The organism is Kluyvera intermedia (assembly GCF_021440345.1).
GTDB classification, from domain to species: Bacteria; Pseudomonadota; Gammaproteobacteria; order Enterobacterales; family Enterobacteriaceae; genus Kluyvera; species Kluyvera intermedia_A.
Genome location: NZ_JAKCNS010000035.1, coordinates 1 through 57,671 on the forward strand (window position 1 = coordinate 1; position 57,671 = coordinate 57,671).

A 57,671-nucleotide genomic window follows, 5' to 3' on the forward strand; every position below is an offset into this window, starting at 1 on the left:
TATATTGCATATAAATTCACACAATGGCATTGTAACTCCATGCCACACGCAGGGCAGCATCCAACAAGTCAGACAGACAGGAGCACATCCATGAAAAAATTAGTATTGGCCGCCTTACTCGCCACCGTTGCCGCAGGCGCACATGCCGCAGATAAAATCAGCTTTGGCGTTTCCGCGACCTATCCTCCATTTGAATCAATGGATGCAAACAACCAGATTGTTGGCTTTGATATCGATCTGGCGAACGCGCTGTGCAAACAAATGCAGGCCGAATGTACCTTCACCAACCATGCGTTCGACAGCCTGATCCCGGCGCTGAAATTCAAAAAATACGACGCGGTAATTTCCGGTATGGATATCACGCCAGAACGTAGCAAACAGGTCTCCTTTACCGATGCTTACTACGCCAACTCCGCGCTGGTTATCGCCAAAAAAGGCGAGTACAAAAGCTTTGAAGACCTGAAAGGTAAACGTATCGGGATGGAAAACGGCACAACCCACCAGAAATACCTGATGGATAAACACCCGGAAGTGAAAACCGTGGCCTATGACAGCTACCAGAACGCGATTATTGACCTGAAAAACGGCCGTATCGATGGCGTATTTGGCGATACCGCGGTGGTGAACGAGTGGCTGAAAACCAACCCGCAGCTGGGTGCAGCCACGCCGAAAGTGACTGACGCGCAGTACTTCGGTACCGGCCTTGGCATCGCGGTTCGCCCGGACAACAAAGCGCTGTTGGAAAAACTCAACGGCGCGCTGAAAGCCATTAAAGCTGATGGCACCTACCAGAAAATCAGCGACCAGTGGTTCCCGCAGTAACAAATAACGCCCCGCTGAGCATCGCGCTCAGCGGGGCTTTTTTATCGCGGAACATTTATAGTGGGACAAAGAAGCGGAAACATGCGCCCGCAGAAGCCTCCATCAGTCGAATCCCCCCGCCGTGCAGCTCCAGCATTCTTCGAACAATCAGTAAGCCCAGACCACCGCGATTCTCCCGCACGCTCTTCGGGTTCAGTGCAGACGGCCGCTGGAATAGCTGATCGCGCAGTTCCTGCTCCACGCCAGGCCCACTGTCTGCAACTTCGACCTGTAGCTGTGAATCCTCCTGCCAGACTCGCAGGGAAATGGTTCCGCCGACCGGCGTATGGCGCACGGCGTTATCCAGCAGGTTGGTGACCACCCGCTCTATCATCGATACATCGGCCAGCACCTGCGGTAATCCGCGCGGCATATCGACCTGCAGCTTCAGCTGCCGGGTTTCAATCGCCAGATCGAATTTCTGCGCCACGTCCTGAATCAGCTCGCCAATGGCGAAGCGCTCCAGCTGCGGCTTGATGCCGCCATGCTCGAGCTTTGCCAGCTCAAATAGCTGCTGTGACAGGTGCCGCACCTTGTGTCCCTGCCGTAAAGCAATCGCCAGATACTGGCGGTTATCGGCCGGCGACAGCGTATCGGCCTTTATCGAGAGCGTCTCCAGATATCCCAGCAGAGAGGTCAGCGGCGTGCGTAAATCATGGGAAATATTGGCGATAAATTCGCGGCGCTGCCGGTCACTATCGGATAGCTGATCCCACTGGCTGGCGATTTTTCTCGCCAGCTCGATAAAGGTATTGCGCAAAATCGCCACTTCATTGGCTGGACTGCTTTCCAGTTCTTGCTGCGCCAGCTGTTTAATCGCGCTAATACTGTCCTGATCCAGCCCGCGAACATCTGCGGTCAGCTTTTTCACCGGGCGCGTCACCCAATACCAGACGGTCATCCCGGCCAGCAGGCCAAACAGCGCCACCAGTAGCAGAGACCACGACAGCGTGCTCCACAGCGCCTCATGCCATGCAGTATCAGCCAGCGCGTTAAAAGCTTCGCCCTGTAAGATGATGTAGAGATAGCAGTGAAGCTGGCCATCGAGGCGCACCGGCGCGACGCTAAAGACCTTTTGCTTATCAACGCTGCGCGGGTCATCGCCGTAAACCGGCCAGGCCGCGCCGCCAAGAAAATCTTGTAGTGGCGCGATGGCAATGGTCTGTCGTTTCAGATGCCCTGCCGGCGCGGCATCGGCCAGCAGCTGTCCTTCCGGCGAGACCAGATAAAGTTCGACGCTGGGATTGAGCGTCATCAACCTGTCGAACAAGGTTTTCAGCGTCTGACGATTGACGTTACCTTGCTCATCAAGCAGCGGCTCGCTGTTGACGATTTGCTGCGCCAGCCCAGCCGACAGACGCTGCACCATCGCATTCCCGTACTGGCTGCTGCTGTAGAGCTGCACGCTGCATACCGCCACGGCGCAGAGCAGCAAAATGGAGGTGAACACCAGGGTTAACCGCTGGCTGAGGCTCAATCGACGGATCATGGCACAGACTCCGTTTTTTCGGTGGCGAATTTATAGCCTTTTCCCCAGACGGTCAGAATGATTTCCGGCTCGGCGGGATCGCGCTCAATCTTAATCCGCAGGCGGTTGATGTGAGTATTGACGGTGTGCTCATAGCCTTCGTGCTGATAGCCCCACACCCGGTCGAGCAACGATAAGCGGGAAAACACCTCGCCCGGATGGCGCGCAAACCAGTACAACAGGTCGAATTCGCGCGGCGTCAGTTCCACTGGCTCACCGCGCAGACGCACTTCCCGCGACAGCGGTTCAATGTCGAGACCGTGACAGGCTATCGAGCCGCTTTCCAGACGGATGTTTTGCCCCATCGCCTCCTGACGGCGAAACAGCGCTTTAACCCTGGCAATCAGCTCCAGCACGGAAAAGGGTTTCGGCAGATAGTCGTCGGCCCCCATCTCCAGCCCCAGCACCCGGTGCGTTTCGCTGGTGCGGGCGCTGATAATAATCACCGGCAGATAGCGCGTCATCTGACGGATACGTCGACAAATCTCCAGCCCGTCAACGCCCGGCAGCATTAAATCGAGGATCACCGCGTCCCAGCTCTGTTTTTCAAGCTGCACCAGCGCCTGATTGCCATCGGCTTCATGCACTATCTGATAGCCCTCATCCTGCAAGTTGAGTTGCAGCAATGTGGCGATGTCACGGTCGTCTTCAACCAGCAGTATTTTCTTTGCGCTATTCATGAGTCTTCACCGACAGTCTTTTCTCAAGCTTAACGCAGGCGAGCGCGGCAAGTTATCACATTTTATTTAAACTTCCGTGAGGATCTGGTGATAGGAAACCGCGCATGCTGTGAACATGTCATTCACGGAGAGCCGGCCATGTCCTCATCGCGTCCTGCAAACATTCACCCGCTGTGGCTGCGCTGCTGCCACTGGGTTAACGCTATCGCCATCGCCGGTATGCTGTTTAGCGGCTGGCGCATCTACAACGCTTCCCCGCTGTTTGATTTTACCTTTCCGGCCAGCCTCACGCTCGGCGGCTGGCTTGGCGGCGCATTGCAGTGGCATTTCGCCATGATGTGGGTGCTGGGCATCAATGCGCTGGTGTATTTGACGCTCGGCATCATCACCGGGCGTTTTCAGCGCAAATTCTTCCCGCTTTCCCTTCGCGAGCTTTTCGATGACCTGCGCCAGGCGCTACGTGGCAAGCTCCAGCACGCCGACCTTAGCCACTACAACGCCGTGCAGAAACTTGCCTATCTGGGCGTCATTTTACTGGGTATCGGTCTGGTGCTGTCGGGCCTGGTGCTGTGGAAATCGGTGCAGTTTCCGCTGCTACGTGAACTGCTCGGCGGCTATAAAACCGCCCGCTATATCCATTTCTTCTGTATGAGCGCGATGGGCCTGTTTGTGGTCATTCATCTGCTGATGGTTTTGCTGGTGCCACGGACATTACTCGCCATACTGCGTGGACGCTAAGGATAACAAGATGAAAAAACCGACCTTTCTTTCCGCCAGCGATAAACAGTATCTGCTGAAAGATGCCGAAAAGTTATTAAGTCCGGATCGCCGCCGCCTGCTGCGCCAGGGCCTGACGCTCGGCGGCATCATGATGCTGACCGGGTGCGACATTAGCGATAACGAAAGCATAGAAACGGCGTTGTCCCGCATGTCCCGCTTTAACGACCGCGTACAGGGCTTCCTGTTTAGCGACCGCGACCTGGCACCGGAATACCGCGAGTCGCAAATCACGCGGCCCTTCCCGTTTAACGCCTTTTATGGCCCCGAGGATATCCCCAAAGTGGACGGTCGTGATTACCAACTGGAGATCCGCGGCCTGGTACAGACGACAAAAAGCTGGAGCTTAACCGAGCTTTATCACATGCAGCAGGTCAGCCAAATCACCCGCCATATCTGCGTCGAAGGCTGGAGCGCTATCGGCAAATGGGGCGGCGTGCCTTTCCGCCAATTCCTGGGGCTGATTGGCGCCGATAAGCGCGCCAAATATGTCAGCTTCCGCTGCGCGGATGATTACTACACCAGCATCGATATGGCCACCGCGCTTCATCCCCAGACGCTGCTGGCCTTAACCTGGGATAACCGCATTCTGCCCCCCGAGTACGGTTATCCGATGAAAATCCGTATTCCGACCAAGCTCGGATACAAAAACCCGAAGCACGTTGTATCTATCGAAATCACCAATCGTTTCCCGGGCGGTTACTGGGAAGACCAGGGCTACAACTGGTTTGGTGGAAGTTAATCCCTAACGCAAAAATGATGAGGAAATACCATGAAAAAGATGATGATTGCCGCTGCTGCTCTGTCCGCCCTGTTTATGGTGAACGTTCAGGCCGCCGACAGCATGAGCAAAGATGCGATGCATAAAGACGGTATGGCGATGTCCCACGATGGCATGGCCAAAGACGGCATGGCGAAACCGCACGACAAAATGTGTAAAGACGGCATGTGTAAGGATGGAATGGCAAAAGACGGTATGCACAAAGACGGAATGAAAAAGGACAAGATGGGCAAAATGGATAACATGGCGAAAGATGGCATGAAAAAAGACGCGATGAGTCAGTAAGCCCTACGGTGATAACCCGGCGGCGATGGCCTGCCGGGCTGTCATCACCGCGTTAGATACGTACTAACAGCGTCAGCACTTCGTAATGCGCGGTGTGCGGGAACATATCGAACAGCTGTACCCGCTCGACGCGGTAGCCCGTCAGGTGAGCGAAATCCTTCGCCATGGTCTGCGCATTACAGCTTGAGTAAACGATGTACTCCGGCGCCATCTCGCTAAGATAATCACACAGCGCTTTGCCAATCCCGCGACGCGGCGGGTTAACCAGCACCAGCTGCGGGACTTCACCCTGGGCGGTGGCAAACTGTGTCGAATCCAGCGCCTGGAACTGTAACTTATCCAGCCCCAGCTGCGCCGCCGACTGTTTGGCGCAGGCAATGGCCTCGGGGGCAATTTCAATCCCGGTCAGCGTCATCTCCGGCGTGGCGCAGTGCAGGCCAAATCCGCCCACACCGCAGAACAGATCCCACATATGATTGACCGGCAGCGCCCTTACCCAGTCACGCGCCGTGGCATACAACTCGCTGGCGACCGTTGGATTAGTCTGGAAGAAACTTTGTGGGCGGATCCACAGCGGCACGCCGTTGAAGGTCTCCGCTAGCGCTTGCTGTTCGGTGAAGAAGATCTCCTGCTCACCTTCCATAATCGCCATATGCACCGGCTGGATATTCGCGGTGATGACTTTAAGCTGTGGCAGCTGCGCCTGCAGCCACGGCAGCGCCGCGCGCAGTTGCGCCAACTTGTCCTGCGAGCGCAGCACGAAGCGCAGCATCATGCCGCCATCCTGCTGGCTTTCGGTTAACAGCAAATATTTCAGCTCGCCGCGCTTGCGCGCCACGTTATACGGCGTCAGCCCGGCGCGGGCGATAAATGGCTTCAGGACGGCAAATACCGGCGCGAAGCTGGCGGGATAGAGCGGGCAATCCGTAAGATCTTCCGGCGTGCCATCACGGTGTAGCATGCCAAGCAGCGGTTTTTCGACGCTGCCGCTAACCACCATTTTGGCTTTATTGCGAAAACCCTGTTCCGGGCCGCAGACGGGTGCGCACCAGTCGCCAACGGCAAAGTCCGCCAGCAGCGTCTGGAGATCGGCCGTTTTGGCCGCAAGTTGCTCGGAAATCGGTCGTTCAATCCACTGACATGAACGACAACGATCGGCATCATAAAGTGCGCACTGCATACAAAGACCTTCACAAAAACGGGGGCGTGGATTGTATCACCGTTATTGTAAGCGGAAAAATCGCCGCGAGGCAGCGGGGACAAAAAGCAGGAGTAAGACCAGCAGATCCGGCATTTTCTGCATGACCAGCGAACGGAAAATCTCGCGTTTAGTCTCTCCGGCAATACTGAACAGCTCCGGATAACCATAGCCGAGCGAGGCGGCCCACAGATAGCTGGCGGCAATCACCTGGGTCAGTAAATAGACCCAGCGCGCCCAATTACGCCCTTTTACCAACGAAAATGCGCAGCCAATCTCAACGAAAACCAGCAGCAGGCTGCTTAGAAATACCAGCGTCAGCGTCCAGGTTTGTACGCTGCGATGAATAAAATCGCCAATTCCGGCAAGCCCCAGCAGGTTTAAGATCATCAACAGATCGAGGCAGCGGATTAAAATAATCGCGAGCGCGGCCACCTGCACCAAAGCAGGCACATTCAGGCGGGCGTGCGACCGTCGAGTTCGAGTAAACAATTCCAATGTATCGCCTTCCATGAAAACGATGCCGCGAACGTTCGCGGCATCGACTGCATATCCGTATCGATTTTAAGTGGATTATCCGCGTCTTGCACGTTGGATATCGCGCACCCGCTGTTTTTCTGCGCGTGCCATCAGATACCAGGCGATTAATCCGACAATTCCTACTACGCCTAAAATCAGCGATGCCAGGGCGTTGATCTCCGGATTCACCCCCATACGTACGCTGGAGAACACCAGCATCGGTAAAGTGGTTGCTCCGGGGCCGGACACAAAGCTGGCGATCACCAGGTCATCCAGCGACAGGGTAAACGCCAGCAACCAGCCGGAGATAACCGCCGGCATAATCATCGGCAGCGTAATGATGAAAAACACCTTCAGCGGCGTGGCACCCAGATCCATCGCCGCCTCTTCTATCGAACGATCGAGTTCACGCAGCCGCGAGGAGATCACCACCGCGACATAAGCAGTACAGAAAGTCACGTGCGCCAGCCAAATGGTGAGCATGCCGCGATCCGCCGGCCAGCCGATGGCGTGCGCCAGCGCGACAAACAGCAGCAGCAGCGACAGCCCGGTAATGACGTCCGGCATAACCAGCGGCGCAGTTATCATAAAGGCAAAGCCATTAGACCCGCGGAATCGGCCAAAGCGCACCATCACCATCGCCGCGATGGTGCCAAGAATAGCCGCCATCGTTGCCGCCGCCGCGGCAATGGTTAGACTCAGCCCCACCGCGCTCATCATCGCGTCATCGCGAAACAGCTCGCCGTACCAGCGCGTCGACCAGCCCGCCCACACGGTTACCAGCTTCGAGCTGTTAAACGAGTAGATGACCAGCATCAACATCGGTGCGTAGAGGAACGTAAACCCAATCACCAGAATCAGGATGCGCCACGGCGAGCGCACGACCGGTAAGTAATTCATCCGTGATCCCCCATCTGTTTCTGCTGATATTTATGGAACCACATGATCGGCACGATCAGCAGCAACAGCATGACGATCGCCACCGCTGACGCCACCGGCCAGTCGCGGTTGTTGAAGAACTCCTGCCACAGCACGCGGCCAATCATGATGCTATCCGGGCCGCCCAGCAGTTCCGGGATAACAAACTCCCCTACCGCCGGAATAAACACCAGCATCGAACCGGCAATAATCCCGCCTTTGGTGAGCGGCACAATCACGCTGAAGAAGGTTTTCAGCGGACGCGCGCCGAGATCCAGCGAGGCCTCAACCAGCGAGTAATCAATGCGGGTCAGCGCGGTATAGATAGGCAGCACCATAAACGGCAAATAGGCGTAAACGATACCGATATACACCGCGAGGTTGGTGTGCAGAATGGTCAGCGGCTGGTCGATAACTCCCAACCACATCAGGAAGTTATTCAGCACGCCGTTGTTCTTCAGAATCCCCATCCAGGCGTAGACGCGAATCAAAAACGAGGTCCACGACGGCAGGATAACCAGCAGCAGCAGGATATTACGGGTTGACGGTTTACTGTGCGCCACCGCCCAGGCCAGCGGATAGCCAAGCAGTAAACAGCAGATCGTTGAGATACCCGCCACCTGAAGCGACTGAAGATAGGCTTCAAAATAGAGCGGATCGTCGGTCAACTGTAGGAAGTTGCCAAAGTTCAGCGTCAGGCTCAGCTGGCCATCCGCCCATTCCATCAAATCGGTATACGGCGGAATGGCGCGCGCCATCTCGGCGAGACTGATTTTAAAGACAATCAGGAATGGCAGTAAAAACAGCAAAATCAGCCAGATATACGGCATCGCAATGACCAGCTTACGGCCATGTTTCATATTGATGCGCGCCAGCCACAGGGCCAGGCCGCCCGGCTTATGCGGGCGGGCCGGTGGTTCATAAATACTCATCGCCCCTCCTTAAACCGTCAGTACCACACAGCTGTCGGCGTGCCAGCACAGACGCACTTCATCGCCCCAGGTGGGTAACCCTTTCTGGTAGCGATTTTCATTCTGTAACTGGGCGCTGATCATCTGGCCGCTCTGCAGCCGCACGTGGTAGATAGAGAGATCGCCCAGATAGGCGATGTGCACCACTTCACCGACGGCAAAGTTATAGCCATCGGCAGGCGGTTCGTCACAGAGCATGATTTTTTCCGGACGTAGCGCCACGTACACCGGAACGTTGTCGACTACCGAGGCATCGGGATCCACCTTCAGCGGATGCACCAGCCCCGGAGATTCAATCACCAGGCCGTCTTCCTGACGCTCTTTTAGCAGCCCCTCAAAGACGTTTACCGAACCGATAAATTCGGCGCTATAGCGGGTAGTTGGGTGCTCATAAATCTCTTCTGGCTCGCCAATCTGCACAAATTTGCCACGGTTCATAATGGCGATGCGCCCGGCCATAGTCATGGCCTCTTCCTGGTCGTGAGTCACCATCACGCAGGTCACGCCAACGCGCTCCAGAATATCCACCACTTCCAGCTGCATCCGGTCGCGCAGCTTTTTGTCCAGCGCACCCATCGGTTCATCCAGCAGCAAAAGCTTTGGCCGCTTGGCCAGACTGCGCGCCAGCGCGACGCGTTGACGCTGCCCGCCAGAGAGCTGATGCGGCTTGCGTTTGGCGAACTCCTGCATGTGCACCAGCGCCAGCATTTCGCTGACGCGGGCGGTAATTTCCGCTTTCGGCAGTTTGTCCTGCTTGAGGCCAAAGGCAATATTCTGCTCGACGGTCATATGCGGGAAGAGCGCATATGACTGGAACATCATGTTAATCGGGCGCAGATAAGGTGGAACCTGCGCCAGGTCGACGCCATCCAGCACGATTTGCCCGGCCGTTGGCTGCTCGAATCCCGCTAGCATACGCAGCAGGGTTGATTTTCCGCAGCCGGAAGCCCCCAGCAGGGCAAAGATTTCGCCTTTATAAATGGTGAGGTTAACGTCATCGACCGCATGCTGACCGTCGAAGGATTTGGTCAGGTTACGGATTTCCAGCAGCGGGGTGAGCGCTTTGCGAGTTTTCGCCTGTGGGCGGGGAGTTGCGTCGTTCAATCTGGTGCTCTCCGGCAAAAAACAAATATCGATATGACCCGGTTGTCACATCAACCCCTGGCGACCGGCCAGGCGGCCGGTGTCCAGATTGGGGCAGCTGCACTGCCCCGGTGCATGTTCATCACCTTTCAGGTGATTGAATTATTTCCCGCTTTTTACTTTCGTCCATGCGCGCGTTCTGACGCGGTCAATTTTTGGATCCTGGACTTTCAGCGTAAACAGCTTGGCGAAGACGTCAGCCGGTGGGTAAATCGCCGGGTTATCGCGAACTTCGGCACTTACCAGCGGCGTAGAGGCCTTATTACCGTTAGCGTAGAACACGTGATCGCTGATATGGGCGATAACGTCTGGACGCATCAGGTAGTTGAGGAACTGATAGGCTTCATCTTTGTTTTTGGCATCGGCCGGCATCGCGAAGACATCGAAGAACGCCAGCGCACCCTCTTTCGGAATGAAGTAAGAAACGTTCACGCCGTTCTTCGCTTCTTTCGCACGGTTAGCCGCCTGCCAGACGTCGCCCGCCCAGCCGATAGCCACGCAGATATCGCCGTTGGCGAGATCGTTAATGTATTGCGAAGAGTGGAAGTAGCGGATATTCGGACGCAGCTTCAGCAGCAGGTCGGTCGCCGGGCCGGTGTAATCATCGGCCTTGGTGCTGTTCGGATCTTTGCCTAAGTAGTTAAGTACGGTGGCGAAAATTTCTTCCGGTGCATCGAGGAATGAGACGCCGCAGCTTTTCAGCTTCTCAAGGTTCTCTGGTTTCATCACCAGATCCCAGCTGTTCAGCGGCACGTCTTTGCCCAGCACGGCTTTGACTTTATCGACGTTATAACCAATACCGGTGGTCGCCCACAGATAAGGCAGCGCGTATTTTTTGTCCGGGTCATGGCGAGCCACCAGCTTCAGTACATCCGGATCGAGGTTTTTCCAGTTTGGCAGCTTGCTCTTATCCAGCGGCTGGAAGACGCCCGCGGTCAGCTGGCGCTCGAGGAAGCTTGCGGAAGGCACCACTAGATCAAAGCCGGTGCTGCCGGCCATCAGTTTGCCTTCCAACACTTCGTTGGAGTCGAATACGTCGTACACGACTTTAATCCCAGTCTCTTTTTCAAAATTCGCCACGGTGTCCGGCGCGATATAGTCAGACCAGTTATAGACATGCAGCGTTTTTTGTTCTGCAGCGAGCACGCTTGCCGAGGCGGCCATCAACGCACCCGTCACCAGACCTGTTAACCATTTTTTATTCAAGGCGGCCATATCTCTTATCCTTCTCATCGCCCGTTAACAAACGGACTGAATATACGCAATGTAGAGTATGCAGAAACCATGCATATTATTTCGGACTGAATGAGAGAGAAGAGACTGGGCTCCCCTACAATCATTGCTCGCGATACCGATGCAAAAATCTCGCCAACAATGATTATCGCTAGCAATAGAGAGGGGGGCATCGATATGTCGCAAGAATAACTGTAGCCCGAGTCAGAGGCTATAGGGCAGCGGAAAAAACGCCTTTTATCAATTTTTTATGCAGGATCACTCTATCTGATAAGCCAAAAGCGGCAATCAGGTAGTGAAAGAATCTTTAAAAATAGGTTAAAGGTAGAATAAAAAAATGTGATACGCAGCCACTATGGCAGTGACTGCGCTATTTAGCGGGCAGTATTAGTGAAGAAAATGGTATTGAATATCTTCCGGAGGCTGTTCGCCCTCTTCCGCCTTATACAGCAGGTCGTGCGCGGAGGCCTCGAGGATCACCATCGATACCTGCTCTTCGCTCTGCTGTACAAATGAAGCAAACTGTTCGAACGTGACCCCAACGGCTGCGGATAAAGACTGGCAAACCACCAGCTTTGGCAGATTATCATCCTGCATATCGAGGAACGCTTTCACGGTCAGCGAACTGGCGTTAATCGCCGAGAGATCGGCTCCCAGTGCCAGCAGTGCGGAAGGTTTGACCTCGGCCAACGCGGAGAACAGCACGACGTTATCCATGAGATCGATTTTGGCATCAAAGACGCCGTCAAAATTTTGCATATGCGGTAGGTGCAGCGCCTGACAGGTGTCGCACTCAAAAAAGCTCATGCCCATTTCGTCGAGCCACTGACGTAACGTATCCAGACTCGGGACGACGAGAGAATCCATATTGCCTATGACCTCATGCAGTAAATTAACAACCCAGAAAAACAAACTACCGGGCGCAGGCCCGGTATAAGTACGATTTTAGCGCACAGTCTACGCAAAAATGCCTGCGCATACCACGATAGACGAACTATCCACCGATCTTCAGGCAAAAGCCGGGGTGCGCCTGGCGTTCGATCCATTCGATCATTTTGCCCGCAATATCGATTCCGGTGGTGGTTTCCACCCCTTCAAGCCCGGGCGAGGCATTCACTTCCATCACCAGCGGGCCACGGTTGGCACGTAAAATATCGACACCGGCAACATCAAGACCCAGCGTTTGCGCAGCTTTTAGCGCAATCTCACGCTCGGCGGGGGTAATATCGGCCACCGTGGCGATGCCACCACGGTGCAGATTCGAGCGAAAATCGCCCTCTTTCGCCCGTCGCTCAATCGCCGCAACGACTTCATTGCCCACCACCAGGCAACGGATATCGCAGCCTTTGGCTTCCTGGATATATTCCTGTACCAGGATATGTGCATTCAGGCCACGAAATGCGTCAACGACGCTCTCTGCCGCCTGCCGCGTTTCGGCCAGCACCACACCAATCCCCTGTGTACCTTCGACCAGCTTTACCACCAGCGGCGCGCCGCCAACCATGTCGATGAGATCGCTGGTATCATCCGGCGAATGCGCAATACCGGTGATAGGTAAATCAATGCCCTGGCGCGCCAGCAGCTGTAAAGAACGCAGTTTATCGCGAGCACGGGTGATAGCCACAGACTCGTTTAATGGGTAACTGCCCAGCATTTCAAACTGGCGCAATGCGGCCAGACCATAGTAGGTGATTGCCGAGCCAATGCGCGGGATCACCGCATCGTAGTGCGGCAATTGCTGGCCTTTATAGTGAACGGACGACTCCGCTGGATTAATGTTCATGTAGCAAGAAAGCGGGTCGAGTACTTCAACAATATGCCCCCGGCGCTTAGCGGCTTCACGCAGACGCTTGCACGAATAGAGCGTTCCATCCCGGGACAAAATGGCAATTTTCACCCTTTACCTCTCCAGAAGACCTCAAAAAAACCGACGTATGATACAGCGCCCGCCTGACCAGGGGCATGCGCACGAACACAATTTCAGGCTTTAGCCGCCAGCTTATCCGTCATTAATCAGCGCGTTGCCCAACCCTGCTGATGCAGGTAATCGAGAATAAACGGCCGATTTTCTTTAATCAGCGTCCGGCGGATATGGTCGCTCCAGGTATCGCGGCGCGCGTTGGTACTACGTGACAGATAATACTGCGCCAGCTCTTCATCGTAGCGCTCGAGTTCCACCTTATTGAGCGGCTGGTAGTGGTTTTCATGTACCAGCAGCGTGGCAGGCAGGCGCGGTTTGAGATCCGGTTGACTGGCAGGCCAGCCGAGGCACAGCCCAAACAGCGGCAGCACATGTTTTGGCAGCCCAAGGAGATCCGTAACCGACTGGATATTGTTACGCAGTCCACCAATATAAACCCCGCCAAGGCCCAATGACTCGGCGGCGGTTAGGGCGTTTTGCGCCATCAGTGACGTATCAACCACGCCTAGCAACAGCTGTTCGGCCAACCCCAGCTGCGCATCCGGGCAGATAGCCAGGTGGCGGTTAAAATCTGCGCAGAACACCCAGAACTCTGCCGCTTGAGCAACGTGAGCCTGACCGCCGGTCAATTCCACCAGCTGCGCGCGCATGGCTGTATCCGTGATACGAATGATTGAGGTGCACTGCAAAAAGCTAGAGCTTGACGTGGCCTGCGCGCTGGCAATTATCGCGTTGCGCTGCTCGTCGGTAATAGGCTCGCCGGTAAACTGGCGAATGGAACGGTGGTTAAGCAGGACCTCAATGGTCGGCGTCATCTTTTTTTTCCTTATCTTGCGGCAGGTTGGAATTCATCAACTGCGGGGCGACGGTGCGGGCAATGCCCCAGAAAAGCACCGCCGCTGCGGGCAGCATCAGCGCAATACCGACGAAGATCATCACCACCGCCGCGAGTTGGCTGGCAAAGGGATCGGGCAACGTGACGTACTGATTCAGCGACAACCATGCCGCCGCCAGCACCACCATGCCAATGGCTTCGAGTATCAACACGCTTTTCGGGAGTGCTCCGAGCGATCGCATACTTCTTCTCCTGTACCGGTACTCTCTGACACATACACGCACACTATTGACCACGAGTATAACGACAAGCCCGCAAAAAATATTTAGCCAAACATAGCCTGGATGAATCGTAACAACAGGCAGAACCTTCTTTCCCCATCATCGATAGCGGGGCATGATAAGCGCCATTCGCCGACAGGCACATTGATTAGTCCGCTCGTTTAAGGAGAGACATATGTTTACCGTAATTTTTGGTCGTCCTGGCTGCCCGTACTGTGTTCGTGCAAAAGAGCTGGCGGAAAAACTGACTCAGGAACGCGACGATTTTAACTATCGCTACGTCGATATTCATGCAGAAGGTATCACCAAAGCCGATCTGGAAAAAACGGTGGGTAAACCGGTTGAGACCGTGCCACAGATTTTTGTCGATCAGCAGCACATCGGCGGGTGTACAGATTTTGAAGCCTGGGCAAAAGAAAACCTCGGCCTGTTTGCTTAGTATTGATTTTAACGCCCGCTTCTATAGCGGGCGTTTTCCTTCCCGACGCTTATCCCCCAGCAACGAGCTAACGAACAAAAAGCACAGCGCACCCAGCGCGCACCAAAAGATAGCGCTGAATAGCCAGGCCAGTTCCTGCCACATTGAACGGTCGCTAACGAAGAAAATACGCGTCAACATAAGACACAGCGGTGCGGCGAGGATCGCCCCCAGCAGCGGACGCAGCACTCGACGGCGCGAAGAGATAAAACTGGAAACCACCCCAGGGATCAGAAAAAACAGCAGACCCAGTTCAGGCGTACCTGACGAGCGAAAAGCGCCCTTCATGTGCAGAACCAGGGAACAAAAGACCACTATAAATAAAATGAAGCAGCAAATTACGCCAACCCAACCGCGTTCAGTTTTCACACGCATCTCCTGAAAAATCTCTCTATCAAAATCCAGACTTCGTCTTTTCAGACGCCCAGTCAGATAAAGTCACTGGCTTTCCATGCCAAAACACTTCTGTGCTAAAAGCGATTGTTGCTAGCCGTAGCTGTCAGGAACGATTAAACTATCGTCCGCTATTTTCTGGTTATTCTTCGGGTACAGGATAGCAGCACATAAGCCATAACCCTTGGTCAACAGTAGACCAAATAGCCATTCCTTTCAACACGTTACTGGTAAACAATAAGTTAGACTCCGTGAATATAAACGTCGCAGATTTGTTAAACGGGAATTACATCCTGTTATTATTCGTGGTATTAGCGCTAGGGCTTTGTCTTGGCAAATTACGTCTGGGCTCAATCCAACTAGGTAATTCCATTGGCGTTTTGGTGGTTTCTCTCTTATTAGGACAGCAACACTTCAGTATTAACACTGAAGCGCTCAATCTGGGCTTTATGCTGTTTATTTTTTGCGTGGGCGTAGAAGCCGGACCCAACTTTTTTTCTATTTTCTTCCGCGACGGCAAGAATTATCTGATGCTCGGTTTGGTGATGGTTGGCAGCGCGCTGCTCATTGCCCTGGGGCTCGGGAAGCTGTTTGGCTGGGACATCGGCCTGACGGCCGGTCTGCTGGCAGGCTCCATGACCTCAACGCCGGTACTGGTTGGCGCTGGCGATACGCTACGTCACTCCGGTATGGAAGCGGGTCTGCTGGCGCAAGCGCAGGATCATCTGAGCCTCGGCTACGCGTTAACCTACCTGATTGGTCTGGTTAGCCTGATTGTCGCCGCTCGCTATATGCCAAAATTCCAGCATCAGGATCTGCAGACCAGCGCTCAGCAAATCGCTCGCGAGCGCGGTCTGGATACCGATACCAATCGTAAAGTCTATCTGCCGGTTATCCGCGCCTACCGCGTGGGCCCGGAACTGGTCGCCTGGGCCGACGGTAAAAACCTGCGCGAGCTGGGCATCTATCGCCAGACCGGCTGCTATATCGAGCGTATCCGTCGTAACGGCATTCTCGCTAACCCAGACGGCGATGCGGTGCTGCAAATGGGCGATGAGATTTCGCTGGTTGGCTACCCGGACGCCCATGCGCGTCTCGACCCGAGCTTCCGTAACGGTAAAGAGGTCTTCGACCGCGATCTGCTGGATATGCGTATCGTCACCGAAGAGATTGTGGTCAAAAACCACAATGTCGTTGGTCGTCGCCTGGCGCAGCTCAAGCTGACCGACCACGGCTGCTTCCTGAACCGGGTGATCCGCAGCCAGATTGAAATGCCGATTGACGACAATATCGTGCTCAATAAAGGCGATGTACTGCAGGTAAGCGGCGATGCGCGCCGTGTGAAAACCGTCGCCGACCGCATCGGCTTCGTCTCCATTCACAGCCAGGTGACAGACCTGCTGGCCTTCTGTTCCTTCTTTATCGTTGGCCTGATGATCGGCATGATCACCTTCCAGTTCAGCAACTTTAACTTTGGTGTCGGCAACGCGGCCGGTCTGCTGTTCGCCGGTATCATGCTGGGCTTCCTGCGTGCCAACCACCCAACCTTCGGCTACATCCCGCAGGGTGCGCTGAATATGGTGAAAGAGTTTGGCCTGATGGTGTTTATGGCCGGCGTCGGCTTAAGCGCCGGTAGCGGCATCGGTAACGGTCTCGGCGTAGTCGGCGGACAAATGCTGGTTGCTGGTTTGTTCGTCAGCCTGATTCCCGTCGTTATCTGCTTCCTGTTCGGTGCCTACATTCTGCGCATGAACCGCGCGCTGCTGTTCGGGGCCATTATGGGTGCCCGTACCTGCGCACCGGCCATGGAAATCATCAGCGACACCGCACGCAGTAACATTCCTGCGCTCGGCTACGCGGGCACCTACGCTATCGCTAACGTATTGTTAACATTGGCCGGTACGCTGATTATCATCATCTGGCCAGGGCTCGGCGGCTAGCCCGAGCCGAAGGGAAACAAAGAAAAGAAAAATATTTTTGCGCAACGCAGAACTTTTTGACCAGGCGCAAGTCTTAATTAGTGCCACTGCTTTTCTTTGATGTCCCCATTTTGTGGAGCCCATCAACCCCGCCATCTTTGGTTCAAGGTTGATGGGTTTTTTGTTGCCTGAAATCCGGCAATACTCGATTAGCGCTCACTCCCCATCCGGCAAAACCTCACGCCACCACTGCGGTTTCATATCCTCGAAGGCATGAAAATCAGGTGCAAATGCGGCGCTCTGGTTTTGGTCAAACACCCCGCTCAGCAGCGCGATCACCGGGCCGTCGTCAATTGCGCCCAGCGAGCTGCCGCATTGCGGGCAGAATGCGCGGCTGGAAACGTCAGACGAACGCCAGGTGGCAGGCCGCCCGCCCTCTCCCGTCCACTGGACATCATGAGCGGCGAACTCGAGCCACACCACGGTCTGGCCGCCGGTATGTTTTTGGCAGATATCGCAAGAGCAGCTGTGGGCGTTGGTGGGATTCATGGCAGTGAAGGTGATGCGGCCGCACAGGCAGCCGCCGGATAATGCTGTCGTCATCGCAAGGCCTCGGCAAAAGAGTTTGTCTAAGCGTATACGCTTTTAGCCGCTCTCTCCCGCAATCCGCCCTACCATTTTTCGGATCTCCTCGCGCACGAGCGGCTGACGGTCGGTGACAAAATGCAGCGTCATCCCCTCGATAAAGGCGTCGAGCGCGCGGGCGGTGGCGGGTTCGAACCACTGCTCCAGCGTCTGCTGGCTGCGGCGCATCCAGTTTTGCATCACCGCTTTTAGCGTGGGCGTACTGCTGGCGAGCCCGTAGAGCTGATACATCAGCGTCATATTTTTCGGCGTGGTGACCTGGCTGCTGAAAATAAGCTCAGCCACCGCATCGCAGGCACCATCAACGGTGGTGACGCCGGCAAAAAATGCCGTGTACTCTTCCGACATGCGCGCGGTAAAGGTGCCAAAGGCTTCGCCCAGTAGCGCTTCGATACCGTCGAAATAGTAGGTCATTGAGCCCAGCGGGACATCGGCACAGCTGGCGATTTTTCGGTGCGTCACCGCACTAATCCCATGGATAGCGATAGTTTCAAGGGTCGCATCAATAATACGTGCGCGGCGCAGTGGGTCATTCGGTCGACGAGCCATAACTCTCCTCACTCAAGTTATGTACAAATGTACACAACCTTGTTAGTGTTGTCTGCACACTTTCCGACCCGACTCGAATGGATGACAACGTTAACCTCCCGTAAAGCCCTGCAACTGCGGATGTGGGCACTCTTTATGTTCTTCTTTTTACCCGGTTTATTAATGGCCTCCTGGGCTACGCGTACCCCGGCAATCCGCGATATTTTGTCCGTATCCACCGCAGAAATGGGCATCGTGCTGTTTGGTCTGTCGATTGGTTCGATGAGCGGGATCCTCTGTTCGGCCTTTTTAGTGAAACGATTCGGTACCCGCGCCGTTATCCGTACCACCATGTCATGCGCCTTAGTTGGCATGATGATCCTAAGCCTGGCGCTGTACCTAAGCTCCGCGTGGGTATTCGCCATTGGTCTGGCGATATTCGGCGCCAGCTTCGGCTCGGCCGAAGTCGCCATTAATGTGGAAGGCGCGGCGGTTGAACGCGAAATGAAAAAAACCGTGCTGCCGATGATGCACGGCTTCTACAGCTTTGGCACCCTGGTAGGTGCAGGCGTCGGCATGGCGGTAACCGCCTTTGGCCTGCCGGCCATGTGGCATATTCTGGTCGCGGCGCTGGTGGGTATCGCCCCCATTGCTATCGCTATCAAAGCCATTCCGGACGGTACCGGGCGCAACGAGGCTGAGAATGCACAACACCAGGAAAAAGGCGTGCCGTTCTGGCGCGATGGGCAACTGATGCTTATTGGCGTGGTGGTGCTGGCGATGGCCTTTGCCGAAGGCTCCGCTAATGACTGGCTGCCGCTGCTGATGGTCGATGGCCATGGCTTTAGCCCAACCTCTGGTTCACTGATTTATACTGGCTTTACGCTAGGGATGACGGTTGGCCGCTTTACCGGCGGCTGGTTTATTGACCGCTACAGCCGCGTCACCGTGGTCCGCGCCAGTGCGCTGATGGGCGCATTGGGCATTGCCCTGATTATCTTTGTCGACAGCCCATGGGTTGCAGGGGTGTCGGTTATTCTGTGGGGTCTGGGCGCATCGCTCGGTTTCCCGCTGACCATTTCCGCTGCCAGCGACACCGGCCCGGACGCCCCTACCCGCGTGAGCGTTGTTGCCACCACCGGGTATCTGGCGTTTCTGGTAGGACCGCCGCTGCTCGGCTTCCTCGGCGAACATTACGGTCTGCGTAGCGCAATGCTGGCCGTACTGGCGCTGGTTCTGATTGCCGCGATAGTCGCGAAAGCGGTGGCTAAACCCGAGCCCCGCGTTGTAATGGAGAGTCAATAATGAGCGTTAAACTGATCGCCGTAGACATGGATGGCACGTTCCTCAACGATAAGAAAACCTATAACCGCGAGCGCTTTCGTCAGCAGTATCAGCAGATGAAAGCGCAGCAGATCCGATTCGTAGTCGCCAGCGGTAACCAGTATTACCAGCTGGCCTCCTTCTTCCCGGAGATTGTTGGGGAAATCGCCTTCGTGGCCGAGAACGGCGGCTGGGTGCGCGATGCGGGCGAAGATGTGTATAACTGCTCAATGCCGCGCGACCACTTCCAGCAGATTGTTGATTTCCTGCTGACCCGTCCGGAAATTGAAATTATCGCCTGCGGTAAAGGCAGCGCCTATACGCTGAAAAGCTATGACCCGCGCTTCCATCAGATTGCCGAACATTATTATCACCGCATCGAACTGGTGGATAATTTCGACAATATCGATGACACCATTTTGAAATTCGCCCTGAATATTCCTGACGACAAAGTCCCACAGATGCAGGCGACGCTGGATGAGAAACTCGGCCATCTGCTGACGGCGGTGACCACCGGTCACGGCAGTATTGACCTGATTATCCCTGGCGTGCACAAAGCTCACGGCCTGCGTTTACTACAGGATCGCTGGGGCATTGCCGATGAAGAAGTGGTCGCTTTCGGCGACAGCGGAAATGATATTGAGATGGTGAAACAAGCCGGATACGGCTTTGCAATGGCCAACGCCGCCGAGGCGGTAAAAGCCGTCGCTGGCTATCATGCGCCGCACAATAATGAAGAAGGTGTGTTAGCCATCATTGATAAAGCACTGAAGGGCGAAGCGCCGTTTGCCTGACTGAACACCGGGCTACGGCTGTAGCCCGGTAATGCGCAGCGCCTGCCGGGATTACTCCGGCTGTAAGCCGCTGCCGACGCTTTTGTCACGCAGGAACATCACCACCAGCCCCAGCCACAGCACGCCGCCCGCCAGATTAAACAGGCTGAACATACCAATGCCACCCAGCTGATAGCTGTGCTTGCTAAGCTCAATGCCCACCGTGAAGATAAGCATTTGCAGCATCCCCATCGCCGCCGAGACCGTGCCTTTACTCATGTCGCTCGCAAACAGCGTCAGGCGCACCAGCCCCGCGTTCGCAAGACCGATACCAAAGGCGTAGAAGCTCAGTCCAGCCGTCATCCACAGATAGGCGTGAGAAGAGACCACCGTCGCCGCAGCCGCCAGAATCAAGCCGAACATAATGGGATAACCGCCGGCAATAATCAGCTCGCGCACCGTACGGCGTGAGGTCAAGCGCGCCAGCACCAGGTTACCGAGGATCAGTGCGCCGAAGATCGGTACCTGCAGCAGACCATACTCATAGCTGCTGGCTTTCTCGCCGCTGATAATAATTACCGGTGATTGTGCAATCCACGCCAGCAACGGCAGGCTGACAAACCCTGTCGCCAGCGCGCCAGCCACAAAGCGGCCATTTTTCAGCACTTCGCGATAATCGCGGCCCAGCGCTTTTAGCGATAGCGACTCACCCATACGGGTCGCCGTTTCGGGCATCGATTTAAATAGACCGACATAAGAGATGGCTGCCAGCAGGGCAAACAGCACAAACATGCTCTCCCAGCGTGCGAGGTGGATCCACGCGGCTCCCACCAGCGGCCCTAATAGCGGGGCAATCAGCGCGACGTTGGCCATTAACGCCGTTATCTTGATACAGGTCGCTTCATCGAACGATTCCTGAATCGCCGCGTAACCCACCGCACCGATAAAGCACAGGCTCACTCCCTGTAAAAAGCGCAGGAAGGTGAACTGCTCAATGTTTTGCACCAACAGCGTCGCCAGACAGGTGACGATAAACCAGATAACCCCGGTGAGCATCACCGGACGACGCCCAATACGGTCCGACAGCGGCCCCAGCAGCCACTGCAGGAACATACCGCCCGCCAGGTACGCGGTCATGGAGGTTGGAACCCACTCGTCGCCGGCATTAAATTCCTGCACGACCGCCAGCATCCCCGGCTGGATCATATCGTTGGCTATATAGGTGGAAAACTCGTAGAGCACGAGGCAAAGCGGGAACAGAATTGCCTTACGCCCCAAGCGTTTCCGGGAAGAAGTGGAAGTATCCATTTGACTCGCATCCGTAATAAAAACGCGCAAGTTTAATCAATGCACGGTAGTGGTGATAGTTAATTATCACGCAGCATAACGATTTCGCACAAATTGATGTCGTTAAGATTTGCTTAAGGTTGTGCGCGTTATACTCTACGCCGCTTATTGCGCCGCCTTAATTTCCAGATACTTGTACGCCGGAAGCAGGATTCAGACAATGCCGCTTTACCGTCCAGGATTGGTTTTTTAAGCTGGCTGTCATAAAACCGTCATCTACGAAGCCGGAACGTTATGCTGGAAAATCTCAATAACACGCTGTTTTTGCTCATCAACGCCACCCCTGCCTCAGCGCAATGGGAGATTTCGCTGGCGACATTTTTAGCAAAGGACCTGATCCTTATTGTCCCCCTGCTGGCCGCCGCCATGTGGTTATGGGGAGAACGTCGGCAGGTTCACGCGCAGCGTCATCTGGTGGTTAAAGTGGCGCTGGCCATTGCCGTCAGCCTGACCATCTCCTGGACAATGGGCCAGCTGTTCCCGCATGAACGGCCGTTTGTGGCCAATATCGGCTATAACTTCCTGCACCACTCTGCGGATAACTCTTTCCCAAGCGATCACGGCACGGTGATTTTCACCTTCGCACTGGCGTTCTTGTTCTGGCACCGTTTGTGGTCCGGGCTGGTATTGATGGCCATCGGTATCGCCATTGCCTGGTCGCGCGTGTACCTTGGCGTACACTGGCCGATGGATATGCTCGGCGGCTTCCTGTGCGGCCTTGTTGGCTGTATGGTGGCGCAAATCCTGTGGCTGTTCGTGGGTGCCCGCGTCTTCCCACGACTTCAGCAGGCTTATCGTCTAATTTTCTCGCTACCGATTCGTAAAGGTTGGGTGCGTGACTAGCCCTTCGCTCGCAGGTAAAATAACGCGCTGACCCCGGTATCCTTGCCGGGGCATTTCCGCTAGAGGATCTATGGAAACACGACGCGACGAACGAATTGGCCAACTCATTCAGGCACTGAAACGTAGCGATAAGCTGCATTTAAAAGAAGCGGCTGCGCTGCTTGGCGTTTCCGAAATGACGATTCGTCGCGACCTCAACAGCGAAAGCGGCCCGGTTGTACTGCTGGGTGGTTATGTGGTGCTGGAGCCGCGCAGCGTGCCTCACTACCTGTTAAGCGATCAGAAAACGCGCCTGGTTGATGAAAAAAAGCTGGCGGCCCGACATGCGGCGAAGCTGCTGAAAGCGCATCAGATGGCCTTCTTCGACTGCGGCACCACCACACCGTGGATCATTGACGCCATCGATAACGACCTACCGTTTACCGCCGTCTGCTATTCGCTCAACACCTTCCTGGCACTTCAGGACAAACCCAACTGTCGTCCGATTCTCTGCGGCGGCGAGTTTCACGCCAGCAATGCCATCTTTAAGCCCATTAGCGAGCAGGATACGCTGTCGCACCTGTGCCCGGATATCGCGTTTTATTCCGCAGCGGGTATTGATATTGAGATGGGGGCAACCTGTTTTAATCTCGAAGAGCTGCCGTTGAAGCATTGGGCGATGCGCCAGGCGCGCTATCACGTGCTGGTCGCGGATCACAGTAAGTTTGGGAAGGTGCGCCCGGCGCGGATGGGAGATTTAACGCGCTTTGACGTGATTGCCAGCGACACCTGCCCGGACGACGAACTGGTGGCACTGGCAAAACAGCAGCAAATTTCGCTGCTGTATTAAGGCGTTATCAGGAGAACCAGCCGCCGAACCACTCGTGGAACTTCATCAACACGAAGTCCATCATGCGGCCAAAGAATCCGCCCTCTTCGACCGCTTCCATCACGATAAGCGGACGCTGTTCGATGGTTTTATCGTTGAGTTTGAAGTCGATGGTGCCTACCACCTGCCCTTTGGTCAACGGCGCGGTCAGCTGCGGCTGCGTTAAGGTGTAGCTGGCTTTCAGGTTCTTCAACTGCCCGCGAGGGATTGTCACCGACCCGGCTTCCCCGGCGCCCAGCTTCGCTTCGCTGGTGTCACCGTACCAGACGCGCTGGCTGATGAAGGTGGCATCCGGTTTAATTGGGGTTACGGTTTCATAGAAACGGAAGCCCCAGGTCAGCAGTTTTTCCGACTCGTTAAAACGCACGCGATCGCTTTTGGTGCCCAGTACCACCGCAATCAGGCGCATATCGCCCTGGGTGGCGGATGACACCAGGTTGTAGCCTGCCCCCGCCGTGGTCCCGGTTTTCACGCCGTCAACGTTCAGATTAGAGCTCCACAGCAGACGGTTGCGGTTAGGCTGGCGAATGTTGTTGAAGGTGAACTCTTTCTCTTTGTGTACCGCGTACTCTTCTGGCACATCGTGAATCATCGCGCGGGTCAGCAGCGCCATATCGCGCGCGGTGCTGAACTGCCCTGGCGCATCCAGGCCATGAACGGTTTTGAAGGTGGTATTGGTCAGGCCGATTTTTTGCGCGTAGCCATTCATCAGGCTCACAAATGAATCCTGGCTGCCAGCGACGTAATCAGCAATTGCGATGCTGGCATCATTGCCCGACTGAATGATCACCCCTTTGTTGAGGTTCTCAACCGAAACCTGCTCGCCCGGCTTCAGGAACATCACCGAAGAACCGCGCAGCGCCGGGTTACCGGTAGCCCATGCGTCACGGCCGATGGTGACCATGTCCGGCAGTTTAATTTTCCCAGCTTTAAGCGCCTGACCCACTACGTAGCTGGTCATAATTTTGGTCAAACTTGCCGGATCGAGCTTCTCGTCCGCATTGCCCTCGGTCAGCACTTTACCGCTGGCATAATCCATCAAAATAAAGGCACGAGCATCAATCGATGGCGCATCAGGGAGCTGATCCGCCGCCTGCACCGCCGGTGCGACTACCAGTAAAAGCGCAGAGCCTGCCAACAGGCTCCGAAAGGCGTTAGTGTTACACATCATAAAAGCCACCCAAGTATCCATTCCCAAAAACACGCCGCAACAGCAACCGTACTGCATCAGGCGGTGAGTAATAACGTAGAAACTCTCTTAAAGAAACAGTGAGTTGGTAAAGTTTTTTAAGTTTACGCAAGATCCCCGCGTTGTGCTTAAAACCTGACATTTTTTTTGATCGTGATTGCGTAACCGTTAACTTTCGCTCACAGTTAATTTCCGCTAAACAATCAGGAGTAGTTATGGTTACGCTGTGGGGACGCAATAATTCAACGAACGTGAAGAAAGTACGCTGGACGCTCGCCGAACTGGCAGTGCCGTATGAGCAGATTATGGCAGGTCAGGGATTCGGGGTGAACCACGACGCGGCCTACCTGGCGCTCAACCCAAACGGTCTGGTGCCGATGCTCAAAGACGGCGACGACGTGCTGTGGGAATCAAATTCTATCGTCCGCTATCTGGCGGCGCAGTATGGCGCGGATACACTATGGCAGGCCTCGCCGATGCAACGGGCCAAAAGCGAGAAATGGATGGATTGGGCCAATGAAACCCTCTCGCCAGTGCATCGCAAAATTCTGATAGGGCTAGTCAGAACGCCGGTTGAAAAACGCAATATGGCAGAAATTGAAGCGGCAATTATTGCCTGCCAACCGCTGCTGGATATTCTCGATAACACGCTGGCGACGCAAACCTGGCTTTCCGGCGACAGCTTCGGCGTCGGCGATATTGCCGTGGCGCCGTTTGTCTATAACCTACTGGAAACGGTGAAAACCTGGCAGCCGCGGCCAAATCTGGCGCGCTGGTATCAGCAGCTTGCCGACCGCCCTGCCTTCCGCGACGTGGTGATGATCCCAGTGTCTTGATCCCTTCAGGTGCGCAGGCTGCTGCCGCGCACCTGCAATTTCCCCACCAGCCGAATGTGCGCCGATGTATCGTCGCCATCACATAAATAACTCACCGCCATTCGCCCTAATTCATTATAAGCCAGCTGCACGCTGGTTAGCGCAGGCGTCAGCTGATGCGCAATGCGCTGGTCATCGTAGCCGCATACCAGCACATCGTCGGGAATCGAAATATTTAGCGTGGCCAGCGCCTGATAGCAGCCGAGGGTCATCCAATCGCTGGCGCAGAAAATGGCCTGCGGCGGCTGCGGTAAACGCATCAGTTCCAGCGTGGCGTTGAAGGTGGCATTCAGCGACCAATCTGTCTGCTTGATAAGCGTTTCGTCGATTTCGATACCGGCCTGCTGGAGAGTTTGTCGATAACCTTCCAGGCGCAGCACGCTGGCATCCATCCACTCATCGCCCATGATATGCGCGATACGAGTGACGCCCTGCGAAAGCAGATGACTAACAATCTGGCAGGCGTTGGCGCGATCGTCCGGGAGGAAGGTCGGTAACAGCGGCCTGTTGGGGTCGTACTGATTGAGCAGCACCACCGGTTTTTTCAACAAAGATTCAAACGGAGAAAAGTCAAACGCGCGGGTTACCGGGCTTGCCAAAATCACCCCTGCGCAGTTGCGGCTATCGAGCTGACGCAGAATTTGCTCGGCCATCTGCATATCGTCGCCGTAGTCGTAGACGGTCAGCAGCATATCCCGCTGCCAGGCGGTGCTGCTGGCTTCGCTAATGGCATCAATAAACGGGTCATAGTTCGGCATGCCACACAGCAGCAGAGCAATTTCCTCCTGCCCGTCCGGGCGATGAGGCACGATAATCTTCTGATATCCCAGCGCCGAGGCGGCGGCGTAGACCCGCTCGCGCGTGGCGTCGCTCAGGCGAATGGCCCGGCTATTGTTGAGCACCAGAGAGACCGTGGCCTGAGAAACACCGGCTTCCCTGGCGATATCACTCATCGTTATCTTATTTTTTTTCGGCATGTTTACTCCTTGTCGCAGCGACTATAGCACAGATATCTGGGGCTTTTTTTGTGAACAACTCGGCATATTGACCGCGTGGTGATTGCGTATCGCTCAGTAGATAATAAATATTAGCTAATAATTATTAGCAATGGAGACCCCTTATGCACTCGCAATGGAGCGAATCACAGGCTCAGGCCTGGTACCAACAACACGGCTGGGCTTGCGGCTTTAACTATCTTCCACGTAGCGCGGTGAACTGGACCGAAATGTGGCAGGCCGACACCTTTGACGCCGCCACCATCGACCAGGAATTGGCCTGGGCCCATAGCTACGGCTACAACGCCCTGCGCACTAATCTGCCGTTTATCGTCTGGGAGGCCGACCGTGATGGGCTGCTCAAGCGCATCGACACGTTCCTCGCGCTGGCGGAAAAACACCAGATTCAGGTGATGCTGACGCTGATGGACGACTGCGCCTTCTCCGGCGATGAGCCGTATCTTGGGCCACAAAAACCGCCGCGCGACGGCGTACATAATAGCCAGGCCGCCGCCAGCCCCGGTCGTGCGATAGTGATGGACACAAGCCAATGGCCACGCATTGAAAGCTACGTTCGTGACGTGCTGACACAGTTCAAAAACGATCCGCGAATTACCATCTGGGATCTCTATAACGAGCCGGGCAACCGCGGGATCAACCTTTCTCCTACGGAATCCATGGAGTATGACGAAGCGCTAGAAAGCTTCGCGCTGGAGTTGATGGTTGCCACCTTCGGCTGGGCGCGTGACGTTGGCCCAAGCCAGCCGCTAACCGTCGGTGCCTGGCATATCGACCATCAACAATACGGCACGCTGGAGCATCCTATCGATGTCGCAGCGCTCAACCTTTCCGACATTATTAGTTACCACAACTATAGCAACGCCGCTCGCCAGCTCGGTGTGCTGGAAAACCTGGCCCAGCGTAATCGTCCGGTACTGTGCACCGAATGGCTGGCCCGCCATATGGACTGCAAGTTTAGCGAACAGCTTCCATTGTTTAGCGCTTTTGATACCGGCTGTTACCAATGGGGGCTGGTACAGGGTAGAACGCAGACCTGGATCCCATGGACCAGCGTCAATAAAGACCATCCCTCTCCACAGTCGCTCTGGTTCCATGATGTTCTGACGCCAGAAGGCAAGCCGTGGTGCGAGCAGGAAATGCAGCTGGTGAAAAGTCTGACCCACTACCGTCAGCATCGCCGCTAGTCGTTGTTACACGGAGGATTCATCCATGAAAAAGTCGATTTTGTTCCTGCTTACCTGTTGCAGTTTCGGTGCGATGCCTATCGCGCACAGCGCCGATCAGGTGGAACTCCGTTTTGCCTGGTGGGGCGGCAAAGCCCGTAACCAGGCGACCTTAAAGGCGCTGGAAGCCTTTGAAGCCCAATATCCCAACATTAAGGTGAAAGCCGAATACACCGGCTGGGATGGTTTTTACTCACGCCTGACCACGCAGATCAACAGCAATACCGAAGCCGATGTGATGCAGACCAACTGGAACTGGCTGACGCTGCTGTCAAAAACCGGCGACGGTTTTTACGATCTCAATAAGCTCAGCCAGCCGATTGGCCTTAATCAGTACACTCCGGAGGCACTGGCCAGCACGACGGTCAATGGCAAGGTCAATGCCATCCCCATTTCTGCCAACGTAATGCTGTTCTATTACAATGCGGCAACGTGGAAAAAAGCGGGGGTAGAACTGCCGAAAACCTGGGATGAGCTGTTAAAAGCCGGACCGGTGTTTAAAGAGAAGCTTGGCGATAACTACTTCCCGCTGATCCTCACCGAGCAAGATTCTCTGCTGTTGCTCAACTCCTACATCTATCAGGGCAACCAAAAGCCCATGGTCGATGAGAAAAACCGTAAGCTTGGCTGGAATCATAGCGATCTGGTTGAAGCATTTACCTTCTACCGCAAGATGGTCGACGCCCACGCGGTACCGGATGCCAGAACCCTGGCATCATTTGGTAAGGGCGTGGCCTATGAGATGAAGCCGTGGATCAACGGCGAATGGGGCGGCGTGTATAACTGGAACGTGCTGTACACCGCCGAATCGCAGAATCTGGCCCATCCATCGGACCTGGTCATGGGGCCGTATCCAATGCGCGAAGGGGCTAAAGACGCCGGGCAGTTCCACAAAACGGCGCTGATGTTCTCGGTGAGCAAAAATACCCGCCATCCGCAGGAAGCCGCCATGCTGATTAATTTCCTGACCAGCGTGAAAGAAGGTGTGGTACCGGTTGCGCTGGAACGCGGCGTGCCATTGAGCAAATCAGGGGAGAAAATCCTGCGCGACGCGGGTCTGCTGACCGATAGCGATCCGGTTATTTCTGGACTGCTTCAGTCCGCATCGCTACCGAATAAATCGAAGGCGCAGCCATATCTCGAGGATCCGCAGTTTGGCGCCCTGTTTACCGCCGCGTTGCAGAGTATTGATTACGGTAAGGCAACAATTGATCAGGCCGCCACCGAATTTGAGGAACAGGCCAACCGCATTTTGCGGCGCATTATGCGTTAGCAGGCAGCCTCTCCCGGGGCGCTTCGCTTGGCCGGGCTACGGTTCGATTGTAGCCCGGTATTAATGTAGCCCGGCGAAGCGCCGCCGGGAATACACCAAACCTACAATGCTCTGACCAACACTTCACATCCCCAGGGTGCCAGCGCCAGCTGTTTCTCCACCTTCTCGCCGGACACCGCATTGTGGAAAATCTCCACCTGCCCTACCGACTGCTCGCTATCGGTATAGTTCTGCACAAACACCCACTCCCATTCCCCGTCGGTACGACGTGTCGCGATGACCCCGGTCGGCAGTTCAGCCTCCAGAGCACGCGGCAGTTTTAAGGCTTTAGCCAGCATACCGGTGAAGGCTTGATGGAAGGCATCATCATTGCGCGAGGCAATATAAAACGCTTTTCCTTTGCCAAACCGATGCTGGGTCAGCGCCGGATAACCGGCGTAAAAGTCTTCGCTGTAGCACGCCAACACCTCAGCCCCTTCCGGATGAATCACCTCGCACAGTTCGCGGGCACGCCAACTGCCTTGCAGACCGCTATCCGGCAGCGCCTCAACGCCATTACTTTGCTCATCGGTCAGGCAATCAATCTCCTCGGCCCATACGCCAAGCAGCGGACGTAATGGCCCGGGGAAACCGCCGAGATGACAAAGATCGCTCTCGTTGACGATCCCGGTCCAGTAGGTTGCGACAAAATAGCCGCCAGTGCGCACAAATGCTTCCGTCCGCTCGGCAAAGCCCTCGCGCACCATATAAAGCATTGGCGCAATCACCAGCTCATAACCGCTGAGATCGCTATCGGCGTTAATCATATCGACCGCAATCCCCTGCTCCCAGAACGGACGGTAGTGATCGACCACCGTTTGTTCGTAGTGAATGCCGCAGTTGCGCGGACCCGCGGCATCATTCACCGCCCAGCGGTTTTCCCAATCGAAGATAATCGCCACCTTCGCCTGCGTTTTGCTGCCCACCAACGGGTTTAGCGCCGCAAGCATTTCCCCCAGTCGCGAGACTTCGCGTCCGGTGCGGGTATTGAGATGACCGACATGATCGATAACCGAGCCGTGGAATTTTTCAATCGCACCACGGCTTTTACGCCACTGGAAATACTGCACCGCATCGGCACCGTGTGCCACCGCCTGCAACGACGAGAGAATATGCATTCCCGGCTTTTTCAGCTTGCTGGTCGGCTGCCAGCAGGTTTGACCCGGAGAAGACTCCATCAGCACAAACGGTTTGCCCTTTAAGGTCCGCATCAGGTCGTGGTACATCGCTGTTTTACAGGCCACCGCGCGCTCGTCTTCCTGCTTGTGCCACATGGGATAGCTGTCCCAACTGACAAAATCGACCACATCTTTTAGCTGCCAGTAATCGTAATCATTGAAATACCACATGAAATTAGTGGTCGCCGGCAGTTCCGGGCGTTCGGCTTTCAGTGGCGCGACTTCGGTCTGATAGAACGCTTTCACCTGAGAGGTGACAAAACGCCGCCAGTCGAGGTTAAGCCCATGATTTGACGTTTCTCCCTGCGGGGCCGGGGATTCAATTTGCGACCAGTCGCTGTAGGTGTGGCTCCAGAATACGGTCCACCAGGCATGGTTGAGCGCATCCAGCGTTTGATAGCGCGCCTGTAACCAAAGACGGAAATCTTGCTGGCAGCGATCGCAATGACACTCACCGCCGTATTCATTGCTGATATGCCAGCCCAATACCGCGGGATGATGGGCATAGCGTTGCGCCAGCTTCTGGTTTATCAACGTCACTTTTTGCTGGTAGACCGGTGATGAGAGGCAGTGATTATGCCGACCTCCGTGCAACGCTTTGACGCGCGCCGCGCTGACGCGCAGGGTTTCCGGATATCGCGCTGCCAGCCACGCCGGTTTACCGCCGCTGGGGGTTGCGAGAAAAACGGAAATCCCGCCTTCATGGAGTTTATCCAGCACGCTATCCATCCAGCCGAAGGTAAACTCGCCCTCGGTAGGCTCCAGCGCCGACCAGCTAAAAATCCCCACCGACATGATGTTACAACCCGCCTGCTGCATCATGGCGATATCCTGTTCCAGGATCCCCGGCACGTGTAACCATTGCTCCGGATTGTAGTCCGCGCCGTGCAGAAGCCAGGGGGCTGCGGGATTTATTGGCAAATGCTTGTCCATGTCGGTTCCCTTATGTCACATAAAGACAAAAAATGTTATTCGTTCACAATAACGCTTTTTCTACGCGTCTTCCCCCTATAGCCGCAACCCATGGCGGCTGAAAATGTGATCACTCACGCGTTTTAGGCGATTTATCGGACAAATTGTCCACCACCGTTCGCCTGGCACGTGCTTAAGTGACACGTCCAACAATCGCTCGGGTATACTGGAACAAATTTTTGATGGGGCGAGTATGAAAACCAAAGCAGCAACTCTCGCGGACGTGGCGCGCCACGCCGATGTGTCGTACCAGACGGTCTCCCGCGTTCTCAATAATTCCGCCAACGTATCGGCGAAAACGCGTAAGAAAATCGAACTGGCCATTGCCGAGCTAAAGTACGTGCCTAACCGCGTCGCCCAGCAGCTGGTGGGCAAAGAGAGTAAAACTCTGGGGTTAGTCACTACTTCGCTGGCGCTGCATGCGCCCTCGCAAATTGCCGCTGCGGTCAAGAAATACGCCGGTGAACAAGGCTATCAGGTGCTGATTTCGATGATTGATGACGGCGGCGATAGCAGCATTCAATATGCTATCAACGAGCTGAAGTCCCAGCGGGTAGAGCGTGTCATCATCAACGCCCCGCTGGAGACGCCGGTGGCGGAAAGCCTGGTCGATGAGAACCCGGACGTGCAGTGTTTGTTTCTCGACGTCGATCCCTACAGTTCCGTTTTTAACGTTACCTTTAACCCAGCCGAAGGCGCGCGAGCCAGCGTAAAATACCTCTATGAGCTCGGTCATCGTCAGTTCTGCCTGCTCTCCGGCCCGGAAAATTCAGTGCCCGCCCGCCTGCGTTTGAATACCTGGCGGGATACGCTTGCCTCCTACCAGCTCAACCCGTTGGCGGTACATCATGGCCAGTGGGACGCGCAAAGCGGCTACCTGGCTACGTTACAAATGCTACGAGAAACCCCGCAGGCCACCGCCCTGCTGATTGCCAATGACCAAATGGCGCTTGGAGCACTAAGTGCGCTGCATCAGCAAAAACGCAAAATCCCGCAGGATATTTCGCTAATTGGCTATGACGATACTTACGAGAGCGCATTCTTCGAACCGGCGTTGACCACCGTCGCGATTGATTTTGATTTACAAGGAAAAATGGCGGTACAGCAGCTGCTCCAGTCGATGGAGTCACCGCTAGCATCACGCGCTTCGACGATCCTACCGAGCCGTCTGGTGGTACGAAACTCCGCGGGGCCGCTGCATAACCATGAGACCGATCTGCTGAGTATTGCCGATCAACTCCGATCGCTGGCGGATAAACTGACGCCAAAGATATAAAAAGTCATACGCTCTCAAAAATCAATAAGTGATCGTTATCGCTAATCTCAGCTAAATAGCAGACACATTTGTGAAACAAATCACAATTAGTCGCCATGAGCATTGCTTGCCCATGGCGTTCAGATGTCAGATTAAAACAGAAATTGTTAACGTATGACATTTTTACAACGAGACATACCAAAACAATATTCAGTGGGCACGGGCAATTGCCATGTGCCAGGGGGATGGCCTGATATTTGATGAGGATGTGGCGATGCTACTACCCGGCAAACGTAATTATATTCTGCTCAGCATATTCGATTTTCTGTACCTTTTCGCCTGGTCAGCAACCATGGCTTTCTTTGTTATATGGACCACGCAGCATCTGGGGATCAGCGCGACGCAAACCGGGCTTCTCTACGCCACCAACGCTTTTATCGCCCTGCTGATGCAGCCGTTCTTTGGCTTTATTTCCGATAAGTTCGGCCTGAAAAAACAGCTCATCTGGATTATCCTCGCCCTCCTGCTACCGGTTGGCCCGTTCTTTATCTACGTTTACGCCCCGCTGCTGGTACACAGCTTCTGGCTCGGTGCTATTCTCGGCGGGATCTACCTCGGTATAATCTTTAACTCCGGCTGCGGCGTTATTGACTCGTACATCGATAAAATTTCCCGTCGCTATAGCTTTGAATATGGCCGGGTGCGCATGTGGGGATCATTGGGCTGGGCGGCGGCCGCGTGGATTGTCGGCAAATATATCGACACCCTGCCTAACCTCTCCTTCTGGCTGGCGAGCTGCGCGATCATCGTGGCGGCACTGTGTTTTATGATGACCAAAATCGAGCTGACCGATGCGGAAATCCAGAAGACCAATTCGCTGAAAGCCATCCATGCGCTGGAACTGGCGAAGAACGGCCAGTTCTGGATGCTGCTGATCTTCACTCTGTTCGTCACGCAGATTTACGACACCTACGATCAACAGTTCGCCCAGTATTTCTCGATGCAGTTCCCAACCAAAGAAGAAGGCAACCATTGGTACGGAATTCTGGCCTCTATCCAGGTGTGCGGCGAGACGCTATTCCTGTGCCTGATGCCGTGGTTCGTTAACCGTACCGGGGCCAAATGGGCGCTGGTGATTGCCGGGACGATCATGTCCGTACGTATCGCCGGTTCCGCCATTCAACTTGGGCCGGTATGGATTGCGGCAGTCAAAATGCTGCACGCCATCGAAAAACCGCTGATTCTGGTCTCCGTATTTAAATTCATTTCTGCCAATTTCGACAACAAGCTACTGTCCACGGTCTACCTGCTGGTGCTGTTCGTGGCCTCTATCGCCACCGCCATCTATTCACCGATTGCCGGTTATCTGTATGACACCATTGGTTTTGCCGACACCTACCTGATTCTGGGTGCGATTGCCGGATTCTTTACCCTCGTGTCAGCCTTTACGCTGCGAGATGCACGGGTAGATAAACCCGCCACGACCCAGCCGCAGGGTTCAACGATCGCGGGATAAAAATGACAGGGGGACGAATGTCCCCCTGATTTCAGGCGTGAGTCACGGACGACTCAGCATCCAGCTTCTGAATGCTTTTGGTCAATGCCGCCAGGCAGCGATCCAGAGTCACTACATTAACCGCAATATAAGACGGGCAGTCGTAGCGCCCGCTCATCAGGCAGACTGCCGCTGAAGCAATAGCCTCGCCCGCCTGCCGAAAAACTTCCAGTTCTGTCGGTGAACTACAGAATTTTAGCGGTATGGCGCTATTCCGTAATTCACTACACAAATCGAGCAGGTTAGTACGCAGATGATCGTTTTCACCGACTGACATATATCCCTTGGCCTTTCTCAGCTGCAAATAAGCATTAAGGTCCTTTCGCGCGTTAATGAGCTGACCCAGCCGTTGGCGTTTCAGTTTGCTTTCCGTCATGCATTTACCTCCCTTGCCACCCATTGGCATTCTCATTATGCGGTTACTAAACGAACAACGTGCTGCGTGACATCAATAAATCATCATCATTAGCAACAACTGTAACAACATAACAACCTCACCGGATGGCGGCGGACGGGCAAAGTAGCAGTAGAGAGTCGACGTAAAGCCGTGTAGAATCGCCCGGTTTTTATTTTCTGTTTACTTTGTGAGCGTACTAGAATGCAACAACCGCGAATTGGATTCGTCTCCCTCGGCTGCCCAAAAAACCTTGTGGACTCCGAGCGTATCCTGACCGAACTGCGCACTGAAGGTTATGACGTAGTGCCGAGTTACGATGATGCCGATATGGTTATCGTCAATACCTGTGGTTTTATCGACAGCGCAGTCCAGGAGTCACTGGAAGCCATCGGTGAAGCGCTGAAAGAAAACGGCAAGGTGATTGTGACCGGTTGCCTGGGTGCCAAAGAAGATCAAATTCGCGAAGTGCACCCAAAGGTTCTGGAAATCACCGGCCCACACAGCTACGAGCAGGTGCTGGAACACGTTCACCATTACGCGCCAAAACCGCAGCACAACCCGTTCCTGAGCCTGGTGCCGGAACAGGGCGTTAAGCTGACGCCGCGCCACTACGCCTATCTGAAAATTTCCGAAGGCTGTAACCACCGCTGCGCGTTCTGCATCATTCCATCCATGCGTGGCGATCTGGTTAGCCGTCCGATTGGCGAAGTGCTGGCGGAAGCCAAACGTCTGGTCGATGCGGGCGTAAAAGAGATTCTGGTGATCTCCCAGGACACCTCCGCCTACGGCGTTGACGTCAAGCACCGCACCGGTTTCCACAACGGCGAGCCGGTCAAAACCAGCATGGAAAGCCTGTGCGAGCAGCTGTCTAAGCTCGGCGTTTGGGTGCGTCTGCACTATGTTTACCCGTATCCACACGTGGATAACGTCATCCCGCTGATGGCCGAAGGCAAAATCCTGCCATACCTGGATATCCCGCTGCAGCACGCCAGCCCGCGTATCCTCAAGCTGATGAAACGCCCAGGCTCCGTTGACCGCCAGCTGGCCCGTATCAAACAGTGGCGCGAAATCTGCCCTGAACTGACGCTGCGCTCCACCTTTATCGTCGGCTTCCCGGGCGAAACGGAAGAAGACTTCCAGATGCTGCTCGACTTCCTGAAAGAAGCCCGCCTCGACCGCGTAGGCTGCTTCCAGTACAGCCCGGTTGATGGCGCATCGGCCAACGATCTGCCGGATCAGGTACCAGACGACGTGAAAGAAGATCGCTGGAACCGCTTCATGCAGCTGCAGCAGCAGATTTCCGCCGAGCGCCTGCAGGAAAAAGTCGGCCGCGAAATTCTGGTGATGATTGACGAAGTTGACGAAGAAGGCGCCATTGGCCGCAGCATGGCCGATGCCCCGGAAATCGACGGTGCGGTCTATCTGAATGGCGAAACCAAGGTGAAACCGGGTGATGTCGTACGCGTGAAGGTTGAAAACGCGGACGAATATGACCTGTGGGGTAGCCTGGTTTAAGACGACGCCTCATAACGGTAGGTCAGCTTCTCTGGCCTACCGCTCTACCCGGTAGCGTTAAACGTAACCGGGTATTTTCCTCCCTACCCCTTCAGCTTCGGATCCAGCGCATCGCGCAGCCCATCGCCCAGCAGGTTAAACGCCAATACCGTCAGGAAAATCGCCAGCGCCGGGAATATCGCGACGTGAGGTGCAATCACCATATCCGCGCGCGCTTCGTTGAGCATCGCGCCCCACTCTGGCGTCGGCGGCTGCGCGCCGAGACCGAGAAACGACAGGCTGGCGGCGGAGATTATCGATACGCCAATTCGCATGGTGAAATAGACCACAATCGATGACACCGTACCGGGCAGAATATGCTGGAACAGAATCACGCTATCGCTGGCGCCAATGCTGCGCGCCGACTCGATAAAGGTCTGCTGCTTGAGCACCAGGGTGTTACCACGCACCAGCCGCGCAAAGGCCGGGACGGAGAAAATCGCCACGGCGATAATCACGTTAGTCATCCCGCTGCCCATAATCGCTACCACCGCAATCGCCAGCAGGATGCCGGGAAAAGCGAACAGGACATCGCAGATACGCATGATGATGCGGTCCCACCAGCCTTCGTAGTAGCCCGCTAACAGGCCCAATACCGTACCGATAATCGAACCTATCAAGACGGCAAAAACGCCAGCGGTTAGCGAGATTTGCGCCCCGACCAGCACCCGGCTGAAGATGTCGCGGCCCAGCGAATCAACGCCAAACCAGTGCATCAGCGACGGTCCTTCGTTCAGGCGGTCGTAGTCAAAATAGTTTTCAGCATCAAACGGCGCAATCCACGGTGCCACCACCGCCACCGCAATCAGCAGCAGCACGAAAATACCCGATGCCATAGCCACCGGCTGCTGGCGGAAACGCCGCCAGAACTCGCGCCACGGCGTGCGTTGTTTCCCCGTTTGCATCACCGGCATGGCATTGAGTACCGCCTGCCTGCGCCAATTAAATAATCGCACGTTATTTATACCTGATAGCCGGGTTAATGGCGGCGTACAGCACATCCACCACTAAGTTGATAAGAATGAACTCCAGCGAAAACAGCAGAACTTCGGCCTGAATGACCGGGTAGTCGCGCATCTCCACCGAATCAACCAGCAGGCGCCCCAGCCCCGGCCAGTTAAACACTTTTTCGACCACAATCGAGCCGCCGAGCAGAAAGCCGAACTGTAGCCCCATCATGGTGACCACCGGGATCATCGCGTTGCGCAGCCCGTGCTTGAGCACCACCCTTTTTTCACTCACCCCTTTGGCGCGAGCGGTGCGCATGTAGTCTTCATTCAGCACGTCAACAAACGAGGCGCGGGTAAAGCGCGCCATCACCGACGCCACGGCCGCACCCAGCGTTATCGACGGCAGAATGTAGTGCTGCCAGCTGTCGGCGCCGACGGTCGGCAACCATCCCAACTCGACGGAAAAAATCTGCATCAGCAGCATCCCGAGCGCAAATGCCGGGAAAGAGATGCCGGTGACGGCCAGCGCCATGCCCAGACGATCGGGCCAGCGGTTACGCCAGACGGCAGCGGCGATCCCCGCCGCCATCCCAAACAACACCGCCCAGGCCATGCTGGCGAGGGTTAACAGTAAAGTGGGGAAAAAGCGGCTGGCTATCTCTTCTGACACCGGGCGGCGTGAAACCATTGAGGTGCCAAAGTCGCCCTGCACGGCGTGGCTGATATAGTGCCAGAACTGCACGTACAGCGGCTGATCCAGCCCCAGCTGCTGGCGCACCATCGCAATCACCTGCGCGTCAGCCTCCGGTCCGGCAATCAATCGAGCCGGGTCACCCGGTAGCATATGGACAAATAAAAACACCAGCACGGCCACGATAAACAGCGTGGGAATGAGGCCGAGCAGGCGTTTAATGACATAGTTAAGCATGACTCTCCTTGCCGTAGGGCCCCTGTTTTCTGATGAAACAGGGGCACCTCTCTTACTTCAGATCCGCATCATCAAAGCTAAAACCGGTGTCCGGCATAATGTAGAACCCGGACAAAGACTTGCTGTGCGCTGAAACCAGTTTTTCCACCACCAGCGGCACCCACGGCGACTCTTTCCAGATGATATCCTGGGCCTCTTTGTACAGCCGCGCTTTTTCCTTCGCATCGGTGGTTTGCAGCGCCGCCGTCAGATCTTTATCGACCTGCGGATTGCCGTAGAACGCGGTATTGAACTGGGTTGGCGGCCAGTTAGACGAGGCGAACAGCGGCGACAGCGCCCAGTCCGCTTCGCCGGTCGATGCCGACCAGCCGGTATAGAACATCCGCACACCACTCTCTTTCTGCCCTTTACCTTCCACTTCCGCCGCGCGCTGCCCGGCATCCATCGCCGTGACCTGGGCCTTAATGCCGATTTGCGCCAGCTGCTGCTGGGTAAACTGCAGAACCTTCTGCGCGGTGCTGTGGTTATGCGATGACCACAGGGTGGTGCTAAACCCGTTCGGGTAGCCTGCTTCTTTTAACAGCTCGCGTGCTTTAGCCGGGTCATACGGCCACGGCTGGTACTGCTGCGCGTAGGCGATAGACGGCGGCACCACGCCGGTAGCCGGTGTCGCATAGCCAGCAAAGGCCACTTTCACCAGCGCCTGGCGGTTTATGGCGTAGTTGATAGCCTCGCGGACTTTAGGATTATCAAACGGCTTTTGCGTCACGTTCATGCTGATGTAGCGCTGCATGATGGACGGGCTCGCCACCAGCTCAAGCTGGCTGTTTTTCGCCAGCAGCGCGGCCTGCTCATAAGGGATCGGGAAAGCAAACTGCGCTTCGCCGGTTTGCAGCATCGCCGCACGGGTGTTGTTGTCGACCACCGGACGCCAGGTAATAGAGTCCAGCTTCGGCAGCCCTTTTTGCCAGTAGTTGGCAAATTTGCTGACTTTCACAAAGTCGGTTTGGTTCCAGGTATCCAGCTGATACGGCCCGGTTCCCACCGGGTGGAAGCCAATTTCATTACCATATTTTTTCAGCGCCGCGGGCGAAATCATCGCCGTCGCCGGGTGGGCAAGAATATTGATAAACGCCGAGAACGGTTGTTTTAAGGTGATTTTCACCGTGCTGGCGTCCACCGCTTCGGTCTTATCGATATTTTTGTACAGGTTGTAGCGCTTAAGGTGGCTTTCCGGGTTGCTGGCGCGGTCGAGGTTAATCTTCACAGCTTCGGCGTTGAAGTCGGTACCGTCCTGGAATTTCACCCCCTGACGCAGCTTAACGGTATAGACCTTGCCATCGTCGGACACGGTGTAACTTTCCGCCAGCACATTTTGCAGCTTCATCTCTTTATCCAGGCCAAACAGCCCCTGATAGAAGGATTTTGCCACCGCCTGCGACAGCGTGTCGTTAGCATCGTACGGATCCAGGGTGGTGAAGTTGGAACCTACCGCCACCACCACATCTTTTGCCGCGAACGCGGGAGAGGCGGCAAGCGCGGACGCTACCCCCAGTGCAACCAGCCATTTACGTGAAACGCGTTGTGTCATGTTGTCCCCTGCCTGTCGTTTTATTATCGAATGCGACCCGTTATCCATCACCTTAGCGGCGCATAGCCGCCGTGCCTTCCCGGTACTCAAATTATCTCGGGCCTCTCAGCGCACTGCTTGCTGGCTCCCGAGCCACATAATGCCCCGGCGAGACCTGCTGTAAACTCACTGGTTCGACTGCTTCGCCCCGTTTATAGATATTCCCCGGCAACTCATCGGACAGCAGCACGCGCTGCGGACGACGATGCGCGGGATCGGCGACCGGCACCGCGGCCAGCAGCTTGCGGGTATACGGATGCTGCGGATTTTCAAAGACCGCCCGACGCGGCCCTATTTCAACGATGCGCCCACGGTACATCACCGCCACCCGATGGCTGATGCGTTCGACCACCGCCATGTCATGGGAGATAAACAAAAAGGCGATACCCATTTCCCGCTGCAAGGAGAGCAGCAGGTTGATGACCTGCGCGCGAATCGAGACATCCAGCGCGGAGACGGACTCATCGGCAATCACCACCTTCGGCTCCAGCGCAAGGGCGCGAGCGATACAGATGCGTTGGCGCTGCCCGCCGGAGAACTCATGCGGATAACGCCACGCATGTTCCGGCAGCAGCCCCACGCGCTGCAAAAGCCACTCGACGCGCTGCTGGAGCGCCTCGCCTTCGAGCACGCCGTGAATACGCAGCGGCTCCATAATCGAAAAACCGACCGTATGGCGCGGGTCAAGCGAGGCGTAAGGATCCTGGAAGATAAACTGAATATCACGGCGCAGCGGTTGAAGCTGGTTGGCGGAGAGCGTATCGATGCGCTCACCGTTAAAAGTGATGGTGCCGCTCTGCGATTCCACCAGCCGCAGCAGCGCGCGGCCGGTGGTCGATTTGCCACAGCCTGACTCACCGACCAGCGACAGCGTCTCCCCTGGCCAGAGATCAAAGCTGACGTTTTCCACCGCATGCACTTCACGAGTCACGCGATTGAGCAGCCCGCCGCGCAGTGGAAAACGCGTCACCAAATCGCGAACCTGGAGAATCGGTTTACCTTCCACCACCGTATTTTGTCGCTGCGGTTCAATATTTGGCGCATTGAGTTCAGGGAAACTTTTCGGATAATCGCTGCCACGCATTGCGCCCAGCCGAGGTACCGCCGCTAACAGGCGTTGGGTATAGGCGTGCTGCGGAGCGTTGAAAATCGCCTCGACGCTGCCGGTTTCCACCGCTTTGCCCTGATGCATCACCAGCACCCGGTCGGCGATCTCGGCCACTACGCCCATGTCATGGGTAATAAAAATCACCCCCATCGACATCTCTTTTTGCAGTACGTCGATAAGCTGGAGGATTTGCGCCTGGATGGTGACATCCAGCGCGGTGGTCGGTTCATCGGCAATCAGCACCGCCGGGCGGCACGACAGCGCCATAGCGATCATCACCCGCTGGCGCATCCCGCCGGAGAGCTGATGCGGATAGCGCGAAAGCATGGTCTGCGCTTCGGGAATACGCACTTTATCGAGCGTTTTTTTCGCCTCAGCCAGCGCCTCTTCGCGCCCAAGCCCCTGGTGCAAACGAATAGACTCGGCGATCTGCTCACCGATGGTAAATACCGGGTTTAGCGAGGTCATCGGCTCCTGGAAAATCATCGCCACATCGGCCCCGCGTATACCGCGCATTTGCGCTGGCGTCTGCTCCTGCAAATCGACAACCTTATGATTGCGACGTCGCAGCAGCATCTGCTCGCAGGACACTTGTCCGCTCGCCTGATCTAACAGACGCATCAGCGCCAGCGCCGTCACCGATTTACCCGAGCCCGATTCGCCGACAATCGCCAGCGTTTCGCCACGGTTAAGATGAAATGAGAGCTGGTGCACGACGCCAACGGACTGTTTATCCTGGCGAAACGCGACGTTCAGATTCTCAATGCTTAGCACCTGCGAATCATCAAGCTCGGCGGAATGCGGCACGGTAACTCCTTTTATTCCTTGTAAATGCCAATAGTCGGGGTATCCCCGGCGTAGGCCCAGGCGCGGTACATACCTTCGCTGTTAAACGGCAGTACCACGTTGCCTTCGCGATCGATGGCGATAAGCCCGCCGCTGCCGCCGAGTGCCGGGAGTTTTTCCATCACCACGCGCTCGCAGGCTTCGAGCAGGCTAAGATTTCCGTAGTCCATTAAGGCGGCGATATCATAGGCCGCCAGGGTACGGATAAATACTTCACCGGTGCCGGTACAGGAGACAGCGACGCTGGCGTTATTGGCGTAGCATCCCGCCCCCACCAGCGGGCTATCACCGACTCGACCGGGCAGTTTATTGGTCATGCCACCGGTAGACGTGGCGGCCGCCAGGTTGCCGTTAAAATCCAACGCCACGGCGCCGACGGTGCCCATTTTGTGGCGTTCGTCGAGCGGCGCGTCATGGTCGAGAATAAATTGGCCGTGGCTGCGCGCTTCCAGCAGCTGCTGGAACCGCATATCGGTAGAGAACAGGGAATTATCCACCAGTTCCATACCTTCAGCCCCGGCAAAGGCTTCCGCGCCTTCGCCAATCAGCATGACGTGCGGACTCTTTTCCAGCACCAGCCGGGCCGCCAGCACCGGGTTACGCAGGTGTTTCACCCCGGCAACGGCACCCGCTTGCAGCGAATTGCCGTCCATCACGCAGGCGTCGAGTTCGTGGGTTTCCGCGGCGGTGAAAACAGAACCGATGCCGGCGTTAAACAGCGGGCACTCTTCCAGCAGGCGCACCGCTTCAGTGACCGCATCCAGCGCACTGGCGCCGGCTTCCAGCATTTTCTGCCCGCTTTCGACGATGTCCGACAGCGCCGTCACGTATTCGTGCTCTTTTTGCGCCGACATCTGCTGGCGACTTATCGCCCCGGCTCCGCCGTGAATCGCAATGACTGCCTTGCCCATTAGTTATCCCTTACGTCATTTTATTTATAAATATCATTATAGTGGCTCTGCTCCTATATCAATTTTGAATATAGAAAGAGCATCTGGAAATCAGGACGTCAAGATTTCTGGCATAACAAGGTACACCACAGGTGGCATACAGTCTGCGGGGCTTTTCTGCCATAATGTGCGCATTCGAACGTTCCCCCCAGGAGTTTAGCCATGGATTTTACCGCCGGATTGATACCGCTTGATACCGCGCTGACGCAGATGCTTAACCAGATAACCCCGCTGCATGACAGCGAATCGGTGCCGCTGCTGCAGGCGTTTGGCCGCATTACCGCCAGCGATATCACCTCTCCACTGGACGTACCGGGTTTTGATAACTCGGCGATGGATGGTTATGCGGTACGTCTGGCCGATATCGCGGCGCAAACGCCGCTGGCGGTCGCGGGTAAAGCCTTCGCCGGGCAGCCGTTCCACGGTGAATGGCCGGCGGGTACCTGCATTCGTATTATGACCGGTGCGCCGGTTCCGGCGGGCTGCGACGCGGTGGTGATGCAGGAAGAGACCGAGCAAACCGACGCCGGTATCCGTTTTGTTGCCAAGGTGAAGCCGGGGCAAAATATTCGCCTGCGTGGTGAAGACATTGCCAACGGTGCGGTGGTATTCCCTGCCGGAACGCGTCTGACGGTGGCCGAATTACCGGTGCTGGCTTCGCTGGGCATCGCGGAAGTTAGCGTAGTGCGCAAAATCCGCGTCGCGCTGTTCTCTACCGGCGACGAACTCCAGCTTCCGGGCCAGCCGCTGGGCGACGGGCAAATCTACGATACCAACCGTCTGGCGGTGCATCTGATGCTCGAGCAGCTCGGTTGTGAAGTCATTAACCTCGGCATTATTCGTGATGATCCGGAACAGCTGCGTCAGACCTTTATCGAAGCCGATAAGCTGGCCGACGTGGTGATTAGCTCCGGTGGCGTTTCCGTTGGCGAAGCGGACTACACCAAAACCATCCTCGATGAACTGGGTGAAATCAGCTTCTGGAAGCTGGCGATTAAACCGGGCAAACCGTTCGCCTTCGGTAAGCTGAGCCATAGCTGGTTCTGCGGTCTGCCGGGCAACCCAGTCTCTGCCGCACTCACGTTCTATCAGCTGGTGCAGCCGCTGCTGGCAAAACTGAGCGCCGGTAGCGCCGCCACTCAGGCACCGCGCCTGCGCGTGCGCACCACCGATGTGCTGAAAAAATCCCCAGGTCGTCTCGATTTCCAGCGTGGTCTGCTGACCCGCAACGAAAACGGTGAGCTGACCGTGGCGACCACCGGCCATCAAGGCTCACATATTTTCAGCTCCTTTAGCCAGGGCAACTGCTTTATCGTGCTGGAGCGTGAACGCGGGCGCGTTGAAGCGGGCGAATGGGTGGAAGTTGAGCCGTTCAACCATCTGCTGGGTGGCCTGTAATGGCCGTGGAGCTTAGCGACAGCGAGATGCTGCGCTACAACCGGCAAATCATCCTGCGCGATTTTGACTTTGACGGGCAGGAGAAGCTGAAGGCTTCACGGGTGCTGGTTGTCGGGCTGGGCGGTTTGGGCTGCGCCGCCGCGCAGTACCTGGCGGCAGCGGGCGTGGGTAAGATGACGCTGCTGGATTTTGACACCGTCGCGCTCTCCAACCTGCAACGCCAAACGCTGCACAGCGATGCCACCATCGGCCAGCCGAAAGTGGACTCCGCCCGTGAGGCGCTGGCGCGGATTAACCCACACGTTGAGCTGGTTCCCCTCAATGCGCTGCTCGAGGAAGAGGCGCTGTCAGCGCTAATTGCTGAGCATGATTTAGTGCTCGACTGCACCGACAACGTCACTATCCGCAACCAGCTTAATCGCGGCGGCTTCCAGCATAAAAAACCGCTGGTCTCCGGAGCGGCGATTCGCATGGAAGGACAGATTTCGGTCTTTACCTATCAAGAAGGCGAACCGTGCTACCGCTGTCTGAGCCGTCTGTTTGGGGAGAATGCGTTAACCTGCGTCGAAGCGGGCGTGATGTCGCCGCTGGTCGGAGTGATTGGCGCGATGCAGGCGATGGAGGCCATCAAAGTGCTGACCCATTACGGCACCCCGGCGGCCGGAAAGCTGGTGATGTATGACGCGATGCGCTGCCAGTTCAGAGAAATGAAATTGATGCGTAACCCTACCTGCGAAGTGTGCGGCCAGCCTTCGGCCTAGCAACACTCTTTCCCTCTCCTTTGCGGAGAGGGAAACCGAATTCGCTTACAGCGACGTACGACCGAACGCCGTTTGCCAATCCTGTTCAAACTTCGCCACCGCCGCATCCACCGCCGGGCTGCTGATTAACTGCTGCGCGACATCCAGCGGCAGCGTAATCGACTGACAGCCCGCCAGCAGGCAATCCAGCGCCTGACGCGGCGTTTTAAAGCTCGCCGCCAGCACTTTTGACTGCGGGGCGTGCAGAGTCAGTAGATCCTGCAATTCACACACGGTCTGAATACCGTTGCCGCCCTGCGCATCCAGGCGATTGACGTATGGCGCGACATATTCTGCCCCCGCCAGCGCAGAGAGCAGCCCCTGCGATGCGCCGTACACCGCGGTGCCCAGGGTCGGAATCCCTTCAGCGGTAAGCAATTTAATCGCCGCCAGCCCCTCTGCGGTTACCGGAATCTTCACCACCAGATCGGGAATAATCGCCCGCAGCTTGTGTGCATCGGCCACCATGCCGTCGGCGGTGGTCGCCATCACCTGGGCAAATAAACGCCCTTTGCCGCCCATGGCATCGCGTAACTCAGGCAGCAACGCATCCAGCGGTTTTTTACCCGCCGCAACAATACTCGGGTTTGTCGTTACGCCCGCCAGCGGAAATACGCGCGCCAGCTTCTTTACCGCCGCGACGTCTGAAGTGTCGAGATAGAGTTCCATGATGTGTCCTTAAACCGTGATATTGAGCATGGATTAACACTACCACAGCAAAACCTCTGCTTAAGTTGACTCACGTCAAAATAACTTTCATTCGAAAGTATTTTAATCTTTATACGAAAGGTGAGGGCTTATTATGATTTTCAACATTCAGCGCTATTCCACCCATGATGGTCCAGGCATCCGCACCGTTGTCTTTCTCAAAGGCTGCTCGCTGGGCTGCCGCTGGTGCCAGAACCCGGAAAGCCGCGCCCGGCAACAGGATCTTCTGTTTGATCCGCGCCTGTGTCTCGACGGCTGCGACCTGTGCCAGAAAGCCGCCCCTGCGGTGATTGAGCGGGTGATTAGCGGCCTGGTTATCCATCGGGAAAAGCTGAATGACGATTCACTTCACGCCCTCAAAGAATGCTGCCCAACCCAGGCGTTAACCGTCTGCGGTGAGGAAAAATCTGCCGACGAGATTATGGCTACCGTACTGCGCGACAAGCCGTTCTACGAACGCAGTGGCGGCGGCATGACGCTGTCCGGCGGTGAACCGTTTATGAACCCAGAGCTGGCGCTCCAGCTACTGAAAAGTGCGCATGAAAACGGTATCCACACGGCGGTGGAAACCTGCCTGCACGTGCCGTGGCGCTATCTGGAGCCGGCGCTGCCCTATATCGACCTGTTTCTCGCCGACTTAAAACACGTGGATGACGCGCGCTTTAAAGAGTGGACAGATGGTTCGGCCAAACGCGTGCTCGATAATCTCAAGCGCCTGTCTGCCGCCGGGAAACAGATAACCCTGCGCGTCCCGCTGATTCAGGGCTTTAACGCCGACGAAGCGTCGATTAAAGCGATTACCGATTTTGCCGCCGGGCAGCTTTCCGGCGTGCGCGATATTCATTTTCTGCCGTACCACACGCTGGGCATCAATAAGTATGCGCTGCTCGGCCAACCCTACTTTGCACCCGATAAGCCGCTCAACGACCCGGCGCTGTTGGATTTCGCCCAACGGTACGCTCATGAACATGGGTTAACGGCGACACTACGAGGATAAAACTGATGACCACGCTGACTCTCGATAAATTAACCGCCCGCATTCAGTCCCACAAAAACGCGCTGGTGCATATCGTTAAGCCGCCGGTGTGTACCGAACGCGCGCGCCACTATACCGAAGCCTACCAGCAGCACATGGATAAACCGATTCCGGTGCGCCGCGCGCTGGCGCTGGCCCATCACCTGGCAGAACGCACCATCTGGATAAAACACGACGAACTGATTATCGGTAACCAGGCCAGCGAAGTTCGCGCCGCGCCAATCTTCCCGGAATATACCGTCAGTTGGATCGAAAAAGAGATTGATGATTTAGCCGATCGCCCAGGTGCCGGGTTTGCCGTCAGCGAAGAGAACAAGCGCGTGCTGCATGAAGTGTGCCCATGGTGGCGCGGCCAGACCGTACAGGACCGTTGCTACGGAATGTTTACCGACGAGCAAAAAGCGCTGCTGGCCACCGGTATCATCAAAGCGGAAGGCAATATGACCTCCGGCGACGCCCACCTGGCGGTTAACTTCCCGCTGCTGCTGGAGAAAGGGCTCGACGGCATGCGCGCGAAAGTTGCCGAACGCCGCACCCGCATTAACCTGACGGTGCTGGACGATCTGCACGGCGATCAGTTCCTGAAAGCGATTGATATTGTGCTCGACGCGGTCAGCCTGCATATCGTGCGCTTCGCCGAGCTGGCGCGCCAAATGGCCGCCGAAGAGATCCGTGAAAGCCGCCGTGACGAACTGCTGGCAATGGCGGAAAACTGCGATGTCATTGCCCATCAGCCGCCGAAAACCTTCTGGCAGGCGCTGCAGCTGTGCTATTTCATCCAGCTGATTCTGCAAATTGAATCCAACGGTCACTCGGTCTCATTTGCCCGTATGGACCAGTATCTCTACCCGTACTATCGCCGCGACGTTGAGCTGGAGCAGTCGCTGGGCCGCGAGCAGGCTATCGAGCTGCTGCACAGCTGCTGGCTGAAGCTGCTGGAAGTGAACAAAATTCGCTCCGGTTCGCATTCAAAAGCCTCTGCCGGCAGCCCGCTGTACCAAAACGTCACCATCGGCGGCCAGAAGTTAGTGAACGGAGAAGCGCAGGACGCGGTTAACCCGCTCTCCTACGCGATTCTCGAATCCTGCGGCCGCCTGCGCTCCACTCAGCCAAACCTGAGCGTGCGCTACCATGCGGGGATGAGTAACGACTTCCTCGACGCCTGCGTGCAGGTCATCCGCTGCGGCTTTGGGATGCCGGCCTTTAACAACGATGAAATCGTGATTCCTGAATTCATCAAGCTGGGCGTCGAACCTGACGACGCTTACGATTATGCGGCGATCGGCTGCATCGAAACCGCCGTTGGCGGCAAGTGGGGCTACCGCTGCACCGGCATGAGTTTTATCAACTTTGCCCGCGTAATGCTGGCGGCGATGGAAGGCGGCCGCGACACCACCAGCGGCCAGGTGTTCCTGCCGCAGGAGCATGCGCTGTCGAAAGGTAACTTTGCCAACTTCGAGCAGATGCTCGCCGATTGGGACAACCAGATTCGCTACTACACCCGGAAGTCGATTGAGATTGAATACGTGGTCGACACCATGCTGGAAGAGAACGTGCACGATATTCTGTGTTCCGCGCTGGTGGATGACTGCATCGAACGAGCAAAAAGCATCAAGCAAGGCGGCGCGAAGTACGACTGGGTATCCGGCCTGCAGGTGGGGATCGCCAACCTCGGCAACAGCCTGGCGGCGGTGAAAAAGCTGGTCTTCGATCAGGGCATGATTGGCCAACAGGCGCTGGCAAAAGCGCTGGCAGAAGATTACGACGGCCTGACTCACGAGCAGCTGCGTCAGCGCTTAGTCAACGGCGCACCGAAGTATGGTAATGATGATGACAGCGTCGATACCCTGCTGGCACGCGCCTACCAGACCTATATCGACGAGCTGAAGCAGTATCACAACCCGCGCTACGGTCGCGGCCCGATTGGCGGTAACTACTACGCGGGCACGTCGTCCATTTCGGCCAACGTGCCGTTTGGCGCCCAGACCATGGCCACGCCGGATGGCCGTAAGGCAAAAACCCCGCTGGCGGAAGGCGCAAGCCCGGCCTCCGGCACCGATCACCTCGGCCCAACGGCGGTGATAAGCTCCGTCGGTAAGCTGCCTACTTCAGCGATTCTCGGCGGCGTGCTGTTAAACCAGAAGCTGAACCCGGCAACGCTGGAAAACGAAAGCGATAAGCAAAAGCTGATGGCGCTGCTGCGCACCTTCTTCGAAGTGCACAAAGGCTGGCACATTCAGTACAACATCGTGTCGCGCGAAACGCTGCTTGAGGCGAAGAAACATCCGGACCAGTACCGCGATCTGGTGGTTCGCGTTGCCGGCTACTCCGCCTTCTTCACCGCCCTGTCGCCGGATGCCCAGGACGATATCATCGCCCGTACCGAGCATACGCTGTAACGCAGGACTCGCCCTTTCCCCTCTCCCTCCCAGGGAGAGGGGCTAAATCGCCCCGCTTTTCTTTCGAATGAAATTAAATTTGTGCTTTAGCTCACATTGTAATTAAATTGCTGCTGGCCGGATTTACCCCAGGAGCATCCCGTATGACCGTTAAAGTTATCGTCACTGATATGGACGGAACTTTTCTTAATGACGCCAAAACCTACGACCGTTCGCGGTTTCTGGCGCAGTTTGAACAGCTTCAACAGCGTGGCATTGAATTCGTCGTCGCCAGCGGCAACCAGTACTATCAGCTCATTACCTTCTTCCCTGAGATTCGCGACCGCATCTCCTTTGTCGCTGAAAACGGCGCGCTGGTCTACGAACACGGCCAGGAACTGTTCCACGGCGAGCTGACCCGCCACGAGTCACAAACGGTGTTCACCGAACTGCTGAAAGACCCGCAGCTGAAATTCGTCGCCTGTGGTCTGGAAAGTGCCTATATCAGCGATAGCGCGCCGGACGAGCTCGTGGCGCTGATGTCGAAGCACTACTACCGCTTGAAGCGTGTGGCGAACTATCACGATATCGACGACAAGATTTTTAAATTTTCACTGAATCTGCCGGACAGCGAAATCCCAGAGCTGGTCGATAAGCTGCACGTCTCGCTCGATGGCATCATGAAGCCGGTGACCAGCGGTTTTGGCTTTGTTGACCTGATTATCCCTGGCCTGCATAAAGCCAACGGTATCAGCCGCCTGCTTAAACGCTGGCAGGTTTCCCCGCAGGAGTGCGTGGCGATTGGCGACAGCGGCAACGATGCGGAAATGCTGAAGCTGGTGAAGTATGCCTTCGCCATGGACAACGCCGCCGAGAGTATTAAAGCCATTGCCGGATATCAGACCGACGACAACAATCACCACGGCGCGCTGAACGTCATTCAGGCCGTGCTGGACGGCACAACGCCCTTCTGATTTCCCCCCTTTGCCGATTCGATAAATGCAGCGCCACCGGGCACATCGCCGGGTGGTGGCGTTGCTTTATCTGCCCGACCGTTTGCTCCCATTTCCCTGGCCTCAATTCGCATAAAATTTAAACTTGCATTAACTTAATTTTAACTTAAAGTATCACCTGTAATTATTTTTACTTTCGAATGAAAGATTGCGAGGTTGATATGCCGATTACCTTTACCCACCAAACGCTGCCCGCCGACCCGAAAGCGGCCATTCGTCAAATGAAGCAGGCGCTACGCGCGCAGATTGGCGACGTACAGGCGGTATTTGATCGTCTGAGCGCCACCATCGAAGCGCGAGTGGCGGAAATTAACGCCCTGAAGGCGCAGGGGCAGCCGGTCTGGCCGGTGATTCCATTTGCCGATATCGCCGCGGGCAATCTCAGCGACGCCACCCGCGCTGAAGTCAAACGTCGGGGCTGCGCGGTGATTAAAGGCCACTTCCCGCGCGAGCAGGCGCTGGCGTGGGATCGTTCAATGCTCGACTACCTCGACCTCAACCGTTTCGACGACGTCTATAAAGGCCCTGGCGACACGTTCTTTGGTTCGCTCGACGCCTCGCGTCCGGAGATCTACCCAATCTACTGGTCGCAGGCGCAGATGCAGGCGCGGCAAAGTGAGGAAATGGCGCAGGCGCAATCATTCTTAAATCGCCTGTGGCAGGTAGAAAGCGAAGGTCAGCAGTGGTTTAACCCGGACATCAGCGTGATTTATCCGGACCGCATTCGCCGCCGTCCGCCGGGCACGACCTCTAAAGGACTCGGCGCGCATACCGACTCCGGCGCGCTTGAACGCTGGCTGCTGCCGGCCTATCAGCAGGTGTTCGCCAGCGTATTTAGCGGCAACGTCGAGCAGTACGATCCGTGGAATGCGGCGCATCGCACCGAGGTGGAAGAGTATACGGTGGATAACACCACCAAATGCTCGGTATTCCGCACCTTCCAGGGCTGGACGGCGCTGTCAGATATGATCCCGGATCAAGGACTGCTACACGTGGTGCCGATTCCGGAAGCCATGGCCTATGTGCTGCTGCGCCCGCTGCTCGATGACGTGCCGGATGATGAACTGTGCGGCGTGGCGCCGGGCAAAGTGCTGCCGATTTCCGAGAAATGGCACCCGCTATTGATAAGCGCCCTCACCTCGATTCCCGCGCTCGACGCCGGTGATTCCGTCTGGTGGCACTGCGATGTGATTCATTCCGTCGCGCCGGTGGAGAACCAGCAGGGCTGGGGCAACGTGATGTACATTCCCGCCGCCCCGATGTGTGCGAAAAATCTCGCCTACGCGCATAAGGTGAAAGCCGCGCTGGAGCGCGGCGCGTCGCCGGGCGATTTCCCGCGGGAAGACTATGAGGCCGACTGGCAAGGACGATTTACCCTTGCCGACCTCAATATTCACGGCAAGCGCGCGCTGGGTATCGACGCCTGATTGCCATATAGGCCTTCTTGTTCCACGGCGGAGTGCCCTTTCCCCGGGCGCACCCGCCGCACCGATTCCCGCACCGCCAGACGACCGTGCAGCAGCAATGATCCTACCGGCGCGTCCGGACGGATCAAGCGCTGCTGGAGCATCTGCACCGCTTCTACGCCCAGTTCATCACGCGGCACGTGCACGGCGGTCAACGGGACATCTTCGATGGCTGCAAGATTAAAACCGTCGATGCTCATCACCGATACATCCTGCGGCACCCGCAGGCCGCGCTGACTGAGGGCATTGATGGTGCCTGCGGCCATAAAGTCGCCGCCCACCAGAAACGCCGTCGGCATCGCCCGACCATTTCGTTCATCCAGCCACTGTCCCACTTTTTCTTCCGCTTCTTTGGCGCTAAAGCTGCTGATGTTCAGCAGATCGCGTTCATGTTCAAAGACCATGTTGTGCTGCCGCCACGACTCTTTCACTCCCGCTAAACGCTGCTCCATGGTGTAGCGCCGCAGGCACATGACGTTCATCACTTCACGATGCCCCATCTCAAACAGGTAGCGAGCCGCAAAAGCACCAATAAGCCGATGATCCGGAGCAATCGCCGGAAGGCGCATTCTTTCATCGCGGCAGTTGATCAGCACGCAGGGTTTACCGAGATCGGCTGCCAGATCGTGGATATGCGGATCGTCAATACCGAGCAGGATCGCCGCCTGAGTTTCCGCTTCATTCATCCGCGACAGGAACAGCGCCGGATCGCTGTCATTTTCCTCCAGCGGGCAGTAGCGCAGACGTACCTCGTGCGCGGAAAGCGCTTTGCTGATGCTCTGGATCACGCGGTAGTAGAAGATATCCGAGCGCTCATCGAATGCCCGCGGCGGCGCAAAGATAATCAGGCTGTTGAGCAGCATGCGCCCCGCAGCCAGGCCGTCCATCACCCCAAGTTCACGGGCGCAGGCCAGTACCCGTTCACGCGCCCGAGCGCTGGTGTTGGCCTTCCCGGCCAGTACCCGCGATACCGTGCTGGCGGAAAGCCCCGTGCGCCCGGCAATTTCCGCAATTTTCAGCTTCTTTTCCATTTTGTGATCCGCATCTAATTCAGAAATGAAAGAATTTTCATGACCTAAAAACCGCATGTTCTATGGCCTTAAGTATGTATGCGTAATGTATATCAGCCACTCATGAAAAAACGTGCATAAAACCCACTTTCATCGAATTTTGTTGTCGCCTACTGTGAATTGGTAGAACAACTTCCATACAAGAATGATGGAAGGTCGTAGAAATAAAACAAATAAATATCAACCGATTATAAAAAGTGGTGTGACAACTCTCCGCGAGTGGCCCCACCGTTCCCTACAGCTTTCCGTGGAGATCCCGATGAGTCAGGGTATCAATAACGATATGGCCGTGAGTAAACCGCGCCGGATAGTCAAAAATTTACGTTGGTGGGTACTGGTCCTGTTTTTACTGGGCGTCACCGTCAACTACATCACCCGTAACTCGCTGGGGATCCTTGCCCCGGAACTGAAAACCAGCCTCGGGATCACCACCGAACAATATTCCTGGATCGTCGGCGCATTCCAACTGGCCTATACCCTCTTCCAGCCGCTGTGCGGTTGGCTGATTGACGTTATCGGCCTGAAGCTCGGCTTTATGATTTGCGCCGGGCTGTGGGCGTTGACCTGCCTGCTGCACGCCGGAGCTGGCAACTGGCTGCATCTGGCAATTTTGCGCTTCTTTATGGGTGGTGCGGAAGCTGCCGCCACGCCGGCTAACGCCAAAACCATCGGCGAATGGTTCCCGAAATCTGAGCGCCCGGTGGCTGCGGGTTGGGCTGGCGTCGGCTTTTCTATTGGTGCGATGCTGGCACCGCCGATTATCTACTTCGCGCATGCTTCGTTCGGCTGGCAGGGTGCATTTATGTTCACCGGCGTGCTGGCGGCGGCGTGGGTGGTGCTGTGGTGGGCGTTCTACCATAACCCGGATAAACACCCGAATCTGAGCAAAGAAGAGCTGGAATTCATTCGTCAGGATAATGAACCGCCGGCAGTGAAATTACCGTTCCTCACCGCGCTGAAAACCGTCGGCAAGAACAAGCGTTTTTACGGTATCGCGATCCCGGCATTCATGGCTGAACCGGCCTGGGCGGTGATGAGCTTCTGGGTGCCGCTGTACTTGTCCAAAGCCTACGGTATGGATCTGAAGCAGATTGCCCTCTTCGCCTGGCTGCCGTTCCTGGCCGCCGACCTTGGCAGCGTGGCCAGCGGCTATCTGACCAAACTGTACGTTCGCCTGTTCGGCTGCTCCCGGGTGAATTCAATCGTTGCCTCCTCCGTGAGCGGCGCGTTCCTGATGATCTCCCTGGCGGCTATGGCCTTCACCAATAACCCGTATGTCGCGATTGCGCTGATCTCTGTTGGCGGTTTTGGCCACCAGATTATCTCCTGCATGCTCAGCGCCCTGGTAGTGGAGTCCTTTGATAAAGGCCAGATGGCCACCGTTAACGGCATGCGCGGGTCCGCCGCGTGGATCGCCAGCTTCGCCTTCTCCCTGATTATCGGGGTTACCGCCGACAAAATCGGCTTTAACCCATTATTTATCGCCATGGGTTTCTTTGACCTGATTGGCGCTTTCTTCCTGGTCACCTTTATTGCTGAACGTCGCGCAAAACGCGCCTGAGAGTGGATGTAAACATGAAAACGCTGAAAAACTGGACCCTGCAAAAACAGTCAACCCATCACGTCGAACTGAGCGTTGATGGCCAGCACACGCTGTGTCTGTACGTACTGGAAGAGAATCTGTTTCGCGTGCTGTTAAAACGCAAAGGCGAACTGGCGCTGAATCGCACCTGGAGCATTGCCCCGGCGCAGGATGTTCCGTGGGAAGGTCGCGATCGCGAGGATCTCAGCGGCTTTACCCTGCCCGGCTGGACGCTCAGCCAGCAGGACGACACGATAGTAGTAGCCACCGAATCCCTGCGCGCGACCGTCCACCAGCCGCTGTGGATTGAGTGGCACTACCGCAATGCAGAAGGTGCATGGCAGCCGCTGGTGAGCGACCGTCCAACCAGCGCCTATTTGGTCAACGCCCATGGCGACGGCGTGGCGCACTACCAGAGCCGTCGTAAGGACGAGCGTTTTTACGGCCTGGGCGATAAAGCGGGCGACCTGCAGCGCGGCGGCAAACGTTACGAGATGCGTAACCTTGACGCCATGGGCTATAACGCCGTCAGCACCGACCCGCTGTACAAGCATATTCCGTTCACCATCACCCGCCGTGACGATGTGAGCTTCGGGCTGTTTTACGATAACCTCAGCAGCTGCTGGCTGGATCTGGGGAATGAAATTGATAACTACCACACCGCCTATCGCCGCTGGCAGGCCGAGGCTGGTGATATCGATTATTATCTGTTTACCGGCGAGCGCGTGCTGGACGTCACCAAGTCATTTGTCCGTCTGACCGGGAAAACCCTGTTCGGGCCGAAATGGAGCCTCGGCTACAGCGGCTCGACGATGCACTACACCGATGCGCCGGACGCGCAAAACCAGCTGATGAACTTTATTCGCCTGTGCGACGAGCACGCAATTCCATGCGATTCGTTCCAGCTATCGTCCGGCTACACCTCTATAAACGGCAAGCGCTACGTGTTCAACTGGAACTACGACAAAGTGCCGCAGCCGAAGGTGATGAGCCAGGCGTTTCACGATGCAGGCCTGCATCTGGCTGCCAACATCAAGCCGTGCCTGCTGCAGGATCACCCGCGCTATGGGGAAGTAGCCGAAGGCGGGCTCTTTATCCGTGATTCCGAAAGCGACGGTCCGGAACGCTCCAGCTTCTGGGATGATGAAGGCTCACACCTCGATTTCACCAACCCGAAAACCGTGACCTGGTGGCAGGAAGGTGTGACCCAGCAGCTGCTGGAGCAAGGCATTGATTCCACCTGGAACGATAACAACGAGTTTGAAGTATGGGATGGCGAAGCCCGCTGCTATGGCTTTGGCAACGAAATTGCCATCAAACACATTCGCCCGGTAATGCCGCTGTTGATGATTCGCGCCTCGCTGGAAGCGCAGCAGCGTTTTGCGCCAAACAAACGCCCGTACCTGATTTCCCGTTCCGGCTGCGCCGGGATGCAGCGCTACGTGCAAACCTGGAGCGGCGATAACCGCACCAACTGGGATACCCTGCGCTACAACATCCGTATGGGGCTGGGCATGAGCCTGTCAGGGCTGTACAACCTGGGCCACGACGTGGGCGGCTTCTCCGGCGATAAGCCAGATCCGGAACTGTTTGTCCGCTGGGTACAAAACGGGGTGATGCACCCACGCTTTACCATCCACTCATGGAACGACGACCATACGGTCAACGAGCCGTGGATGTATCCAGCCATTACCCCATGCATTCGCGAAGCCATTGAGCTGCGCTACCGTCTGATGCCGTACCTCTACACCTTACTGTGGCAGGCACACGCTGATGATGAACCGATGCTGCGCCCAACCTTCCTCGACCACGAGCATGATGAAAATACCTTCGCCGAGTGCGATGACTTCCTGCTGGGTCGTGACCTGCTGGTGGCAAGCGTGGTGGAACAAGGCCAGCGCCAGCGTCCGGTATGTCTGCCCGACAATGAGCACGGTTGGTATGATTTCTATACCGGCGAGTGGTTCTCCGGCGGTCAAAATATCGTGATTGATGCGCCGCTGGAGAAACTGCCGCTGCTGGTCCGCGCGGGCGCGGGTCTGCCACTCAGCGAGCGTATCTCCTATGTTAACGCCGCCGAAGATTCCAGCCGCGAACTCAAGCTGTTCCCGGTTAAAGGCGTGGGTTCAACCAGCGGTCAGCTGTTCGAAGATGACGGTGAATCCTGGGGCTATAAAGAAGGCAATGCGCTGTGGCTGGATTGGGAGATGGTCTGCACCGGCAGTACTATCGACCTGAAGGTCAACGCACGCGGGGATTACCGCCCGGCGTGGCAAGCGCTGAAGGTCACGCTGCCTGCGGGTGAGAAACGCCAGCTGTTGATTAATGGCGTTGCCGCCTGCGAGTGGGTACGGAACTAATCTCTTCACCGCTCGGGTGAGCGTAAAGCTGTTTTTTGTCCAGCTGTAACAAAGTACGCCATGTGTGTAACAGCACATGGCGTTTTTGATGGCGGACAGATAACGTGATAGTTATCTTTCACTCGCGGACATTCATCATGAAAACATTACCCGTTCTTGCGGTTGCTCTTGTTCTCAGTTCAACGAGCGCGCTGGCTTTTCAGGAGAAACCCTCGCCGGAGGCCGTCGCAGCGAGCGCTACGGTAAAAACGACCGCGCTTAGCCGTTTTTCAGCAGACGAGAATGACGGTTCGATTGCCCAGGTTTATAGCCCTGGCACCTTTAGCAGCAACAACACCTATACCGCCAACGGCTACCCGGTGCCGGTTCCCCACCATCATCATTAATACGCCGGGCGTTGCTATCCGCCAACCCGTTCACCATAACGTTCCATCGATAAGGGTCATTCTTCACAACATTGTGCAGGAAATATGGGGCGAAAAAGGAGTTAGTGGTGTATTGCAGGAAGGTTGGAGGATATGAAAGAAAAATGGATGGGGAGAATAATGCCCCCGGTGCGGCGAACCCGCACCGGGGGAAAACAACTTAGTTGTCGATACCTTTGCTGCGCAGGTAATCTTCGTAGTTACCGGTGAAGTCCACCACGCGCTCAGGCGTAATTTCAATCACGCGGGTCGCCAGCGAGCTGACGAACTCACGGTCGTGGGAAACGAAGATCAGGGTGCCCTGATACATTTCCAGCGCCATGTTCAGCGATTCGATAGATTCCATATCCAGGTGGTTGGTTGGTTCATCCATCACCAGGATGTTCGGTTTTTGCATCATCAGCTTACCGAACAGCATACGGCCCTTCTCACCACCGGACAGTACTTTCGCCGGCTTTTTGATATCGTCCTGGCTGAACAGCAGACGGCCGAGGAAACCACGGACCACCTGCTCATCGTCGCCTTCCTGTTTCCACTGGCTCATCCAGTCGAACACGCTCAGGTCGTTATCGAAATCTTCTGCGTGATCCTGCGCGTAGTAACCAATCTGCGCATTCTCGGACCATTTCACGGTGCCATGATCGGCTTCGAGCTCACCCACCAGCGTTTTCAGCATGGTGGATTTACCCACGCCGTTCGCGCCGAGAATAGCCAGCTTTTCACCCACTTCCAGCAGCAGGTTAACGTTCTTAAACAGCGGACCGTTATCAAAGCCTTTGGTGAGCTCTTCCACCGCCAGCGCGTTACGGAACAGTTTCTTATCCTGCTCGAAGCGGATGAACGGGTTCTGACGGCTGGAGGCTTTTACTTCATCCAGCTTGATTTTATCAATCTGACGGGCACGAGAGGTGGCCTGACGAGATTTAGAGGCGTTGGCGCTAAAGCGGCTAACGAAGGATTGCAGGTCAGCAATCTGCGCTTTTTTCTTGGCGTTATCTGCCAGCAGACGTTCACGCGCCTGAGTCGCCGCGGTCATGTATTCGTCGTAGTTACCTGGGTACACGCGCAGTTCGCCGTAGTCCAGATCCGCCATGTGGGTACACACCATGTTCAGGAAGTGACGGTCGTGCGAGATGATAATCATGGTGCTGTCGCGATCGTTGAGCGTCTGCTCCAGCCAGCGGATGGTATCGATGTCCAGGTTGTTCGTTGGTTCATCGAGCAGCAGAATGTCTGGGTTAGAGAAGAGCGCCTGCGCCAGCAGCACACGCAGTTTCCAGCCCGGTGCGACTTCGCTCATCAGACCGTAATGCTGCTCAACGGGAATACCCACGCCCAGCAGCAGTTCGCCCGCGCGGGACTCCGCGGAGTAACCGTCCATCTCGCCGTAAAGCACTTCGAGGTCGGCCACTTTGTAGCCATCTTCTTCGCTCATTTCCGCCAGACCGT

At 56.0% G+C, this 57,671-nt stretch carries 53 protein-coding genes (1 of these 53 running past the window's edge); 25 read left to right on the forward strand and 28 right to left on the reverse strand.

What is annotated here, in order from left to right:
- The first annotated feature begins 90 nt into the window (after positions 1–90).
- The gene (gene artJ, locus LZ634_RS10655; protein ID WP_234504798.1) at positions 91–822 is read left to right on the forward strand and encodes an arginine ABC transporter substrate-binding protein ArtJ; all 732 of its coding nucleotides are present in this window, start codon (positions 91–93) and stop codon (positions 820–822) included.
- Positions 823–877: 55 nt separating this feature from the next.
- Here artJ and LZ634_RS10660 read toward each other — a convergent pair whose 3' ends face one another.
- Both LZ634_RS10660 and LZ634_RS10665 read right to left on the reverse strand, forming a co-directional pair.
- Positions 878–2,350, reverse strand: coding sequence for a sensor histidine kinase (locus tag LZ634_RS10660; protein ID WP_234504800.1), 1,473 nt, complete (start codon positions 2,348–2,350; stop codon positions 878–880).
- Positions 2,347–3,069 carry a response regulator transcription factor gene (locus tag LZ634_RS10665; RefSeq protein ID WP_234504803.1) on the reverse strand — a complete coding sequence of 241 codons (723 nt, stop codon included), beginning with the start codon at positions 3,067–3,069 and terminating at the stop codon, positions 2,347–2,349. The genes LZ634_RS10660 and LZ634_RS10665 overlap by 4 nt, the downstream gene beginning before the upstream one ends.
- A gap of 138 nt (positions 3,070–3,207) precedes the next feature.
- Between LZ634_RS10665 and LZ634_RS10670 the strand changes: the two genes are divergently transcribed.
- From LZ634_RS10670 to LZ634_RS10680, 3 genes are read left to right on the forward strand one after another with little or no spacing between them, the layout of a single operon-like run.
- A complete protein-coding gene (locus LZ634_RS10670) occupies positions 3,208–3,807 on the forward strand; it encodes a cytochrome b/b6 domain-containing protein (protein ID WP_234504804.1) in 600 nt (199 codons plus the stop codon).
- A gap of 10 nt (positions 3,808–3,817) precedes the next feature.
- Positions 3,818–4,588 carry a molybdopterin-dependent oxidoreductase gene (locus tag LZ634_RS10675; protein ID WP_234504807.1) on the forward strand — a complete coding sequence of 257 codons (771 nt, stop codon included), beginning with the start codon at positions 3,818–3,820 and terminating at the stop codon, positions 4,586–4,588.
- A gap of 30 nt (positions 4,589–4,618) precedes the next feature.
- Positions 4,619–4,912 carry a pentapeptide MXKDX repeat protein gene (locus LZ634_RS10680; RefSeq protein ID WP_234504809.1) on the forward strand — a complete coding sequence of 98 codons (294 nt, stop codon included), beginning with the start codon at positions 4,619–4,621 and terminating at the stop codon, positions 4,910–4,912.
- 52 nt (positions 4,913–4,964) lie between these two features.
- Here the strand turns inward: LZ634_RS10680 and rlmC are convergent, their stop codons facing one another.
- From rlmC to LZ634_RS10730, 10 genes are all read right to left on the reverse strand, one after another.
- A complete protein-coding gene (gene rlmC, locus LZ634_RS10685) occupies positions 4,965–6,092 on the reverse strand; it encodes a 23S rRNA (uracil(747)-C(5))-methyltransferase RlmC (RefSeq protein WP_234504811.1) in 1,128 nt (375 codons plus the stop codon).
- 42 nt (positions 6,093–6,134) lie between these two features.
- Entirely contained in the window at positions 6,135–6,623 is a 489-nt protein-coding gene (locus tag LZ634_RS10690) for a YbjO family protein (protein ID WP_234504813.1), read from the reverse strand.
- A gap of 60 nt (positions 6,624–6,683) precedes the next feature.
- A complete protein-coding gene (potI, locus tag LZ634_RS10695; RefSeq protein ID WP_234504815.1) occupies positions 6,684–7,529 on the reverse strand; it encodes a putrescine ABC transporter permease PotI in 846 nt (281 codons plus the stop codon).
- Entirely contained in the window at positions 7,526–8,479 is a 954-nt protein-coding gene (gene potH, locus LZ634_RS10700) for a putrescine ABC transporter permease PotH (RefSeq protein WP_234504817.1), read from the reverse strand. The genes potI and potH overlap by 4 nt, the downstream gene beginning before the upstream one ends.
- A gap of 9 nt (positions 8,480–8,488) precedes the next feature.
- Positions 8,489–9,622, reverse strand: coding sequence for a putrescine ABC transporter ATP-binding subunit PotG (gene potG, locus LZ634_RS10705; RefSeq protein ID WP_234504819.1), 1,134 nt, complete (start codon positions 9,620–9,622; stop codon positions 8,489–8,491).
- Positions 9,623–9,763: 141 nt separating this feature from the next.
- The gene (gene potF, locus LZ634_RS10710; protein ID WP_234504821.1) at positions 9,764–10,876 is read right to left on the reverse strand and encodes a spermidine/putrescine ABC transporter substrate-binding protein PotF; all 1,113 of its coding nucleotides are present in this window, start codon (positions 10,874–10,876) and stop codon (positions 9,764–9,766) included.
- 405 nt (positions 10,877–11,281) lie between these two features.
- Positions 11,282–11,761, reverse strand: a complete 480-nt coding sequence (locus tag LZ634_RS10715; RefSeq protein ID WP_234504823.1) for a YbjN domain-containing protein — start codon at positions 11,759–11,761, stop codon at positions 11,282–11,284.
- A gap of 127 nt (positions 11,762–11,888) precedes the next feature.
- Positions 11,889–12,791: a 30S ribosomal protein S6--L-glutamate ligase gene (rimK, locus tag LZ634_RS10720; protein ID WP_234504825.1), complete on the reverse strand. Its 903-nt coding sequence runs from the start codon at positions 12,789–12,791 to the stop codon at positions 11,889–11,891.
- A gap of 116 nt (positions 12,792–12,907) precedes the next feature.
- Positions 12,908–13,630, reverse strand: a complete 723-nt coding sequence (nfsA, locus tag LZ634_RS10725; RefSeq protein ID WP_234504826.1) for an oxygen-insensitive NADPH nitroreductase — start codon at positions 13,628–13,630, stop codon at positions 12,908–12,910.
- Positions 13,614–13,892, reverse strand: a complete 279-nt coding sequence (locus tag LZ634_RS10730; RefSeq protein WP_234504827.1) for a YbjC family protein — start codon at positions 13,890–13,892, stop codon at positions 13,614–13,616. Before LZ634_RS10730 ends, nfsA begins: the two co-directional genes overlap by 17 nt.
- 214 nt (positions 13,893–14,106) lie before the next feature.
- Between LZ634_RS10730 and LZ634_RS10735 the strand changes: the two genes are divergently transcribed.
- Positions 14,107–14,370: a GrxA family glutaredoxin gene (locus LZ634_RS10735; RefSeq protein WP_052284291.1), complete on the forward strand. Its 264-nt coding sequence runs from the start codon at positions 14,107–14,109 to the stop codon at positions 14,368–14,370.
- 21 nt (positions 14,371–14,391) lie between these two features.
- On the opposite strand, the gene LZ634_RS10740 is transcribed toward LZ634_RS10735, so the two are convergent.
- Positions 14,392–14,778 carry an inner membrane protein YbjM gene (locus LZ634_RS10740; protein ID WP_234504828.1) on the reverse strand — a complete coding sequence of 129 codons (387 nt, stop codon included), beginning with the start codon at positions 14,776–14,778 and terminating at the stop codon, positions 14,392–14,394.
- A 275-nt stretch (positions 14,779–15,053) separates the two neighbouring features.
- Between LZ634_RS10740 and LZ634_RS10745 the strand changes: the two genes are divergently transcribed.
- Positions 15,054–16,742 (forward strand): aspartate:alanine antiporter, encoded by a 1,689-nt coding sequence (locus LZ634_RS10745; RefSeq protein WP_234504829.1) that lies wholly within the window; start codon positions 15,054–15,056, stop codon positions 16,740–16,742.
- Positions 16,743–16,937: 195 nt separating this feature from the next.
- Here LZ634_RS10745 and LZ634_RS10750 read toward each other — a convergent pair whose 3' ends face one another.
- Both LZ634_RS10750 and LZ634_RS10755 read right to left on the reverse strand, forming a co-directional pair.
- A complete protein-coding gene (locus LZ634_RS10750) occupies positions 16,938–17,324 on the reverse strand; it encodes a GFA family protein (RefSeq protein WP_234504830.1) in 387 nt (128 codons plus the stop codon).
- A 42-nt stretch (positions 17,325–17,366) separates the two neighbouring features.
- Positions 17,367–17,915 carry a TetR/AcrR family transcriptional regulator gene (locus tag LZ634_RS10755; RefSeq protein WP_234504831.1) on the reverse strand — a complete coding sequence of 183 codons (549 nt, stop codon included), beginning with the start codon at positions 17,913–17,915 and terminating at the stop codon, positions 17,367–17,369.
- A gap of 81 nt (positions 17,916–17,996) precedes the next feature.
- On the opposite strand from LZ634_RS10755, the gene LZ634_RS10760 reads away from it, so the two are divergent.
- Both LZ634_RS10760 and LZ634_RS10765 read left to right on the forward strand, forming a co-directional pair.
- Complete coding sequence (locus tag LZ634_RS10760; RefSeq protein ID WP_234504832.1) at positions 17,997–19,199, forward strand: MFS transporter; 1,203 nt, start codon at positions 17,997–17,999, stop codon at positions 19,197–19,199.
- Positions 19,199–20,011: a Cof-type HAD-IIB family hydrolase gene (locus LZ634_RS10765; RefSeq protein WP_234504834.1), complete on the forward strand. Its 813-nt coding sequence runs from the start codon at positions 19,199–19,201 to the stop codon at positions 20,009–20,011. Before LZ634_RS10760 ends, LZ634_RS10765 begins: the two co-directional genes overlap by 1 nt.
- Positions 20,012–20,062: 51 nt before the next feature.
- On the opposite strand, the gene LZ634_RS10770 is transcribed toward LZ634_RS10765, so the two are convergent.
- Positions 20,063–21,298 (reverse strand): MFS transporter, encoded by a 1,236-nt coding sequence (locus tag LZ634_RS10770; RefSeq protein WP_234504837.1) that lies wholly within the window; start codon positions 21,296–21,298, stop codon positions 20,063–20,065.
- A gap of 273 nt (positions 21,299–21,571) precedes the next feature.
- Between LZ634_RS10770 and ybjG the strand changes: the two genes are divergently transcribed.
- On the forward strand, positions 21,572–22,180 hold the full coding sequence (gene ybjG, locus LZ634_RS10775) for an undecaprenyl-diphosphate phosphatase (RefSeq protein WP_234504839.1): 609 nt from the start codon (positions 21,572–21,574) through the stop codon (positions 22,178–22,180).
- Between the two features lie 70 nt (positions 22,181–22,250).
- Positions 22,251–23,009: a DNA-binding transcriptional repressor DeoR gene (gene deoR / locus LZ634_RS10780; protein ID WP_234504841.1), complete on the forward strand. Its 759-nt coding sequence runs from the start codon at positions 22,251–22,253 to the stop codon at positions 23,007–23,009.
- A 7-nt stretch (positions 23,010–23,016) separates the two neighbouring features.
- Here the strand turns inward: deoR and dacC are convergent, their stop codons facing one another.
- On the reverse strand, positions 23,017–24,219 hold the full coding sequence (gene dacC / locus LZ634_RS10785) for a serine-type D-Ala-D-Ala carboxypeptidase (RefSeq protein WP_234504845.1): 1,203 nt from the start codon (positions 24,217–24,219) through the stop codon (positions 23,017–23,019).
- A 233-nt stretch (positions 24,220–24,452) separates the two neighbouring features.
- Between dacC and LZ634_RS10790 the strand changes: the two genes are divergently transcribed.
- Positions 24,453–25,073 carry a glutathione S-transferase family protein gene (locus LZ634_RS10790; protein WP_234504848.1) on the forward strand — a complete coding sequence of 207 codons (621 nt, stop codon included), beginning with the start codon at positions 24,453–24,455 and terminating at the stop codon, positions 25,071–25,073.
- A 5-nt stretch (positions 25,074–25,078) separates the two neighbouring features.
- Here LZ634_RS10790 and LZ634_RS10795 read toward each other — a convergent pair whose 3' ends face one another.
- Positions 25,079–26,089, reverse strand: coding sequence for a LacI family DNA-binding transcriptional regulator (locus tag LZ634_RS10795; RefSeq protein ID WP_234504850.1), 1,011 nt, complete (start codon positions 26,087–26,089; stop codon positions 25,079–25,081).
- A gap of 143 nt (positions 26,090–26,232) precedes the next feature.
- Here LZ634_RS10795 and LZ634_RS10800 point away from each other — a divergent pair, with 143 nt between their 5' ends.
- Positions 26,233–27,312: a cellulase family glycosylhydrolase gene (locus LZ634_RS10800; RefSeq protein ID WP_234504851.1), complete on the forward strand. Its 1,080-nt coding sequence runs from the start codon at positions 26,233–26,235 to the stop codon at positions 27,310–27,312.
- A 25-nt stretch (positions 27,313–27,337) separates the two neighbouring features.
- A complete protein-coding gene (locus tag LZ634_RS10805; RefSeq protein WP_234504853.1) occupies positions 27,338–28,624 on the forward strand; it encodes an ABC transporter substrate-binding protein in 1,287 nt (428 codons plus the stop codon).
- 101 nt (positions 28,625–28,725) lie between these two features.
- Here the strand turns inward: LZ634_RS10805 and LZ634_RS10810 are convergent, their stop codons facing one another.
- On the reverse strand, positions 28,726–30,774 hold the full coding sequence (locus tag LZ634_RS10810; RefSeq protein ID WP_234504858.1) for a beta-galactosidase: 2,049 nt from the start codon (positions 30,772–30,774) through the stop codon (positions 28,726–28,728).
- Between the two features lie 232 nt (positions 30,775–31,006).
- Between LZ634_RS10810 and LZ634_RS10815 the strand changes: the two genes are divergently transcribed.
- Both LZ634_RS10815 and LZ634_RS10820 read left to right on the forward strand, forming a co-directional pair.
- Positions 31,007–32,089, forward strand: coding sequence for a LacI family DNA-binding transcriptional regulator (locus LZ634_RS10815; RefSeq protein ID WP_234504860.1), 1,083 nt, complete (start codon positions 31,007–31,009; stop codon positions 32,087–32,089).
- Between the two features lie 253 nt (positions 32,090–32,342).
- Positions 32,343–33,584, forward strand: a complete 1,242-nt coding sequence (locus LZ634_RS10820) for an oligosaccharide MFS transporter (protein ID WP_234504961.1) — start codon at positions 32,343–32,345, stop codon at positions 33,582–33,584.
- 31 nt (positions 33,585–33,615) lie between these two features.
- Here the strand turns inward: LZ634_RS10820 and LZ634_RS10825 are convergent, their stop codons facing one another.
- Positions 33,616–33,999, reverse strand: coding sequence for a biofilm formation regulator BssR (locus LZ634_RS10825; protein ID WP_234504863.1), 384 nt, complete (start codon positions 33,997–33,999; stop codon positions 33,616–33,618).
- 222 nt (positions 34,000–34,221) lie between these two features.
- Between LZ634_RS10825 and rimO the strand changes: the two genes are divergently transcribed.
- On the forward strand, positions 34,222–35,535 hold the full coding sequence (gene rimO, locus LZ634_RS10830) for a 30S ribosomal protein S12 methylthiotransferase RimO (protein ID WP_234504865.1): 1,314 nt from the start codon (positions 34,222–34,224) through the stop codon (positions 35,533–35,535).
- An 83-nt stretch (positions 35,536–35,618) separates the two neighbouring features.
- Here rimO and gsiD read toward each other — a convergent pair whose 3' ends face one another.
- The 5 genes from gsiD to iaaA all read right to left on the reverse strand — a co-directional run bounded on the left by gsiD (position 35,619) and on the right by iaaA (position 41,947).
- Entirely contained in the window at positions 35,619–36,530 is a 912-nt protein-coding gene (gene gsiD / locus LZ634_RS10835; protein WP_234504867.1) for a glutathione ABC transporter permease GsiD, read from the reverse strand.
- Between the two features lies 1 nt (position 36,531).
- Positions 36,532–37,452 carry a glutathione ABC transporter permease GsiC gene (gene gsiC / locus LZ634_RS10840; RefSeq protein ID WP_234504868.1) on the reverse strand — a complete coding sequence of 307 codons (921 nt, stop codon included), beginning with the start codon at positions 37,450–37,452 and terminating at the stop codon, positions 36,532–36,534.
- Positions 37,453–37,504: 52 nt separating this feature from the next.
- On the reverse strand, positions 37,505–39,043 hold the full coding sequence (gsiB, locus tag LZ634_RS10845; protein WP_234504869.1) for a glutathione ABC transporter substrate-binding protein GsiB: 1,539 nt from the start codon (positions 39,041–39,043) through the stop codon (positions 37,505–37,507).
- 91 nt (positions 39,044–39,134) lie between these two features.
- Positions 39,135–40,997 (reverse strand): glutathione ABC transporter ATP-binding protein GsiA, encoded by a 1,863-nt coding sequence (gene gsiA / locus LZ634_RS10850; protein WP_234504870.1) that lies wholly within the window; start codon positions 40,995–40,997, stop codon positions 39,135–39,137.
- Positions 40,998–41,008: 11 nt separating this feature from the next.
- On the reverse strand, positions 41,009–41,947 hold the full coding sequence (gene iaaA, locus LZ634_RS10855) for a beta-aspartyl-peptidase (RefSeq protein WP_234504871.1): 939 nt from the start codon (positions 41,945–41,947) through the stop codon (positions 41,009–41,011).
- A gap of 201 nt (positions 41,948–42,148) precedes the next feature.
- Here iaaA and moeA point away from each other — a divergent pair, with 201 nt between their 5' ends.
- Together moeA and moeB are read left to right on the forward strand one after the other, a co-directional pair.
- Positions 42,149–43,384, forward strand: coding sequence for a molybdopterin molybdotransferase MoeA (moeA, locus tag LZ634_RS10860; RefSeq protein WP_234504872.1), 1,236 nt, complete (start codon positions 42,149–42,151; stop codon positions 43,382–43,384).
- A complete protein-coding gene (moeB, locus tag LZ634_RS10865) occupies positions 43,384–44,145 on the forward strand; it encodes a molybdopterin-synthase adenylyltransferase MoeB (protein WP_234504874.1) in 762 nt (253 codons plus the stop codon). The genes moeA and moeB overlap by 1 nt, the downstream gene beginning before the upstream one ends.
- A 45-nt stretch (positions 44,146–44,190) precedes the next feature.
- On the opposite strand, the gene fsa is transcribed toward moeB, so the two are convergent.
- Positions 44,191–44,853: a fructose-6-phosphate aldolase gene (gene fsa / locus LZ634_RS10870; RefSeq protein WP_234504876.1), complete on the reverse strand. Its 663-nt coding sequence runs from the start codon at positions 44,851–44,853 to the stop codon at positions 44,191–44,193.
- A 133-nt stretch (positions 44,854–44,986) separates the two neighbouring features.
- On the opposite strand from fsa, the gene LZ634_RS10875 reads away from it, so the two are divergent.
- The 4 genes from LZ634_RS10875 to LZ634_RS10890 all read left to right on the forward strand — a co-directional run bounded on the left by LZ634_RS10875 (position 44,987) and on the right by LZ634_RS10890 (position 50,746).
- Complete coding sequence (locus LZ634_RS10875; protein WP_234504879.1) at positions 44,987–45,889, forward strand: glycyl-radical enzyme activating protein; 903 nt, start codon at positions 44,987–44,989, stop codon at positions 45,887–45,889.
- A 5-nt stretch (positions 45,890–45,894) separates the two neighbouring features.
- Entirely contained in the window at positions 45,895–48,327 is a 2,433-nt protein-coding gene (locus LZ634_RS10880; protein ID WP_234504883.1) for a formate C-acetyltransferase/glycerol dehydratase family glycyl radical enzyme, read from the forward strand.
- Positions 48,328–48,470: 143 nt separating this feature from the next.
- Positions 48,471–49,280, forward strand: a complete 810-nt coding sequence (locus tag LZ634_RS10885; RefSeq protein WP_234504886.1) for a Cof-type HAD-IIB family hydrolase — start codon at positions 48,471–48,473, stop codon at positions 49,278–49,280.
- Between the two features lie 200 nt (positions 49,281–49,480).
- Entirely contained in the window at positions 49,481–50,746 is a 1,266-nt protein-coding gene (locus tag LZ634_RS10890; protein ID WP_234504889.1) for a DUF1479 domain-containing protein, read from the forward strand.
- Here LZ634_RS10890 and LZ634_RS10895 read toward each other — a convergent pair.
- Positions 50,713–51,816 (reverse strand): LacI family DNA-binding transcriptional regulator, encoded by a 1,104-nt coding sequence (locus tag LZ634_RS10895; RefSeq protein WP_234504893.1) that lies wholly within the window; start codon positions 51,814–51,816, stop codon positions 50,713–50,715. The two genes, LZ634_RS10890 and LZ634_RS10895, sit on opposite strands and share 34 nt — an antisense overlap.
- Positions 51,817–52,114: 298 nt before the next feature.
- Here LZ634_RS10895 and LZ634_RS10900 point away from each other — a divergent pair, with 298 nt between their 5' ends.
- The 3 genes from LZ634_RS10900 to LZ634_RS10910 all read left to right on the forward strand — a co-directional run bounded on the left by LZ634_RS10900 (position 52,115) and on the right by LZ634_RS10910 (position 56,183).
- Complete coding sequence (locus LZ634_RS10900) at positions 52,115–53,416, forward strand: MFS transporter (RefSeq protein ID WP_234504895.1); 1,302 nt, start codon at positions 52,115–52,117, stop codon at positions 53,414–53,416.
- 14 nt (positions 53,417–53,430) lie between these two features.
- Positions 53,431–55,797 (forward strand): TIM-barrel domain-containing protein, encoded by a 2,367-nt coding sequence (locus LZ634_RS10905; protein WP_234504898.1) that lies wholly within the window; start codon positions 53,431–53,433, stop codon positions 55,795–55,797.
- Positions 55,798–55,934: 137 nt separating this feature from the next.
- The gene (locus tag LZ634_RS10910; RefSeq protein WP_234504900.1) at positions 55,935–56,183 is read left to right on the forward strand and encodes a hypothetical protein; all 249 of its coding nucleotides are present in this window, start codon (positions 55,935–55,937) and stop codon (positions 56,181–56,183) included.
- A gap of 199 nt (positions 56,184–56,382) precedes the next feature.
- Here the strand turns inward: LZ634_RS10910 and LZ634_RS10915 are convergent, their stop codons facing one another.
- Positions 56,383–57,671, reverse strand: partial view of an ABC-F family ATPase gene (locus tag LZ634_RS10915; protein WP_234504902.1) — the 3' portion only. Its footprint extends 307 nt past the window's final position; only the last 1,289 of its 1,596 coding nucleotides appear in the window; its start codon lies off the right edge, out of view; its stop codon occupies positions 56,383–56,385.

Bases quoted from the DNA above. Each gene is read 5' to 3' on its own strand.
- artJ (WP_234504798.1), top strand. From the start codon at position 91: ATGAAAAAATTAGTATTGGCCGCCTTACTCGCCACCGTTGCCGCAGGC.
- LZ634_RS10660 (WP_234504800.1), bottom strand. From the start codon at position 2,350: ATGATCCGTCGATTGAGCCTCAGCCAGCGGTTAACCCTGGTGTTCACC.
- LZ634_RS10665 (WP_234504803.1), bottom strand. From the start codon at position 3,069: ATGAATAGCGCAAAGAAAATACTGCTGGTTGAAGACGACCGTGACATC.
- LZ634_RS10670 (WP_234504804.1), top strand. From the start codon at position 3,208: ATGTCCTCATCGCGTCCTGCAAACATTCACCCGCTGTGGCTGCGCTGC.
- LZ634_RS10675 (WP_234504807.1), top strand. From the start codon at position 3,818: ATGAAAAAACCGACCTTTCTTTCCGCCAGCGATAAACAGTATCTGCTG.
- LZ634_RS10680 (WP_234504809.1), top strand. From the start codon at position 4,619: ATGAAAAAGATGATGATTGCCGCTGCTGCTCTGTCCGCCCTGTTTATG.
- rlmC (WP_234504811.1), bottom strand. From the start codon at position 6,092: ATGCAGTGCGCACTTTATGATGCCGATCGTTGTCGTTCATGTCAGTGG.
- LZ634_RS10690 (WP_234504813.1), bottom strand. From the start codon at position 6,623: ATGGAAGGCGATACATTGGAATTGTTTACTCGAACTCGACGGTCGCAC.
- potI (WP_234504815.1), bottom strand. From the start codon at position 7,529: ATGAATTACTTACCGGTCGTGCGCTCGCCGTGGCGCATCCTGATTCTG.
- potH (WP_234504817.1), bottom strand. From the start codon at position 8,479: ATGAGTATTTATGAACCACCGGCCCGCCCGCATAAGCCGGGCGGCCTG.
- potF (WP_234504821.1), bottom strand. From the start codon at position 10,876: ATGGCCGCCTTGAATAAAAAATGGTTAACAGGTCTGGTGACGGGTGCG.
- LZ634_RS10715 (WP_234504823.1), bottom strand. From the start codon at position 11,761: ATGGATTCTCTCGTCGTCCCGAGTCTGGATACGTTACGTCAGTGGCTC.
- nfsA (WP_234504826.1), bottom strand. From the start codon at position 13,630: ATGACGCCGACCATTGAGGTCCTGCTTAACCACCGTTCCATTCGCCAG.
- LZ634_RS10730 (WP_234504827.1), bottom strand. From the start codon at position 13,892: ATGCGATCGCTCGGAGCACTCCCGAAAAGCGTGTTGATACTCGAAGCC.
- LZ634_RS10735 (WP_052284291.1), top strand. From the start codon at position 14,107: ATGTTTACCGTAATTTTTGGTCGTCCTGGCTGCCCGTACTGTGTTCGT.
- LZ634_RS10750 (WP_234504830.1), bottom strand. From the start codon at position 17,324: ATGACGACAGCATTATCCGGCGGCTGCCTGTGCGGCCGCATCACCTTC.
- LZ634_RS10755 (WP_234504831.1), bottom strand. From the start codon at position 17,915: ATGGCTCGTCGACCGAATGACCCACTGCGCCGCGCACGTATTATTGAT.
- LZ634_RS10760 (WP_234504832.1), top strand. From the start codon at position 17,997: ATGACAACGTTAACCTCCCGTAAAGCCCTGCAACTGCGGATGTGGGCA.
- LZ634_RS10765 (WP_234504834.1), top strand. From the start codon at position 19,199: ATGAGCGTTAAACTGATCGCCGTAGACATGGATGGCACGTTCCTCAAC.
- LZ634_RS10770 (WP_234504837.1), bottom strand. From the start codon at position 21,298: ATGGATACTTCCACTTCTTCCCGGAAACGCTTGGGGCGTAAGGCAATT.
- ybjG (WP_234504839.1), top strand. From the start codon at position 21,572: ATGCTGGAAAATCTCAATAACACGCTGTTTTTGCTCATCAACGCCACC.
- deoR (WP_234504841.1), top strand. From the start codon at position 22,251: ATGGAAACACGACGCGACGAACGAATTGGCCAACTCATTCAGGCACTG.
- dacC (WP_234504845.1), bottom strand. From the start codon at position 24,219: ATGATGTGTAACACTAACGCCTTTCGGAGCCTGTTGGCAGGCTCTGCG.
- LZ634_RS10790 (WP_234504848.1), top strand. From the start codon at position 24,453: ATGGTTACGCTGTGGGGACGCAATAATTCAACGAACGTGAAGAAAGTA.
- LZ634_RS10795 (WP_234504850.1), bottom strand. From the start codon at position 26,089: ATGCCGAAAAAAAATAAGATAACGATGAGTGATATCGCCAGGGAAGCC.
- LZ634_RS10800 (WP_234504851.1), top strand. From the start codon at position 26,233: ATGCACTCGCAATGGAGCGAATCACAGGCTCAGGCCTGGTACCAACAA.
- LZ634_RS10805 (WP_234504853.1), top strand. From the start codon at position 27,338: ATGAAAAAGTCGATTTTGTTCCTGCTTACCTGTTGCAGTTTCGGTGCG.
- LZ634_RS10810 (WP_234504858.1), bottom strand. From the start codon at position 30,774: ATGGACAAGCATTTGCCAATAAATCCCGCAGCCCCCTGGCTTCTGCAC.
- LZ634_RS10815 (WP_234504860.1), top strand. From the start codon at position 31,007: ATGAAAACCAAAGCAGCAACTCTCGCGGACGTGGCGCGCCACGCCGAT.
- LZ634_RS10820 (WP_234504961.1), top strand. From the start codon at position 32,343: ATGCTACTACCCGGCAAACGTAATTATATTCTGCTCAGCATATTCGAT.
- LZ634_RS10825 (WP_234504863.1), bottom strand. From the start codon at position 33,999: ATGACGGAAAGCAAACTGAAACGCCAACGGCTGGGTCAGCTCATTAAC.
- rimO (WP_234504865.1), top strand. From the start codon at position 34,222: ATGCAACAACCGCGAATTGGATTCGTCTCCCTCGGCTGCCCAAAAAAC.
- gsiC (WP_234504868.1), bottom strand. From the start codon at position 37,452: ATGCTTAACTATGTCATTAAACGCCTGCTCGGCCTCATTCCCACGCTG.
- gsiB (WP_234504869.1), bottom strand. From the start codon at position 39,043: ATGACACAACGCGTTTCACGTAAATGGCTGGTTGCACTGGGGGTAGCG.
- iaaA (WP_234504871.1), bottom strand. From the start codon at position 41,947: ATGGGCAAGGCAGTCATTGCGATTCACGGCGGAGCCGGGGCGATAAGT.
- moeA (WP_234504872.1), top strand. From the start codon at position 42,149: ATGGATTTTACCGCCGGATTGATACCGCTTGATACCGCGCTGACGCAG.
- moeB (WP_234504874.1), top strand. From the start codon at position 43,384: ATGGCCGTGGAGCTTAGCGACAGCGAGATGCTGCGCTACAACCGGCAA.
- fsa (WP_234504876.1), bottom strand. From the start codon at position 44,853: ATGGAACTCTATCTCGACACTTCAGACGTCGCGGCGGTAAAGAAGCTG.
- LZ634_RS10875 (WP_234504879.1), top strand. From the start codon at position 44,987: ATGATTTTCAACATTCAGCGCTATTCCACCCATGATGGTCCAGGCATC.
- LZ634_RS10880 (WP_234504883.1), top strand. From the start codon at position 45,895: ATGACCACGCTGACTCTCGATAAATTAACCGCCCGCATTCAGTCCCAC.
- LZ634_RS10885 (WP_234504886.1), top strand. From the start codon at position 48,471: ATGACCGTTAAAGTTATCGTCACTGATATGGACGGAACTTTTCTTAAT.
- LZ634_RS10890 (WP_234504889.1), top strand. From the start codon at position 49,481: ATGCCGATTACCTTTACCCACCAAACGCTGCCCGCCGACCCGAAAGCG.
- LZ634_RS10895 (WP_234504893.1), bottom strand. From the start codon at position 51,816: ATGGAAAAGAAGCTGAAAATTGCGGAAATTGCCGGGCGCACGGGGCTT.
- LZ634_RS10900 (WP_234504895.1), top strand. From the start codon at position 52,115: ATGAGTCAGGGTATCAATAACGATATGGCCGTGAGTAAACCGCGCCGG.
- LZ634_RS10905 (WP_234504898.1), top strand. From the start codon at position 53,431: ATGAAAACGCTGAAAAACTGGACCCTGCAAAAACAGTCAACCCATCAC.
- LZ634_RS10910 (WP_234504900.1), top strand. From the start codon at position 55,935: ATGAAAACATTACCCGTTCTTGCGGTTGCTCTTGTTCTCAGTTCAACG.